Genomic DNA, 43,684 nt, shown 5'->3' with positions numbered 1-43,684 from the left:
TGCAGGAGGGGAAGAGCCGCCAGGAAATCATCGATTACATGGTGGCGCGCTACGGCAACTTTGTCACCTACGACCCGCCGCTGACCCCGCTGACGGTGCTGCTGTGGGTGCTGCCGCTGGCCGCCATTGTGGCGGGCGGGTGGATAATCGTCGCCCGCACGCGCCGGCGGGTGCGCCTGCGCCGGGAGCCGCTGCCGGCGGACACCCCGGTTTGCGGCGCGCGCGCCGGGTGGGGCGTTTACGTGCCGGGGGCCGTCATTGCGCTGGCGGTCGGTGCCGGCAGCTACGCCCTGACCGGCAGCTATCAGCAGGTCAGGGCCTGGCAGCAGGCAACGGCGCAGACGCCGGGGCTGCTGGCGCGGGCGCTGGACCCGCAGGCGCAGCCGCTGAATGAAGAGGAGATGGCGCGGCTGGCGCTGGGGCTGCGCACCCGCCTGCAGAATGATGCCGGCAATGTTGAGGGCTGGCTCATGCTGGGGCGCACCGGTATGGTACTGGGTAATGCCGGTACCGCCACCGGGGCGTATGCGAACGCTTACCGCCTGGACCCGGAAAACCGCGATGCGGCGCTGGGCTACGCGGAGGCGCTGACGCGCTCGTCCGACCCGGAGGATAACCGCCGCGGCGGGGAGCTGCTGCGCCGGCTGGTGAGCCGCGACCACACGGATATCCGGGTGTTAAGCCTGTATGCGTTCAGCGCCTTTGAGCAGCAGCGCTTTGGCGAGGCGGTGGCGGCCTGGGAGATGATGCTGAAGCTGCTGCCGGCGGGTGACGCCCGGCGGGCGGTGATAGAGCGCAGTATCCGGCTGGCGCAGGAGAAATAAGACCCTGACGGCCCGGTGGCGTGGCGCCACCGGGCCTGGCTTGTTACTGCATTCCGCGTGTTTGTAAAAATAGAATGGTCGCCGCGACGCGCGAGCGCACGTTTAGCTTGCGAAGTAGATTACGAATGTGCACCTTAACCGTCTGCTCAGAAATATTCAGTACTGACGCAATCTGTTTGTTAGAAAGCCCCTGCGCCAGCTCATGCAAGACATCTAACTCTCGTTCGGTCAGGATACTAAAGGGATCTTCCTGCGCGCCAAACCGTTTGCGCTCACGCAGATATTCATTGACCCGATCGCTAAAGACTTTACCGCCGTTAGCGCCTTTGCGAATGGCCTCCAGCAGCACTTCCGGATCGCTATCTTTGAGCAGATAACCGTCGGCGCCGGCGTCGATCAGCGCGTAGATGTCGCTGGCGGAATCCGAGACGGTAAGAATAATAATTTGCGCCGTCACACCATCCCGGCGTAGCGCGTTCAGGGTATCTAACCCGCTCAGACCTTTCATATTCAGATCCAGCAGGATCAGATCGGGCTCAATGCGATTCGCCAGATCGATCGCACTCGCCCCGTCACCCGCTTCGGCAACGACATAAAAAGCCGGGTCCAGTTCCAGTAATTGACGAATACCTCGCCGCATAAGTGGATGGTCGTCCACAATAAGCACCTGAAAAGGTGTTACTTCAGGCATGCTATATCTCCTGAGTTTTATTAGAATGATTATTGTTTTCAGCGCGGAAATCGTCCAGATTTGCCACATTGTCAAGCGCGTAAATTTTACCCTAATTAGTGCATGGGTAAGTAGTAAAACCTGTGACAGGCGAGTCATTAGCTGAACGATAGAAAGGATAAAACAACCCGTTGTGAGAGAAAACAGAATACTCTCTGAAGTTGAATACTGGTCTGGACGCTTTTTTCGGACAATGTGACATAACAGAAGTGTGGCATATGTAGCTGCGCCCTTGCACCCGTAAGTCCAGACTATCTTTACTGGCAGGAAATTCCTTATTAAAAGTCATAACGTCTAAAGCTTTTCATTATTAAAAAATTATTTTAATTGAATTTATTTATGGTTTTATTAATGCCAATGAAATACATCTGAGCAGAACGAATAAACCGCGACATCTGTTAAATTAAATATTAAGTCAATAGCAGAGGTATTTTTATGCGATAAAGAGATTCTGACGATATTCTTATCATAAATGAAAATGTGGTCAGGAATGAGAGTCATTCACTTATAACTTATCCTGGATGTGCCTGAACAACACTCGCGGCGTTTTGAGCACCCGTTGGGGCGACTCAAGGGGAGAACGTAGTGTGGATGCTATATCAGCCGTTTCTGTGAGCGTAAGCGTGGCGTAGAAAATTTTAAATATGTTAGCCGGTTAAAAATAACTATTGACATTGAAATGGTGGTGGAGTGTATATGAAGAGAATATTTATATATATATTATTACTTTGTGCATTCGCATGTTCTGCTAATGATAATGTTTTTTTTGGCAAGGGCAACAAGCATCAGATCTCTTTTGCTGCGGGAGAAAGTATAAGAAGAGGAGGGGTTGAGCACTTATATACGGCTTTTCTGACATACAGTGAACCCAGCGATTTTTTCTTTTTACAGGCAAGAAATAATCTGGAGTTAGGAGGATTTAAGGCTAAGGGTAGCGATGATTGCAGTAAACATTCTGGCAGCGTTCCCTGCAATAAATATAACCAGGGCGTATTGGGTATCTCGAAGGATGTGGCGCTGGTTCATTTCGCTGGTATCTATACCGGTATTGGTCTGGGAGCTTATATAAAATCTAAGTCGCGAGATGATATGCGTGTCAATTCTGCATTTACCTTTGGAGAAAAAGCGTTTCTTGGCTGGAACTTTGGGGCTTTTTCTACAGAAGCTTATATCCGGCATTTCTCGAATGGATCACTCACGGATAAAAATTCAGGGCATAATTTTGTAGGTGCTTCAATTAGTTATAATTTCTGAAGTTGAATAACAATTAGCGAGTTGCTGGCTGAAGGAGTAATTCATCACCGTACGTTGTCTACAAAAACGTGTTGTGACTAGCCGATCGTTATCGACCCTATGGCGACAGGGAGGCTAATTGTTAGTGACAAAGAAGTGGTAGGCCGTTTACCTTACCAGAACGTTTTATTATTGCTGCGACAGATTGCTTACTCATTTACCTGCCACTGCAAACATTTCTTCCAGCATAGGGTGTAGATGCGCTTTTTCTGTTTTAGTACAAACATGGTTTACGTTATTTGCCTGCATTGACTTTACGTTGACCACTGCACGGGAAAGGTGTCCGATCAGTTTATGCAAAATCAGTTCATGCAAAATAACGTCTCTGGCATCAGCTAACTTTTTAATTGCAGGCATAAAAAAACCAGCCCTGAGAGGCTGGTTTTTAAGGGGAATTTTGGTCGGCACGAGAGGATTTGAACCTCCGACCCCCGACACCCCATGACGGTGCGCTACCAGGCTGCGCTACGTGCCGACTTGTGGGTGCTAATACTACCTCTTTCCAACGCGAATGCAAGGGGAAACGGTGCTAACTGATTTATAATTAATCAGTTAGCGATAAAACGTTTCTCTTCTGTTAGCACTTGCAGCAGCAGACTGAGCTGCGGCTTCTGATCTTTGATCTTCTCGCCGTGTAAGTCATAGGTCTGATAATGACCGTTATTATTGAGCACCAGGGTCATTTGCGGCGTCGTGATTGCCAGCGTACTGCCGTCTGCCGCCGTTACCCAGTTATGGCGACGTGGAACGGTAAAGATGTCCTGGCCCTGTGAATATTCGTTCGCTGGCGTGCTGACATGTAACAGGCGTTGCATCAACGTGGTCATCACATCGGTATGATCGGTAAGCACATTAATACGCTGCGCAGGCGTCCCCGGCCAGTGGATCACCAGCGGTACTTGCAGATGACCTTGCGACCAGTCGAAGCGATTTTCTTCCGGCGTCAACGGTATGCCGCGTCCTGCGGTAATGATCACGACGGTATTGTCGAATTTACCGGCCTCTCGCAGCGCGTTCAGAACCCGATTGATTTGCGCATCCACGTCGCTGGCGGCGCTGGCGTAACGCTTAACAAAATTCTTCTGATTACTGTCATCAATGTTAGTACCGTTAAACGATACCCATGAGAACCAGCGGTTATCTTCCTGTGCGTAGCGCCCAAGCCAGTCTATCCACTGGCTGGCCGTTTGCGCATCAGACTGCGTCTGCGCTGTCGGCATCGAGAAATCGGACAGTAATGCCTGACGATAAAGCGGGCTGGCGAAGCCATCCGAAGAAAACAGTCCCAGTTGGTAGCCTTGCTGATTCAACGCGGTAATGAGCGCCGCAGGGGTTCTGGTGGATAACACGCCATCCATATAGCCTGGCGATATGCCATAGAACAGGCCGAAAATACCGTTATCAGTGGTATTCCCTGAACTCATATGACGGGTGAAGTCGATGTTTTGCTCGGCAAATGTAGCCAGCTCCGGCATCTGCTTCTCAAAGCGGGAATAGTTCAGGCCGTCTACGGTAATGAGCAGCACATTCTGACCGGTGCCCATATCGCGATAGTGCAAATTGCTAAGCGGGTACTGTACGGAGACCGCTTCCGGATTGCCTTGCTCTACCAGACGGCGCTGATATTCCTGCGCATCCAGCAGACCGTGTTTTTCAAGAAAACGTCGCGCCGTCATCGGATAAGAGAGCGGCAGGTTTGCCCGCTGCATGGTAATCGGCCGGTAAAAATTAGCGTCTGCCCAGATGTAGATAAGATGCGATGCGATAAAGGAGACGAAAAAGAATGCCGCAAGCGGCCTTGCGAAATGGCGGCGGCGCGTAAGACTGCGCAGCTTTTGCCAACTCCATGTCGCAAATAGCATCTCAATCAATAAGATAACCGGCACGCTAATAAACATAAGCTGCCAGTCGCGCGCCATTTCGTTCTGGTCAGGGTTGATGACCAGCTCCCAGACAATGGGATTAAGATGCAGGTGGAAACGGGTAAAGACTTCGCTGTCGATAAGCAACAACGTCATACCCGCGGTCGCCAGAATGGCTGATATAAACCGCATCAGCCGCTGGGACATCACGATAAACGTGAGCGGAAAAAGAATAAGCAAATAGCTGGCGAACACCAGAAAGCTAAAGTGCCCGACAATGCTCAGGTAGGAGTATATGCGACCCGCAAGCGTTGTCGGCCAGTCGGCGACAAACAGGTAACGGCTGCCGAGCAACGTAGCCAACAGTATATTGAACAGAGCGAACCAGTGCCCCCAGCTAACCATCTGGGAGACTTTTTCACGGTAGCGCTGACGATGAGTTACCATACCTGTCGCTTGTTTCTCCGGAGTCGGCTTTTTAGTGCGCGTTGTCTTCGCTAATCGAAGACTGCAAGGCGCGGGCAAAAGAGTTCGCAATCGCCTGGCGTTGAGCCGGCGCCACGCTGGTGTTGATAAGGTTGGTGACCATATTTCCCAGCACCATCAGGGAAAGATCGGTCGGCGCCTTATGTTTTTCCAGTACACTGAGCAGTTCGCTCAGCAGTTGTTCAACATGTTCATCACTATAGCGGGAGAGTTGTGGCATAAATCAAAATCTGTTTGTTCATGAAAGGGCAACATATTACCGTAGCAACAGTTTTTTTTCTGCATTTTTATCCCCTAAATCATTCGCGTTACGGATAACGCCTGAAATGACAGGGCGATTGCTTGCGTCTTCCGGCAGGCGGTGGTTGAATACCGCCCGGTCTTAAAGGAGAGTTTATCATGAGTCTGGATATCAACCAGATTGCCCTGCACCAGCTTATCAAGCGCGATGAGCAAAATCTTGAGCTGGTCTTGCGCGATTCATTGCTGGAGCCGACAACCACCGTTGTCGAGATGGTGGCTGAACTGCATCGGGTCTATAGCGCCAAGAATAAGGCGTATGGCCTGTTTAATGAAGAGAGTGAACTGGCGCAAGCGCTGCGGTTGCAACGTCAGGGGGAAGAAGATTTTCTTGCCTTTAGCCGGGCGGCGACCGGACGCCTGCGTGACGAACTGGCGAAATATCCCTTTGCGGACGGCGGCATTGTATTGTTCTGCCATTATCGCTACCTGGCGGTGGAGTATCTGCTGGTTACGGTACTGAACAACCTGAGCAGTATGCGGGTCAATGAAAATCTGGACATTAACCCGACGCATTATCTTGATATCAACCATGCGGATATCGTGGCGCGTATCGATCTTACCGAGTGGGAAACTAATCCGCAATCGACCCGCTATCTGACGTTCCTGAAAGGTCGGGTAGGGCGCAAGGTCGCTGACTTCTTTATGGATTTCCTCGGTGCCAGCGAAGGGTTGAACGCCAAAGCGCAGAATCGCGGCCTGTTGCAGGCAGTGGATGATTTCACCGCAGAAGCGCAGTTGGATAAAGCGGAACGTCAGAACGTGCGTCAGCAGGTGTACAGCTACTGCAACGAGCAGTTACAAGCCGGGGAAGAGATTGAGCTGGAATCGCTGTCTAAAGAGCTTTCCGGCGTCAGTGAAGTCAGCTTCAGCGAATTTACTGCCGAAAAAGGCTATGAGCTGGAAGAGAGCTTTCCGGCGGATCGCAGTACGCTGCGCCAGCTAACCAAATATGCCGGCAGCGGCGGCGGGTTAACGATTAACTTTGATGCGATGCTGCTGGGCGAGCGGATTTTCTGGGACCCGGCGACCGATACCCTGACTATCAAAGGGACGCCGCCGAATCTGCGCGATCAGTTGCAGCGACGCACGTCGGGCGGGAAATAAAGGCATACGACATAAAAGGACGCCGTAGTGAGTAAAGGAATACGTCAGAAGCCGCCTGTTAATTTCAGTTTATTTCGGCAGGTTTTGTATGCGCACATTGTCGCATTTTTGATGATGTTGGTGCTCGGGATGGTGTTCACCGTTCTCTCGTTGGTACTGTTTTATACTTATGGCGCCAACTGGTTACTGAGCTTGTTCATATGCCCGCTGTTCTTGTTAAGTGGTTTATTCATTACTGGATTTGCTTTTAAATCAACCTGGTCCAGCATACGTTACTATTACGACAAGGGGCAGTTGAAACGGTATGGGCTCAATCTTGATGCAACTTTGACGCATAAAGAGAAGGTGGAAATACGCATCGATAATGCAAAGCGTCAAGTGCGTGTAGATGAACTGGAGCTCCATGTCTTATTTGATTTTCAGTTTGATAGCAAGACATGGAGCTGCGGCGACTTACTGACCAATGAAAAGGTATTTGATGCGTTGAATGACGGGCAAACTATACCAATACGAATTTTGCCATGGAAACCGGAAAGTGCCAGCGTTCGTCAACGGGCATTATTCAATCGGCTTAAAGGTATGAATACCGCGGCGGAAACTACAGATCCTCGATTAGGGGAGGCGCTAATTGAATGTGGCGAGGTGTAAGAAAGCAGAAAAGCAAAGTGGGTTCTCGTTGCTCTGCATATCGTCAAATTCAATTAAACGCATAAAAAAACCCCGCCGGGGCGGGGTTTTTCTTCAACTTCCAGGCGATTACGCGCGAACGAAGTCGATGTGAGTCAGCTTCGGTTTGTAAGCGTGACGCTGTACAGCCTGAGCTTTAACTTTTACTTCTTTACCGTCAACAACGAGGGTCAGAACTTCGCTGTAGAATTCAGCTTTAGCTTGCATGTTCATCACCTGGTCGTGGTCCAGTTCGATAGCAATCGGGGCTTCAGAACCGCCGTAGATGATTGCCGGGAACTTGTTAGCGGCGCGCAGGCGGCGGCTCGCACCCTTACCCTGCTCTTTACGTACTTCTGCGTTGATAGTAAACATTTAAATCTCTCTTTAATAATTCCTGCTACAGGCGACCCAGCAACAGGTAAGTGATCTGCTTTGCGTATGCAAAGGCGGGCGGGATTCTATACTCAAATCGCCGTTACATCAATGAAAAGTACAATTAACCACGTAATTCGTGCGCCCGGCGGAAGCGGCCTTCATAGTCGAACACTTTTTCACGCACCTGCCAGTACTGGCCTTTCATCCGCGCGACCACAAAATCGGGATGCCGCAACAGCGCCTGCTGCGCGACAATATCCGCCGCCGTGATCCAGCGTAAAGGAACGCCGGGCGTGCGGGTATGCGGGCGAATAAATAGCTGTTCGAAAGCGGTACGCTGGGCGGGCGTGTGCAAGCGGAAGCGCTCACTAACATCCGCGCCGTCCTCGTCATAGTAAGTGATTTTCAGCCATTCGCCTTTCTCATCCTGCCCATGCTGCATCGTCATTCCGCTACAGCGCAGGACTAACGCATCCTTGAGCCTGAGCGCCGCTTTTAACATATCGTCCGGGTCGACCAGAATAGCGTCACATTCCCGGCAGCGTCGGGCGGCAATATCGTTTTCGGCATTACACTGCGGGCAGTTTTTGAAGCGAAAGCGAAAATCGCACTGCTCGCGATGGCCGTCGTCATCGTCAAACCAGCCCTGGCAGCGACGGCCAAAGTGTTCAATCAGCGTGCCGTCGGCAGTGGTTTTCCCCCAGAAGGTGTTGGCAAAGCCGCAGGCCGGGCAAAATACCTGGACAGGGACGTTATCGCTTTTTCCCTTCGGGCTACCGACCTCCGGGGCATACAGGTCGTGCGGGTTGCCAGCGTAATCAAGAATCAGGCAATCGGTCTTTCCCGGCGCAAGGCGCAGACCACGCCCGACAATTTGTTGGTAAAGACTAACTGACTCGGTGGGACGTAGAATCGCGATGAGATCAACGTGTGGGGCGTCAAAGCCGGTGGTCAGCACCGAGACGTTAACCAGATAGCGAAAACGCTGCGCCTTGAAATTATCAATCAGCGCGTCGCGCTCGGGCCCTGGCGTATCGCCGGTAATCAGCGCCGCGTCGTCCGCCGGAAGCAGACCGACAATCTCTTTCGCATGTTCGACCGTGGCGGCGAAAATCATCACGCCTTTGCGCGTTTGCGCAAATTCCATAATCTGGCTGATGATGTGCGGCGTAATCCGCTGCTGCTTTTTCAGCTCACGGTTCAGGTCGGCTTCGCTGAACAGCCCATTGCTTTGGGCCTGCAGGCGGCTGAAATCGTATTGGACCACTGGCATATCAAGCCGCTCAGGCGGCGTCAGATAGCCGTGTTTAATCATATAGCGCAGCGGCAGTTCATAAATACAGTCGCGAAACAGCGCGTTGTCGTTGCCGCGCACCATACCGTGGTAATGAAATTGATAAATCCAGCCTTTTCCGAGGCGGAAGGGCGTGGCGGTGAGCCCAAGCAGACGTAAGTGAGGATTAACTTTACTCAGGTGAGTGAGGATTTGCTGATACTGACTGTCTTCATCGTCACCGATGCGGTGGCATTCATCGACAATCAACAGCGAAAACTCCTCCTGGAAGGCGTCAAGATTACGCGCCACCGACTGTACGCTGCCGAACACGACTTTGCCCTGACTCTCTTTACGTTTGAGTCCGGCGGCGAAAATATCCGCTTCCAGCCCCAGCGCGCAATATTTGGCGTGGTTCTGCGCGACCAGCTCTTTCACATGCGCCAGCACCAGTACCCGTCCGCGGGCGACGCGCGCCAGTTCGGCGATCACCAGGCTTTTACCTGCGCCGGTCGGCAGAACAATCACGGCGGGCGTACGGTGGCGGCGAAAGTGGCTGAGCGTGGCGTCTACGGCTTCTTGCTGGTAGGGGCGGAGTGTAAAAATCATGGTCTCACTACGTTAAACGGTTCCGGGAATAGTATGCCATGAATCATTTCCCTTGAGGGATATAGTTAGCCCGCTATACTGAGCGGATAGCAATTCCCTTTTTTCGGGTAGAATGCCCGATTTCCGTATTATTACAGGCTAAATCACACACATGCGACTTGATAAATTTATCGCTCAGCAGCTTGGCGTCAGCCGCGCTATTGCCGGGCGTGAAATTCGTGGTAACCGCGTTACCGTCGATGGCGACATCATTAAAAATGCGGCCTTCAAACTGCTCCCGGAACATGCGGTTGCGTATGACGGCAATCCCTTAGCGCAGCAACACGGGCCACGCTATTTTATGCTTAACAAGCCGCAGGGATACGTTTGTTCAACCGATGATCCCGATCATCCAACGGTACTGTATTTCCTGGATGAGCCGGTGGCGTATAAGCTGCATGCCGCAGGACGTCTGGATATCGATACTACCGGTCTGGTGTTAATGACAGATGACGGTCAATGGTCGCACCGCATTACGTCGCCGCGCCATCACTGTGAAAAAACCTATCTGGTGACCCTGGAGTCGCCGGTGGCCGACGATACGGCAGCGCAATTTGCGAAAGGCGTGCAGTTGCATAATGAAAAAGATCTCACTAAACCCGCTACGCTGGAGGTGATAACACCTGTGCAGGTTCGTCTGACCATCAGCGAAGGCCGTTATCATCAGGTGAAGCGAATGTTTGCCGCAGTAGGCAATCGCGTTGTGGAACTGCACCGCGAACGGATTGGCGCCATTACGCTGGATGAGAATCTGGCTCCCGGCGAGTACCGCCCGTTGACTGAAGAAGAAATCGCCAGCGTCGGCTAACTATCTCGTTAAATTCAGGAGTTCGATGTGACCACCCGGCAGCACTCTTCCTTTGCCATTGTCTTTATCCTTGGCCTGTTGGCCATGTTAATGCCGCTGTCGATTGATATGTATCTTCCAGCGCTGCCGGTGATTTCTGCGCAATTCGGCGTGCCTGCCGGTAGCGCGCAGATGACGCTCAGCACCTATATTCTGGGGTTTGCGCTGGGGCAGCTTATCTATGGACCGATGGCGGATAGCCTCGGGCGTAAGCCGGTCATCCTGGGCGGGACGCTGGTATTTGCCGCTGCGGCGGTCGCCTGTGCGTTGGCGCAGACTATCGATCAACTGATCGTGATGCGTTTTTTCCACGGTTTGGCGGCCGCGGCGGCAAGCGTCGTCATCAATGCGCTGATGCGGGATATTTATCCAAAGGAAGAGTTTTCGCGCATGATGTCATTTGTCATGCTGGTCACTACGATAGCGCCGTTAATGGCGCCCATTGTCGGCGGCTGGGTGTTGGTATGGTTAAGCTGGCACTATATCTTCTGGATACTGGCCATTGCGGCGATTCTGGCGTCAGTCATGATCTTTGCTCTGATTAAAGAGACGCTGCCCGTTGAGCGGCGTCAGCCTTTTCATATTCGTACCACAATAGGTAACTTTGCGGCGTTGTTTCGCCACAAACGCGTACTGAGCTATATGCTGGCGAGCGGGTTTAGTTTTGCCGGTATGTTCTCTTTTTTGAGCGCGGGGCCGTTTGTCTATATCGAAATTAATCATGTTCCGCCGCAGGATTTCGGCTACTACTTCGCGTTGAACATCGTATTTCTGTTTGTGATGACGATTATCAACAGCCGTTTTGTCAGACGGGTAGGGGCGCTAAACATGTTTCGGGCCGGGCTATGGATTCAGTTTGCGATGGCGGTGTGGATGGTTTTCAGCGCGCTGATGGGCATTGGATTCTGGGCGCTGGTGGTCGGCGTTGCGGCGTTTGTCGGCTGTGTGTCGATGGTTTCGTCCAATGCGATGGCGGTCATTTTGGATGAGTTTCCGCATATGGCCGGAACGGCGTCTTCGTTGGCGGGCACTTTCCGCTTTGGTATTGGCGCTATCGTCGGCGCGTTGCTGTCGCTGGCTACCTTTACCAGTGCGTGGCCGATGATTTGGTCGATTGCGCTTTGCGCCGCCTGTTCCATTCTGTTTTATCTCTACGCCAGCCGTCCCAAAAAACGGTGACGGGCGCGGTGTCCCTCAATGGCGCCGAAGAATGCGCAGGCGGCGTTGGGGGGCGCTATCCGCTACACGATGGCAAAGCCAAACGACTTTCATAGTTGATGTATATCAATTACCAATTCATCATTTTCCTCCTTTATGTTTATTTTATGTAAAATCCATTTATGTAAAAAGTCACATCATTGTAGTTAAAAAGGTTGAGTTAGATCGCAGAAACGGGTACATATAGCCCGCCGCTATCTCCGCGTCGGTAAAACTATTTTAACTCCCGCTTGCTGTAGAGCCACTGACGGAGAGAAGGGCGTTAGCAATCTGTTTAAGGACGGGTTGTCAATGATGTGTTAATATAAATGTAAGTAAATTGTGAAGTAATTGTGCTTCCGGGGAAAGAAAGTGAATACATTACAGCTCTCAATTGTTCACCGTCTGCCGCAAAACTATCGCTGGTCGGCGGGTTTTGCGGGGTCAAAGGTTGAACCGATTCCGCAAAACGGGCAGAGCACCGAGAATAGTCTGGTGGCGCTTAAACTGTTGAGTCCGGCAGGCGATAGCGCGTGGTCAGTGATGCATAAGCTCAGCCAGGCGCTAAGCGATATTGAAGTTCCTTGCTCCGTGCTGGAGTGCGAAGGGGAACCGTGCCTGTTCGTTAATCGTCAGGATGAGTTTGCCGCCACCTGTCGGCTGAAAAATTTCGGCGTGGCGATAGCGGAACCTTTTTCTAACAATAATCCTTTTTAGGCGTCAGCTTAACGCGAGTAGCTGACGCGTATACGCTTGTTGCGGTGCGGTAAACACGCGCTCGCATTGCCCCTGTTCAACCACCTCCCCCTGTCGCAGCACGATAACCTGATGGCACAGCGCGCGTACTACATGCAGATCGTGGCTAATGAAGATATAGGCCAGACGGTGCTTTTGCTGGAGCGATTTCAGGAGGGCAAGAATCTGCGCCTGAACGGTTTTATCCAGCGATGAGGTCGGTTCATCCAGAATAATAAGCGACGGTTTTAAAATCAGCGCCCTGGCGACGGCGATACGTTGACGCTGGCCGCCGGAAAACTCAGCGGGGTAACGATGCCGTGTTTCCGGGTCCAGGCCGACTTCCATCATGACCGCTTTCACCTGCTGTTCGCGCTGCGCGCCTGAAAGCGTAGGCTGGTGGACGCGCAGGCCTTCTTCGATAATTTGCAACACGTTTAAACGCGGGTTTAGCGATGAGTTTGGGTCCTGGAATACGACCTGGATACGGTGGCGAACAGGTAAAAGCTGGCGGCGGTTTAACGTATCCAGCGATTGACCGTCAAATACGATGCGGCCTTCGGAGCGGATAAGCCGTAACAGCGCCAGACCGGTGGTGCTTTTTCCCGATCCTGACTCGCCGACCAGACCCAGCGTTTCGCCTGGATGCAGGGTGAAACTGATATTGTTAACCACCACATTATGATCCACGACGCGCTTCAGAATGCCTTTGCGGATTGGGAAGGCGACGCGCAGCCTGTCCACTTCCAGCAACGGCGTCTGCCCGGCGGGGAGCGGAACCGGATCGCCTGTGGGTTCGCTGTTGAGTAGTTTTTGCGTGTACGGATGGGTCGGCGCGGAGAGCAGCGTGTCGGCGCGTTGGTTCTCTACGCACTTGCCGTGTTGCATTACCGCCACTGAATCCGCCAGTTTTTTTACAATGCTGAGGTTATGGGTGATAAACAGCAATCCCATATTAAGCTCGCGCTGGAGTTCCCGTAGTAGAGATAAAATCTGCGCCTGTACGGAGACGTCGAGGGCGGTGGTCGGCTCATCGGCGATCAGTAATTCCGGCCGTGTTAACAGCGCCATGGCTATCATGACGCGCTGGCGTTCGCCGCCGGAAAGCTGATGAGGGTAATCGCGCAGACGCTGGCTCGCTTGGCGGATACCGACCCGATCCAGACAACCGATCATCTCCGCTCTTGCCGCCTCCCGACGCATTCCCCGATGGAGCGACAGCACTTCATAGAGCTGTTTTTCCAGCGTATGCAGCGGGTTAAGTGAAACCATCGGTTCCTGAAAAATCATGGCGATTTTATTGCCGCGCACGCCGCGTAGCGTCTGCTCGCTGGCATGAAGCAATGATTCGCCGTGAAAGCGAATATCGCCGGAGAGGTAGACGGCGGGAGGGGTAGGCAAAAGACGCAGAATGGAAAGCGCCGTCACGCTTTTTCCTGACCCGGACTCGCCGACCAGCGCCAGCGTTTCCCCGGCGTTCACCTGTAACGAAATGGCGTTAACGACAGAACGCACGTGCTGTTGCTGACGGAAACCTACCGATAAATTTTCAATCGCAAGCAATGGAGATGTCATCTTATACCGCCTTAGCAGGATCAAAGGCGTCGCGTACCGCTTCGCCGATAAAAATCAGCAGCGATAGCAGAATGGCGACAGACAGAAAGGCGGCGATCCCCAGCCAGGGAGCCTGTAAGTTGTTTTTCCCCTGTAAAAGAAGTTCGCCGAGAGAAGGGGAGCCAAGCGGCAGACCAAATCCCAGAAAATCCAGCGACGTCAGGGTGGTGATGGAGCTACATAAAATGAACGGTAAAAATGTCAGGGTAGCGACCATCGCATTAGGCAACATATGGCGCAGGATAATGTCACGATCGCTGACGCCAAGCGCCTGCGCGGCGCGGATATAGTCAAAATTGCGGGTCCGTAAAAACTCGGCGCGCACCACGCCCACCAGACTCATCCAGCCAAACAGTACGGTTATGGCCAGCAGCCACCAAAAGTTAGGCTGCACTACGCTGGAAAGTAAAATAATCAGAAACAGGGTCGGCATCCCCGACCAGACTTCGATGAGACGTTGCCCCCATAAATCGACTTTGCCGCCATAATACCCCTGTAGCGCGCCCGCCAGTACGCCCATGACGCTGGAGCAAATTGTTAACATCAGGCCGAATAAAATAGAAATGCGGGTGCCGTACAGGATGCGGGCGAAAACGTCGCCGCCATTCGCATCGGTGCCCAGCCAGTTTTTCGCCGAAGGCGGGGAGGGGAAAGGCTGCGTGGTGGCAAAATTAATGGTATTGGCGCCAAAGCGTACGGGGGCCCACAACACCCAGCCCCGATTCTCAAGCTGCCGTTGTAGCCAGGGGTCCTGATAATCTGCCGTTGTCGCCAGCGGGCCGCCGAAATCGCGCTCGCTGTAATTTTTTACCAGCGGAAAATACCACTGGCCTTCATAGCGCACCAGCAATGGCTTATCGTTAGCAATCAGTTCCGCACATAAGCTCAGGCTGAACATGACCAGGAAAATCCATAGTGACCAATAGCCCCGGCGATTATGGCGGAAACGCGCCCAGCGGGCCTGATTGACCGGGCTTAATCGCGGCATTATCGTCCCTCAAAATCAATGCGTGGATCGACCAGCGTATAGCTGATATCGCTCAGGATATTCAGTAATAAGCCAATCAGGGTAAAGATATAAAGCGTGCCGAACATCACCGGATAGTCGCGCGAAACGGTTGCTTCATAACCCAGCAGCCCCAGGCCGTTGAGCGAGAACATGACTTCAATTAGCAGCGAGCCGGTGAAAAACATACTGATAAAAGTGGCGGGAAACCCGGCGATCACCAGCAGCATGGCGTTACGAAAAACATGTTTCCAGAGAATGTTTTTTTCACTCACGCCTTTAGCGCGAGCGGTAACGACATACTGTTTACGCACCTCGTCGAGAAACGAATTTTTCGTCAGCATCGTCAGGGCGGCAAAACCGCCGATGACGGTCGCCAACACCGGCAGCGTAATATGCCACAAATAATCGGTGATTTTCTGGTACCACGGTAATGTGTCAAAGTTGGCGGAGACCAGGCCACGTAGCGGAAAAATATCGTAGTAGCTGCCGCCGGCAAAAAAGACGATTAATAAAATAGCAAACAGAAAGGCGGGGATCGCATAACCAATAATGATAAACGCGCTGCTCCACACATCAAAGCGACTGCCGTTATGGACGGCTTTGCGGATCCCCAGCGGGATAGACACCAGATAAATAATCAGCGTGCTCCATAATCCCAGGGTAATGGAGACGGGAAGGCTATCTTTGATCAGCGTTAGTACGGATGCGCTGCGAAACAGACTGTCGCCGAAGTCAAAAGAGAGATAGTCCCGTAGCATCTTGAAATAACGCTCATGCAGCGGTTTGTCGAAGCCGTAGCGATGGGTGATCTCCGCGATCACCTCCGGATCGAGTCCCCGGCCGCCGCGATAATGGCTGTCGCTGATATTGCCGACGCCGGTTTGCGCATGACTGGCGCGAACGCCTTCGCCGCTGGCGCCGGGCAACGCGCCGCCCTGACCAAATTCAATCGCGGCAATCGCCTGATCGACAGGGCCGCCGGGAGCGATCTGCACGATAAAAAAGTTAATGGTAATAATGGCCCATAGCGTGGGGATCACCAGTAACAGACGGCGGATGAGATAGGCACCCATTGATTCTTACTACCTCCTGGCTGCCGGTAGCTTGGCGGCTTTGTTGACATCATACCACCAGGTATCTAACCCGATGGTATATACCGGGCGAATCGCCGGATGGGAGAATTTATCCCACCAGGCGAGCCTGTCTTGCGCCATATACCACATCGGCAGCATGTAATAGTTCCAGGTCAGCACGCGATCCAGCGCCCGTCCCAGCGGCACCAGTTTCGCTTTATCACCCTGCGCTGCGATAATTTGCGCGATCAGTTTATCCACCACCGGGCTTTGTACGCCGGGAGCGTTATAACTGGAGTCAATGTATTCCGACGCCCATGAGATTTGTAGATCGGAGCTGGGCCAGGGCATCGCCCGCCATAGCCTCGGCATCATGTCATAGTCGCGGCTGCGCATCCGGTTGGTGAGCTGAGAATTATCAACCTGACGGATAGTCATCGTAATGCCCAGACGCTGAAGATTATGCTGGAAGGGCAGAACCCACTGGCTATTACTGCTGGCAGGAAGGAGAAGTTCAAACGTCAGAGGCTTACCGGTGACGCTATTGACCCGTTGCTGTCCGTTGATCACCCATCCGGCCTGCGTCAACAAGGCGTCAGCTTTAAGAAGATTTTCGCGATCGTAGCCGTCGCCGTTAGAGACCGGCGGCTGATAGATCTGGGTGAAGACTTCAGGAGGAAGATCTTTTTTCATCGGCGCGAGTAATACCAGCTCATCGGCGTCAGGGTAATTTCTGGCGGCGTACTCGGTATTCTGGAAGTAACTGTTGGTTCGGCTCCAGGCATTATAGAACAGCGCTTTATTCATCCACTCAAAATCGAAGGCCAGGGTGACGGCTTCACGTACCCGCCGGTCTTTAAATACCGGGCGCTGAATATTAAAGGCCAGCCAGCGTGTGTCCTGCGCCGACTCGTTTTTCTGCTCTTCTTTAATGATGTAATGATTATCGAAATTTTTACCGATATAGCGCGTTGCCCAGTTTTTAGCGTCGTTTTCCAGCCGTAGATCAAATGCGCCCGCTTTAAACGCCTCGAAAGCGACATTGTCATCAAGGTAGTAATCGTAGCGGATAGTGTCGAGGTTAAAACGTCCACGATTGACCGGCAGATTAGCCGCCCAGTAGTTTTTGACGCGTGAATAGACAATGTACTGGCCCATTTTCCACTGAGTAATCCGGTATGGCCCGCTGGCTAAGGGCGGCGTTGAAAGCGGATCGCTGAGCTTGTGATTTTTCCAGAATTTTTCGGGCATGATCGGTAGTGAAAACAGACTAAGCATGTCTTCTTTACCAGGCTTCGCCAGCTCAATTCGCACGGTTAAAGGCGCAATCGCCTTCACGGTAGTACCTTTATAGACCAGACGGAACTGCGGTACGCCTTCAGTCATAAACTTATGAAAGGTAAAGGCCACATCGCGGGCGGTAATGGGCGTGCCATCGTGAAAACGAGCGCGGGGGTTAATCGAGATTTCCACCCAGGAATAGTCGGCGGCATAGCGGGCATGGTCGGCAATCAGCGGATAATAGCTTCCGGGCTCATCATCCGAGGTGGTAAAAAGCGTATCGTAAAGGGCTTCGGTACGTACGCCGGGATTGCCGCGCAGCGAATAGCGATTGAAATTATCGAACGTACCAATGGCGGAAAGCGTCATCTGACCGCCTTTCGGCGCAGCAGGATTCACATAATCAAAGTGATCAAAGTTAAAAGCATACTTAGGTTCGCCGAGTACGGCGAAAGCGTAGCTTTCTTTGATTTCCTGGGCCTGGGCGCCAGCGCTAAGCAGTGCGACAAGCAGAAGTATTACGCGCGCAGTCATCTGAAGGCGGTTTCCTTATCGTATTGCCCGCTGCAAACCGGCAGGCGTTTCGCTGAATAATAAGTGACGTTGCGTCTGATGTGAATCCGTTAAAACCGTAAGGGGACTACCATTCAGGCACGGAAGGCGCCGACATCCACAGCACGAAATCTTTTAGGGGTAAAGGACGGCTAATCCAGTACCCCTGCAAGTAATTAACACCGTGATCGCGTAGCCAACGGGCCTGCTCCGGCGTTTCAACGCCCTCGGCCACCGTCAGCATATTCAGGCGTCTGGAGAGCGTCAGCACGGTATCCAGAACCGGAGACGTGACGGTTTCCGTGCCGATCGCCTGGATAAAGCCGCGATCGATTTTCAGATAATCTAAAGTAAATCGCTCCAGATAAATCAGGGCGCTATGGCCTGTACCGAAATCATCTATAGCGATTTCAAACCCGGCGGAATGCAGCCATTCGAACAGTTTGGCCGCTTCATACTGCTGGAGCATATCGCGTTCAGTGATTTCCAGCACGATATGAAAATGGTGCGCGGGCAGGGCGTCCCTGAGCCGGTGCATATCCTCTTTAAAACTGTCGCTGTGCAGATGTTCCGGCGCGATGTTAATGCCAAATTTGGCACCGACGGGCATCACCTTCTGTAGCGTGGGTGCGTCGCGGGCGATCAGCTCGAACAGATGCTGCGTTAACGGTACGATAAGTTGTTGCGCTTCGGCATAGTGGATAAAGGCATCCGGCGGAATCTCGCCTGCCGTAGGGTGACGCCAGCGCAGTAAGACTTCAAGCCCGGTGACGCTCAGCGTACGAGTATCGACGACGGGCTGATAAACCACATAAAACTGCTCGTGTTTGATCGCCGTTAAAATCTCTTTGCCCGGTCGCGTCCGGAGGGCATAGATAAAGTAACAGATAAACCCCGCTACGATGCCGCTAATGCAGCCCAGCATCAACGCATACCACAAGTCATTGTAGGTCCAGCTATCGGCATAAAGCTGTATTTTAAGCGGCAGGCCGTTGATAGTTGCCTGTCGTGATGGCGTGCCCGGCAGCTCCGCGACGGTCAGCAGACGCGAAGAAAAGGTCGACAGCGCGGTATTGCCGACAATCAGCGCGATGCCGTTAAAATCGTCCTGGCGCGTGGTATAGAGTAAGTAGGGCGTCAGGTTAATATTCAGCGATGTGAATACGCCGCTGTCATTTAATAATGGGTTTCGATACCAAATCACCATTGTCGGTTTGTTGGGCATCATTGGCGTGCCGGGCAGAATCGCCATAGCAACGTCTTTGCGGATATCTATATCCGGTACCAGTTGCTGAAGCGGCATATTCATGGCGCCAGTGGCGGAAGAGCAGAACACTTTTTTATCTTTAATCAATAAGAAGGCGCGGACATTAAGGCTAAAAGCGGCTCTTGAGGTGAGTTCTGCGCCAACCTGCTGACAGGTGTTGATCGTCAACGGCTGAAGAATATCGGTGGTGGCTTTCAGGTCGGCGAAATAGCTGACCAGGTAATGTTGTACATCAGAAAGGAGCGTATTGTATTTAACATCCCGTTTATGCCACGACAGGAAAAATTGCAGGCTACCAATAAGTAATGCTGCCGCCATCCCCGTAATGATACAGGTAAGCAGGATTTTCCGACCGGAAGAGGAGTCGCGTGTAAGCATAATTCCTGGTATGACCTGAAAAGGCGGATGCCGGTTAAACTGGTTGATTTATAAGACTATAGCCTGGATTACCCCGGATAGTCATGCTTTTCTGTGATGCGCAGGAAAGCGTATTGTCGCAGTAGCCGTTGGGGGAAACGACCTGAATGTCTGATGGCGCTATGTTTATCAGACCTACATTCGTGTGTTGTAGGCTGGATAAGAGGCGACACGTCGCCATTCGGCAAAACGGGTTCAGAAGGGATAATAAGCAAAAGCACTGCTGAAGCAGTGCTTTTTATGTCGTCTCATCAGGTAAGCCAAGGGAGGTGCTGCCTGATGAAGATTAACTGCGGCTCAGAACTCGACGCGCTTCATTGTAGCGTTTTTTCCAGTACGGTTCGTTCATACTGGAGATAATGACGCCGCTACTGGTAGACGCATGGACAAACTGGTTATTGCCGATATAAATACCGACATGACGGCCAGTGGAACCGGCGCGGAACAGAACCAGATCGCCCGTACGCAGGTTATTGCGTGAAACCGCTTTGCCCATTTCCTGCTGTTCATAGGTTGAACGCGGAAGCTCTAAACCAAACTGTTCACGGAAGGTGCGCTGTACAAAGCTGGAACAGTCGACGCCTTTCTTAGTGCTGCCGCCCAGGCGGTAACGCACGCCTTTCCAGTCAGCATACTGATCCATAATCCGCGACTTAACGTCGAGGTTACGCACCATATTTTCAAATTCATCCTGAGAGGCTTGCAGTGAAGAGCTATCGCTATTGCCCACAGCATGCGTCTCAGAATGCATATTCTTTGCGGTATTGGTGGTTGTGCTACAAGCAGAAAGCAGAACCGCAACTGCAATCGCAGGAATCCCGCGCAAAATATATCTCAAAATCGGTTGAGATTTGACCATGTTGTTTGTTTTCCCTTGAAGTCCTTAACGATAAATATCGTTATAAAAATGCCAAACGTGATGAGACTAATTACCTGCACAGCTTGAGACAATTCTTTGTGCACAAATCTGTGGCGGAACGCACAAATTTATTCGCAATGAGAATAATTATCTGGCGAGGCAAAACGAGTTTGAGATTACCCGATTGTTGCTGTCATTGCGAGCGATTTCGCGTGATTTTTTATAAGAATTTATGATACGAAAAGTGAACTATCAGCACGGGTCAAATTAAGCGCAAATCGTTTAAAAATCGGGCAAACTGTTCATTTTGCAGAGGAATAATATGACCGAAAAATGATGGGCTGGGGGAATATCATCATAAATTACCTTCAACGATGTAAAACTATCGCTGAAGGTAATGTTAATTACATAGGTTATTTGTTTAAAATTTGTTTATTCCCGCCCGGAAGATAATTCTCAAAAAGCGCTATCGCCCGGTCGCTGAGCGGGGTCATCAGCCACCAGGGGAGGCCAATCAAAATAACCGTGAGTGACCCGACCACAATATCGGTGAACCAGTGAGCGCCAATCATAACGCGCGGAAACGCGAAAACCACAAATATAATAAGGGCGATAATCCCCGCCGTTTTGCCGAAATAACGCAGCATAAAGGCGGAAAATATCAGCAGCATCATACCGTGATCGCCTGGGAAACTGTCTTTTGACGCGTCTTTTGTCGGGATATGCAGCAACTCGCTGACGCGATAAATATGCTCAAAAGAGAGCGTTGGGCTGGCGCGCTTGACGGGGATCAGCGCCTGACCGAGTTGGTTAAGCACCACCGCTGTTAGCAGCATGACCAATCCGATTATCACAATGCGCCGCCGGCCCGACGCGTCTTCTTTTAGCCAGAAACTGAGCATCAGTCCGCCCATCGCCAGCAGCGAACAGCCGTCAAACGCCCGATTATTGGTAATAGCGACCCACCAGAGGAACGCGTGGCTTTCCACCAGTTTCTGGTTAAAGAAGTGGAATATGCCGGAATCAATGGTGAACCAGAAGCCGTGATTGACGGGAAGATACCATGACAAAAACAGCGCCAGACCGGCGGCATTAAGCAGAATTATCAAGGAATAGCGGGTTTTCATCGTCATTTCGCCATAGTTTTTAAACGGTGGCAACCTTACGCGTGCGTCGCTAAACGAAGCTTCAACAAGGCCGTCTGTAACGTATTCCAGTCGGTTTCTGTGTTTGAGATAAGTTCAACCCGGCTATCCGGCGGCGCGACACTCTGTGTTTCGATGTGCAGGTCATCGCCCTGGCGATTGATGCGTACCAGCCCCTCTTGTATGCGCATAACGCCTTTCACCCGGCCCACCGGCGCCAGACGCGCCCATTCGAGTAGGCCAATGGTGTCAAACACGGTATCGGCATCGAAAATCCAGCCGCAGGCCTGATGACCTTGTCCGCTATTGAGGCTGCGTCGCCAGCGCTGCTGGGCGGGCAGATTTAGCGCGGCGAGTCCTTTTTTACTGGCATGAGTGTGAGAATGCGCGGCGCTGGCCGGCAGTTCCGCCAGATTTTGTCGTGGTAAATCCAGAAGCTTACCGTCTATCTGTCCATGTTCGGCATGAATCAGTTGACGATCGCCGCCGTACTGTCGCCACCACTGTTGCAGGGCGGCATCGCTCTGTGCCGTGGCGCGATCGGTCTTATTGGCGATGATAATATCGGCTGAGGCGAGCTGATCGCGGAAATTTTCATTGGCGACGCTCTGTTGGTCCAGTAGCAGGCGAGGGTCAAGGATGCAGAGCGTAGCGCGTAAATCAATCCACGGCTCATAAACCGGCGCAGTTAATAAATCCAGAATCTGTTTTGGGTGCCCCAGTCCGGTTGGTTCAATCAGCAACCGATCAGGTTTGCCCTGGCGTAGCAGCGTGTTGAGCCCTACCTGCATAGGCAATCCGTTGACGCAGCACATGCAGCCGCCGGGGATCTCTTTTAGCAGTGCGCCGCTGTCGGCAAGCAGTGCGCCGTCAATACCCACTTCGCCAAATTCATTGACCAGGACGGCCCACTTTTCAGCCGGATCTTTATGAGCTAATAAATGAAGGATAGAGGTGGTTTTTCCGCTACCGAGAAATCCAGTAATAAGATTGGTTTTGGTCACGTCAGCTCCAGAATATTGATACAACATAACAACTTTAATAATCCTGGCGAATAAACGTGAAAAAGAGAAGCGCTGAGTTGACGAAGTCGTGCTTCTGCCATCTTAAGAGCAGAAAATGTTAAATTTTTAACGTTTCTCTTTCCGGGCGCAGAACAGTCAATAAACAAAAGGGTCAGGCTGCGCCCTGGGGCGCAGCCGAAAAATGCGAAACTTAATCCGCGCGCCCCATATAACGGCGTTCTTCGATATGAATGCGGATTTTCTCACCTGCGCTCAGGTATTCGGGAACCTGAATCACCAGACCGGTGCTTAATGTCGCGGGTTTGTTACGTGCGCTGGCGGACGCTCCTTTAATACCCGGCGCGGTTTCGACGATTTCCAGATCCACGGTCTGCGGAAGCTCTAGCGCCAGCAGTTGGCCGTCCCAGGTCAGAACCTGCATATCCGGCATTCCGCCTTCAGGCATAAACAGCAACTCTTCTTCAATCTGATCTTTGGTGAAGGTATACGGCGTATAGTCTTCTTTATCCATGAACACATATTCGTTGCCATCGACATAAGAAAAGTCAACGCCGCGACGGCTCAGGGTGACGGTATCAACGATATCGTCGCCTTTGAAACGTTCTTCCACTTTCAGACCGGTGCGGACATCGGAAAAACGCATTTTATACAGTGTGGCGGCGCCACGGGCGGTAGGCGACTGAATGTCGATATCTTTCACAATCAGCAATTTGCCGTTGTAGTTCAGTACCATACCTTTTTTGATTTCGTTCGCTCTTGGCATCGAGGAGATCCTGTTGTAGAGATTATCTAAAATATCGCGTAAAACTACTCGCGCCGGGCCGTCCAGGCAAGTGGAATTGTCACTTTTGCTGGTGCAAAAAAGGTGATACTGTTCGCCCGCTTTCCGCCCCGCGTTCAACGAGAATACGCGATGGCATGTCGCCCGGAGGGGGGAAGTGTGCTGTGTTGTCCCTTCTGTTTCCAGCCTTGTCTTCGGAATGTCTGAGGGCAGGCCTGATCATGATGACGTCCACATTTTAAATCTGGATTTTTCTTTGGACAAATTCTGTTATCTTTCATTTGGTTATAGATAGAGGGCTGAGCATGGACTGTCGTAGCGGTTGTGGCGCTTGCTGTATTGCGCCTTCAATTTCGTCGCCGATACCCGGAATGCCGAATGGCAAGCCGATGAATACCAGATGCGTGCAGCTTTCGGAAGATAACTTGTGCCTTATCTTTGGCTCGCCTTTACGCCCAAAAGTGTGCTCTGGTTTGCAACCGACAGGGGACATGTGTTTAACGACCCGGGAAGAGGCCATTATTTATTTGCTGGAACTCGAACAGAAAACCTTACCATGAGCTAAGCCGTTTTTGATAAACGTGCAGGGGCTTACGTTATATCCCGAAATAGTCTGCAAAAGCTGCGCCTCAAATTACCTCCTTTTACCATTAAATAGCGTAATACATGATTCCCTTATTTCGTGGCTTCTGAAGCGGTAGATGTCGCCGCTCAACCCCGTTGGTGCCTGAACGTGTACCGAATAAACCGTCACATAAAACAAAAACGATCAATTTTATTTATATGATAGCTTTTATCTATCAAAAAGAGGAATTTTGATCGATTTTAATTATTTATAACGATCGATATCATGAATTTGATAGTTTATATCTATCATTGATGTATTTACCGATCGATATAACCAGTGTGAATGTGTTGTTATTTTCCTTTAAAATACTCGAATTCTTATGTGTGGGTTTTATCTTATGAAGAAATATACGTTCGCAGCCAGGGCGTTTATTTTTACGCTGGTGTTGCTTTTTGTTATTTCAGTATTCGGGTTGACTATTAGCGTTTTAAAAGGGATGTGAAATGCGGGGAGAAAATAGTGAAATTGATTTAGTCGACGTTTCCTTATTCCTTATAAGAAAATGGCTAAGTATCATGATCGCTACCTTTATTTTTGTTGCCATTGGCTATGTTTTTGTGAGCGTGCAGCATGATACAAAGGTTGTGAGTATTACAATCAAACCTAATCTGGATACGCCTGCTACCTATGCGTTATGTGGCTATACTAATGATATTCAATGTAAAACAACGGTTATCCTTAACCAGTTTAGCCGTTTCTTGCCTGCGGACTATAAAAATAAAATAAGTTTTGACGCGAAAAATCAGCTTGTTCTTTTTAAGGCGCAGGGGAGGGAAGAAAGCGTCAATAATATTATTTCCACCCTGAAAAATAGTGTCGATAAAATGGCAGCATGGTATATCGATGACGGTGACATTAAACGTTATAGCGTGCATAAAAATATGTTACAAACGGAAACATATGCAAAGCTATCATTGTTGTCGGAGGCGGTTAAAAATAATGCTAACATTGAAGTGATAGAAGTTGCTGTAACACCAAAATATAAGATGCGGCTGGTGTTGGTCCTTTGCGGGCTGATGGGCGTAATTTTCTCAATAACCGGTCTTTTATGTAGGAGGGCGCTTACAGAATATCGTATTGAGAAAAAGACAATGAATGACAGTGCATGAACATTGCGCAGAGATAAACTCTGCGCTGAAATGTGTCGAAGAGTAAAAGTATCAGGCTTGCAAGTTAAACATCTTTAATACGCGCCAGGCAGAACATGGTGGCGACAATCATAACTAACGCAAACCAGAAGACCGCATGATAATTCCAGATTTCTGCGGCGATTCCCGCCAACGAACCGGCAATGATCCAGCCGACGCGAATGGTATTGGTATACAGCGTGGTGGCTGAACCCGCCTGGCCTGGCATGAGATCCTGAAAATAGAGCATGCCAATCCCGCCAAGAATGCCGATGTAAATCGCGTTCAGCAACTGCAAGCCGAGCAACGTTGCCGGCGCGTGCGCCAGCAACATACCCGCATAAAAGCACAGTCCGGCGACAACGGCGATGCACATTAACAGGCGTTTTCCCAACCGTTTGGCGAAGTAACCTGCAATCAGCATTGTGGGAATCTCCAGCCCGGCGGCGGTGCCCATCATCACGCCTGCAAGTTTTTCCGGAAGATGCAGCTCATTGATGATAAACAGCGGCATATTAATGATATACAGGCTGTTAGTTCCCCACATTAACGTACAGATGACAAACAGCAACAGCGTATCGCGGCGATTACGACGCGGTGCTTCCAGCGTGCCGGTCGCCAGCGGCGCATCTTTGCGCATTGACGGTAAAAAGAACCACACTATGACGCCGCAGACGATAAAAGCTACCGCCGCGCTCAAATACATCACCGTAAAGCTAAAACCCATCGCCAGCGCATAGGCCAGCGGCGGCCCAATGACCCAGGCCAATGAGACCTGGGCGCGGAGGATTGAGCTGAACATCACCGCTTCACGACCTGTACGATCGGCATGTTCACGGGCGAGCGCAAACATCTGCGGGTTGGCGGTAGAGCCGAAGCTACTGAGAAAGACGCCGATAAACAGCAAAATAAAGTAGTTGCGGTTCCAGGCAAACAGCACGCAGGCCAACATGCCCAGCACGCAACAGAAAACGATCAGTTTTTTGCGATCGCCTTTTTTATCTGAGCGACCCGCCAGAAACTGGCTCACGATAATGCCGATAACCGCGCTGCCGGTAAAAAAGAATCCCACCATGCCGGGACGGGCGTGAACCTCATCCGTCAGAAAAATACTGAGCGTCGGCGCCTGTAGCGCACCGGCAATACCGGTGAGAAAAGCGACGATCAAAAAGGCGGTAGACGCCAGGTCAAACGATTTAGGCGCAGCGGCGGCGGGACTGTTGTGCATGTTTCTATATCAGTGGTGTGAAGAGAGGCGGAGTTTACGCTGCCCGTCAGAAAATAAACAGGCGTCTGAATCAAAATCGACACGAAAAATCAAAATAGCATTCCAGTTTGTTACCAGGGCGTGCTGACGCAAGCTGAAAGAAAAAGCTGAAGCCTTTTATGCGTCAGCTATTGAGGGACTGTTGGAGAAAAAATGTGCTTCACCTCAAAAAATTGCTACAAAACCGGTAACTTTTCTTGCGTGCTGAAGCAGAAAGATCCAGACTTCTTGAAACGTTTCAGCGCGATCTGGTTTTTTTGATAACTCAGATTGGCGCTTTTTTTCTCATAGTGGCTGAATCGTTTCAATTCAGCAGGAGAGGAGACACATGTTCCAGTTATCGGTTCAGGACATTCATCCGGGCGAGCAGGCCGGAAATAAAGAAGAGGCCATTCGGCAAATCGCCGCCGCGTTAGCGCAGGCGGGGAATGTGGCGGGCGGCTATGTTGACGGTATGCTGGCGCGCGAACAGCAAACCTCGACCTTTCTTGGCAATGGTATTGCGATTCCCCATGGCACAACAGACACGCGCGATCAGGTGCTGAAAACCGGCGTCCAGGTCTTTCAATTTCCGCAGGGCGTTATCTGGGGAGAAGGCCAGGTCGCCTACGTGGCGATTGGTATTGCTGCCAGTTCGGACGAACACCTTGGCCTGCTGCGTCAGCTGACGCATGTGCTGAGCGATGACTCCGTGGCTGAACAGCTGAAATCCGCGACAACGGCGGAAGAGCTGCGCGCATTGCTGATGGGCGAGAAGCAAAGTGAACAATTAAAACTTGATAATGAGACGATGACGCTGGATGTCATCGCCAGCTCGCTGGTCACATTGCAGGCGCTAAATGCGGCGCGTCTGAAAGAGGCGGGAGCGGTTGATGCGGCGTTCGTCGCAAAAACGATTAACGATAGTCCGATGAATCTGGGGCAAGGCATCTGGCTGAACGACAGCGCGGAAGGCAATTTGCGCAGCGCTGTTGCGGTAAGCCGTGCGACCCAGGCGTTTGACGTAGAGGGTGAAAAAGCAGCCTTATTAGTCACTGTTGCGATGACCGACGAGCAGCCGATTGCCGTGCTAAAACGCCTCGGCGACCTGTTGCTGAACAATAAAGCCGATCGTCTGCTGAGCGCCGACGCCGCGACGCTGCTGGCGTTGCTGACCAGTGATGATGCGCTGACGGATGACGTACTGAGCGCGGAATTTGTAGTGCGTAATGAGCATGGTCTCCATGCCCGTCCGGGCACCATGCTGGTGAATACGATTAAACAATTTAACAGTGAAATTACCGTGACAAACCTTGATGGAACCGGCAAACCGGCAAACGGACGTAGTCTGATGAAAGTGGTGGCGTTAGGCGTGAAGAAAGGCCATCGTCTGCGCTTTACCGCGCAGGGTGAAGATGCTGAACAGGCACTGAAAGCGATTGGCGATGCGATCGCCGCCGGTCTCGGGGAGGGCGCATAATGAGCAGGCGTGTCGCCACCATTACCCTTAATCCGGCTTACGATCTGGTTGGGTTTTGCCCTGAAATCGAACGCGGCGAAGTGAACCTGGTGAAAACCACGGGTCTGCACGCGGCGGGCAAAGGCATTAACGTTGCCAAAGTGCTGAAAGACTTAGGCATCGACGTCACCGTCGGCGGTTTTCTCGGTAAAGATAACCAGGACGGTTTTCAGCAATTGTTCAGCGAACTGGGCATCGCTAACCGCTTTCAGGTGGTTCAGGGCCGGACCCGCATCAACGTGAAGCTGACGGAAAAAGATGGCGAAGTGACCGACTTCAACTTTTCCGGCTTTGACGTGACCCCCGCAGACTGGGAACGCTTTGTTAACGACTCCCTGAGCTGGCTGGGCCAGTTCGATATGGTCTGCGTCAGCGGTAGCTTACCGGCTGGCGTGAGTCCGGAAGCGTTCACCGACTGGATGACGCGTCTGCGCAGCCAGTGTCCATGCATTATCTTTGATAGTAGCAGTGAAGCGTTAGTCGCCGGTCTTAAAGCTGCGCCGTGGCTGGTGAAACCGAATCGCCGCGAACTGGAAATTTGGGCGGGTCGTAAGCTCCCGGAAATGAAAGATGTAATTGATGCGGCGCACGCGTTACGCGAACAGGGTATCGCTCATGTGGTGATTTCGCTGGGGGCGGAAGGCGCGCTGTGGGTTAACGCCTCAGGAGAATGGATCGCTAAACCACCGGCGGTTGACGTGGTAAGTACCGTTGGCGCAGGCGATTCCATGGTTGGCGGATTGATTTACGGCCTGCTGATGCGCGAGTCCAGCGAACATACGCTGCGTCTGGCGACGGCGGTTGCCGCGCTGGCGGTCAGCCAGAGCAATGTGGGTATTACCGATCGTCCTCAGTTGGCCGCAATGATGGCGCGTGTCGACTTACAACCGTTTAACTGACAGCAGGAGAGGCATAATGAAAACGCTGCTGATAATTGACGCTAATCTCGGCCAGGCTCGCGCTTACATGGCGAAAACCCTGCTTGGAGCGGCGGCGCATAAAGCAAATCTGGAAATTATCGACAATCCGAATGATGCTGAGCTGGCGATCGTGCTGGGCGAATCTCTGCCGAACGACAATGCTCTGAACGGCAAAAAGGTTTGGCTGGGGGATATTGGTCGCGCCGTCGCGCATCCGGAACTGTTTCTGAGTGAAGCCAAAAGCCATGCGACCCCTTACAGCGCCCCTGCTGCGGCTGCTCCTGCGGCGAGCGGCGGTCCGAAACGCGTGGTCGCGGTAACGGCCTGCCCGACCGGCGTCGCTCATACTTTTATGGCGGCTGAAGCCATTGAAACAGAAGCGAAAAAACGCGGCTGGTGGGTAAAAGTCGAAACGCGCGGCTCCGTGGGGGCCGGCAATGCCATCACCCCGGAAGAGGTGGCGGAAGCGGATTTAGTGATTGTGGCGGCGGATATCGAAGTGGATCTGGCGAAGTTTGCTGGTCTCCCGATGTACCGCACGTCGACCGGCCTGGCGCTGAAAAAGACGGCGCAGGAGCTGGATAAAGCCGTAGCGGAAGCGACGCCGTATCAACCGGCGGGTAAGGCATCGCAAGCGGCGACCGAAGGGAAGAAAGAGAGCGCTGGCGCATACCGGCATCTGTTGACGGGCGTTTCTTACATGCTGCCTATGGTGGTTGCCGGGGGACTGTGTATTGCGCTTTCCTTCGCCTTTGGTATTGAAGCCTTTAAGGTGCCGGACACGCTGGCGGCGGCGCTGATGCAGATTGGCGGCGGTTCGGCGTTTGCGCTGATGGTGCCGGTACTGGCAGGTTATATCGCTTTCTCCATCGCGGATCGCCCAGGCCTTACGCCGGGTCTGATTGGCGGTATGCTGGCGGTTAGCACCGGTTCCGGTTTTATCGGCGGGATCATTGCCGGCTTCCTTGCCGGGTATATGGCGAAGCTTATCAGTACCAAACTGAAACTTCCGCAAAGTATGGAAGCGCTGAAGCCAATCCTGATCATCCCGTTAATTTCCAGTCTGGTGGTGGGGCTGGCGATGATTTACCTGATCGGTAAACCGGTTGCCGGGATTCTGGAAGGGCTCACCCACTGGCTGCAAACCATGGGGACGGCAAACGCGGTGCTGCTGGGCGCGATTCTCGGCGGGATGATGTGTACCGACATGGGCGGCCCGGTGAACAAAGCGGCGTATGCGTTTGGCGTTGGTCTGCTGAGTACGCAAACTTACGCGCCGATGGCGGCGATCATGGCCGCAGGTATGGTACCGCCGTTAGCGCTGGGTCTGGCAACGATGGTGGCGCGTCGTAAGTTCGACAAAGCGCAGCAGGAAGGCGGTAAAGCGGCGTTGGTGCTGGGGCTGTGCTTTATCACTGAAGGCGCTATTCCGTTTGCGGCGCGCGACCCGATGCGTGTACTGCCGTGCTGTATCGTTGGCGGCGCGTTGACCGGGGCCATTTCTATGGCGGTAGGCGCAAAATTGATGGCGCCGCATGGCGGTCTGTTTGTTCTGCTTATCCCAGGCGCAATTACGCCGGTATTGGGATACCTGCTGGCAATTGTGGCCGGTACGCTGGTGGCAGGGCTGGCTTATGCCGTCCTGAAACGTCCGGAGACGGAAGTCGCGGCAAAAGCGGCATAAGAGAAACACGCTAAAAAAGGCAGAGCGCGCTCTGCCTTTTTTATTGCCTGAAGAACATTGAGCGTCAGGCCATCGCTTCGGCAATTTGCTGGGCTTTTAACCACGCAATCTCTTCCGCCCAGATATCAGGATTGATGGTCTCCAGTATCAGCGGAATACCGTCAAAACGCCCATCCTGCATAATCCAACGAAACGCATCGTGGCCGATATTGCCTTCACCCAGACTGTGATGGCGGTCAACGCGGCTACCGAAGGCGCTTTTGGCGTCGTTCAGGTGCATTCCGCGCAAATACTGAAATCCGACAATTTTCCCGAATTCGGCGAATGTTTTTTCGCACGCCTCTGGCGTACGCAGATCGTATCCGGCGGCAAAGGCATGGCAGGTATCGATACAGACGCCAACGCGCGACTTATCTTCCACGCCGTCGATGATGGCGGCTAACTGTTCAAACTCAAACCCCAGATTACTGCCCTGACCGGCTGTATTTTCGATAACCGCCGTAACGCCCTCGGTCTGCGCGAGGGCAATATTGATGGATTCCGCGATCCGCGCCAGGCAATCCTCCTCTGCAATCTGCATCAGATGGCTACCGGGATGAAAATTAAGCAAGGTTAAGCCGAGTTGTTCACAGCGCTGCATTTCATCGAGAAAGGCATCGCGTGATTTTTCCAGCGCTTCACTGACCGGATGGCCCAGATTAATCAGGTAACTATCGTGGGGAAGAATTTGCGCCGCCGAGAAATGATACTTTTCACAGGCGATTTTAAAGTCATCAATGACCTGGGGAGTAAGGGGGGCGGCACGCCACTGACGCTGGTTTTTTGTGAAAAGCGCAAAGGCCGTTGCGCCAATTTCAGCCGCGCGGGCAGGGGCGTTAGCCAGACCGCCAGCAGCGCTGACGTGCGCTCCGATGTATTTCATAAAAGACTCCTGTTAAACCCGCTAACGGTTCATTACGAACGCTATGATAACGGGTTAACAGGCGTGAAACGTAATAATTTATGCGATAAGGCTATGGATTAGGACGTTAATGGCGCCACCGCCAATAATCAGCCAGGCGAATAGTGCCAGCGCCATCAGCAGCGGTTTCGCCCCCGCTTTTTTCAATGCGCTAACGTGAGTGGTCAGACCCAACGCCGCCATCGCCATCGCCAGCAGCACCGTGTCCAGCGTCACCAGCATATCCACCACGGCTTTCGGCAGCAGGTGGAAAGAGTTGAAGATCGCCACTACGATGAAGAAAATAGCAAACCACGGAATGGTAATTTTGCTTTTTTCCGCGCCGGTCGCCGGTGAAAGCTGTTTAACGCGTGCCGCCAGAATGATCAGGAACGGTGCCAGCATCATGACACGCAGCATCTTAGCGATAACTGCCGCATTTTCCGCATCCGGGCTAACGGCATGACCCGCTGCGACCACTTGCGCGACTTCATGCATGGTTGAGCCGATATAGATGCCGTAAGTTTCCGGGCTGAACCAGTGCGCCAGCAGCGGATACATTGCCGGGTAAAGGAAAATAGCGATGGTGCCGAAAATAACGACAGTCGCGACGGCTACAGTAACCTTACTGGCTTCCGCTTTTACCACCGGTTCTGTCGCCAGTACCGCCGCCGCGCCGCAGATACTGCTACCGGCGCCAATCAGCCAGCTGGTATGCCTGTCCAGACCAAAGACTTTTTGGCCTAAGAAGCAGGCCAGCATGAACGTGCTGGAAAGCGTTAATACGTCAATCACAATACCGCTAATACCCACGTCGGCGATTTGTGAAAAGGTAAGGCGGAAGCCGTAAAGGATAATCCCTAAACGCAGCAGATGTTGTTTTGCAAACAGCACGCCGCCGTCGCATTGTTTCCATATTTGTGGATAGACGGTATTCCCGATAACCATACCCAGCAGGATAGCCAGGGTCAGGGCGCTGAACCCCGCGCCTGCAACGGCAGGGATAGCGCCGCCCCACAGGGCGACTCCTGTAATGACGGCGCTCAGAGCGAGCCCCGGTATAAAATGCCACATTGTACGACGATGATTCTGCAAGGTGAGTTCTGTCATAACCTTCTCCTGTATATGGACAATAAGGTTACGGTGATCTGGTTTAAAAATAAAATTGATTATATATTTATAATTAATCTTTATAAGTGGTAAGTGAAACGCTATCGGTGGGATACGACTATGCATATTACGCTACGACAACTTGAAGTGTTTGCTGAAGTACTGAAAAGCGGTTCAACAACCCAGGCGTCGGTCATGCTGTCATTATCGCAGTCCGCCGTTAGCGCCGCGCTCACCGATCTGGAAGGTCAGCTCGGCGTACAGTTGTTTGATCGGGTGGGGAAACGGCTGGTGGTCAACGAACACGGGCGCTTGTTATACCCGCGCGCGCTGGCATTGCTGGAGCAAGCGGTAGAAATTGAGCAGCTATTTCGTGAGGATAACGGCGCGATACGGGTTTATGCCAGTAGCACCATCGGCAATTACATTTTACCCGCCATGATTGCCCGCTATCGCCAGCATTATCCGGCCTTACCGCTGGAACTCAGCGTGGGAAACAGCCAGGACGTGATTAACGCGGTGCTGGATTTTCGGGTTGATATCGGCCTGATTGAAGGACCATGTCACAGTACAGAGATTATTTCTGAGCCGTGGCTGGAAGATGAGCTGGTGGTCTTTGCCGCGCCGTCCTCGCCGCTGACGCAGGGGCCGGTGACGCTGGAACAGCTTGCGGCATCCCCATGGATTTTACGCGAGCGCGGTTCCGGTACGCGGGAAATTGTCGATTATTTGCTGTTGTCGCATTTGCCGCGCTTTCATATGGCGATGGAGTTGGGGAATTCAGAAGCGATCAAACATGCGGTGCGTCATGGACTGGGGATAAGCTGTTTATCGCGCCGGGTGATTGCTGAACAACTCCAGGCGGGAACCCTGGGCGAAGTCGCGGTGCCGTTACCGCGCCTGGTGCGCACGTTGTGGCGTGTTCATCATCGGCAGAAACATCTTTCTAACGCGTTGCAGCGTTTTTTGAGTTACTGTGAATAAAGGTGAAGAGGAGGGCTGCCCGGGTGGCATCGCCATTTTTAGTATCCGCTTACGTATACGTTATTCTCTGCTTTACTTATAATCCGTGGCCGGTCATGAAGGTCTCTTATAACCGCGCATTTGTGTCGGAAGGATAGTATTTCGTCTGTTACAATCGCGCCTCATTTTTTGGATGGATAGCATTTTCACATGGGTTCCAAAACTAAAACCACAGAAGCGCCCGCGCTACGTCGCGAATTAAAGGCGCGTCACCTGACGATGATTGCCATTGGCGGCTCCATCGGGACAGGTCTTTTCGTTGCATCTGGTGCGACAATTTCTCAGGCGGGGCCAGGCGGCGCGCTGTTTTCTTATATTCTGATTGGTTTGATGGTCTACTTCCTGATGACCAGTCTTGGCGAGCTGGCGGCCTATATGCCAGTATCTGGCTCGTTTGCGACATATGGTCAGAACTATGTGGAAGAAGGCTTTGGTTTCGCGCTGGGCTGGAACTACTGGTACAACTGGGCGGTGACTATCGCTGTTGACCTGGTTGCCGCGCAATTGGTCATGGGCTGGTGGTTCCCGGACACGCCGGGCTGGATCTGGAGCGCGCTATTCCTCTGCGTCATTTTCTTGCTGAACTACATTTCCGTGCGCGGTTTTGGCGAGGCGGAGTACTGGTTCTCGTTAATTAAAGTCGCGACCGTTATTATCTTCATCATCGTTGGCGTAGCGATGATTATCGGTATCTTTAAAGGTGTCGAGCCGGTCGGCTGGAGCAACTGGACGACGGGCGATGCGCCTTTTGCTGGCGGTTTTGCGGCAATGATTGGCGTCGCGATGATCGTGGGCTTCTCTTTCCAGGGAACTGAGCTGATTGGTATTGCCGCCGGGGAATCTGAAAACCCGGAGAAGAATATTCCGCGCGCGGTGCGTCAGGTGTTCTGGCGTATTCTGCTGTTTTATGTTTTCGCGATTTTGATTATCAGCCTGATCATTCCTTATACCGATCCAAACCTGCTGCGTAACGACGTCAAAGACATTAGCGTCAGTCCGTTTACCTTAGTGTTCCAGCATGCGGGCTTGTTGTCTGCGGCGGCGATAATGAATGCGGTTATCCTGACGGCGGTACTGTCTGCGGGTAACTCCGGGATGTATGCCTCGACCCGTATGCTCTACACCCTGGCCTGTGACGGTAAGGCCCCGCGTATTTTTGCGAAATTGTCCCGCGGCGGCGTACCGCGCAATGCGCTTTATGCCACCACCGTGATTGCCGGTCTTTGCTTTTTGACCTCAATGTTCGGCAACCAGACGGTCTATCTGTGGCTGTTGAACACCTCCGGTATGACGGGCTTCATCGCCTGGCTGGGGATTGCCATTAGCCATTATCGCTTCCGTCGCGGTTACGTGATACAAGGGTATGATGTGAATGATTTGCCGTACCGTTCCGGGTTCTTCCCGCTGGGGCCGATTTTCGCCTTTGTACTGTGCCTGATTATTACGTTGGGGCAGAACTATGAAGCGTTCCTGAAAGATACCATCGACTGGGGCGGCGTCGCGGCGACCTATATCGGTATTCCGCTGTTCCTGCTTATCTGGTTCGGCTACAAGCTGATAAAAGGTACGCATTTCGTGCGCTATAGCGAAATGCACTTCCCGGAACGCGTTAAAAAGTAACGTAGTCTTCTCGTCATAGGCCGGATAAGGCTTTATGCCGCCATCCGGCACGGACTGCCTGAACCTGACCCTTCTAACCCTCTCATTCGAGAGGGTTTTTTGTTTTTTCTTTATGATTGGTTCAAATGACATAATTATTAACAATTAAATTGATAATTATTATCGTTTGCTTTATCGTTACGCTCGAAATCAGAAAGGATGAAGATTCGGGCGCGACCGTCACTCATGAGCCCGACTCGCCTGCATAAAAAGAGTTCGCCGTGATAACCGTTATCGCAGGCGAAACGTAATGCGTTGTGAGCGATAACCGATTTTTTTGTCGTATTTACCTCATGGAGAAATGGAATGTTTAGGTTTAACCCTTTCGTTCGGGTAGGGCTTTGTATGTCCGCAGTTACGTTGGCCTGGCCGGTTGCCGCGGCAACGGATGATGGTGAAACCATGGTCGTTACCGCGTCCGCCATCGAACAAAATCTGAAAGATGCGCCAGCAAGTATCAGCGTCATTACCCAGCAAGATTTACAGCGCAGGCCCGTGCAAAACCTGAAAGATGTCCTGAAAGAGGTGCCGGGCGTACAGCTCACTAACGAAGGGGATAACCGTAAAGGCGTGAGTATTCGTGGTCTGGACAGCAGTTATACGCTGATCCTGATCGACGGTAAGCGCGTTAACTCCCGTAACGCGGTCTTCCGCCATAATGATTTTGATCTGAACTGGATACCGGTTGACGCTATCGAACGCATTGAAGTGGTGCGTGGCCCCATGTCCTCGCTGTATGGCTCCGATGCGCTGGGCGGCGTGGTCAACATTATCACCAAAAAAATTGGTCAGAAATGGCACGGCAGCGTCACGGTTGACTCCACTATTCAGGAACATCGCGACCGTGGCGATACTTATAACGGTCAGTTCTTTACCAGCGGTCCGCTGATCGACGGCGTGCTGGGAATGAAAGCCTACGGTAGCCTGGCGAAACGCGAAAAAGACGAGCAGCAGAGTTCCGCCACCACCGCTACGGGTGAAACGCCGCGCATTGAAGGATTTACCAGCCGGGATGGAAACGTCGAGTTTGCCTGGACACCAAACGAAAATCATGACGTTACCGCAGGCTACGGTTTTGATCGCCAGGACCGGGACTCCGACTCGCTGGATAAAAACCGTCTGGAACGGCAAAACTATGCGTTGAGCCATAACGGACGTTGGGATCTCGGCAATAGTGAGCTCAAATTCTACGGCGAAAAAGTGGAAAACAAAAACCCCGGCAACAGTAGCCCTATCACGTCAGAAAGCAATTCGATTGACGGGAAATACGTTCTGCCGTTAGCGTCTGTCAACCAGTTCCTCACCTTCGGCGGCGAATGGCGTCACGATAAACTGAGCGATGCGGTGAACCTGACCGGCGGTTCCAGTACTAAAACCTCCGCCAGCCAGTACGCTCTGTTCCTTGAAGATGAGTGGCGCATCTTCGAACCGCTGGCGCTGACCACCGGTATTCGTATGGATGACCATGAAACCTATGGCGATCACTGGAGCCCGCGTGCTTATCTGGTCTATAACGCAACGGATACCCTGACGGTGAAAGGTGGGTGGGCCACGGCCTTTAAAGCGCCGTCGCTATTGCAATTAAGTCCGGACTGGGCGACCAACTCCTGCCGTGGCGGATGCCGCATTATCGGTAGCCCGGATCTGAAACCTGAAACCAGTGAAAGCTGGGAGCTCGGCCTTTATTACCGGGGCGAAGAAGGCATACTGGAGGGCGTGGAAGCGAGCGTTACCACGTTCCGTAACGATGTGGACAATCGCATCAGCATTAGCCGTACCCCTGACGTTAACGCCGCGCCCGGCTATTCCAACTTTGTCGGTTTCGAAACCAACAGTCGGGGACAGCGCGTTCCGGTCTTCCGTTATTACAACGTGAATAAAGCGCGTATTCAGGGCGTGGAAACCGAGTTGAAAGTTCCGTTTAACGAGGCGTGGAAACTGTCGTTGAATTACACCTATAACGACGGACGCGACGTCAGTAATGGCGGGAACAAGCCGCTTTCCGATCTGCCGTTCCACACCGCGAACGGTACGCTGGACTGGAAACCGGCGCAGCTCGAAGACTGGTCATTCTACGTATCAGGGAATTATACCGGGCGTAAGCGGGCCGACAGCGCAACGGCGAAAACGCCGGGCGGGTACGTGGTCTGGGATACCGGCGCGGCATGGCAGGCGACGAAAAACGTTAAACTGCGTGCGGGCGTTCTGAACGTGGGCGATAAAGATCTCAAACGCGACGACTACGGTTATACCGAAGACGGACGTCGTTACTTTATGGCGGTGGATTACCGTTTCTGACAGAGACTGGCGACAGCCGCGTTTTGCCGCTGTCGCCAGAATGTTATAACCGATGCAGCCTGGAGAGCAGCGCCAGCGACAGAGTCGTTAGCAGAATGGCGATCACCGCATAGATATAAACGCCCGACCACGCCCAGCTATTTTTCACCATAATTACCGGCACACCGGCCATTGCCGCGCCGACATAGCTGAACAATCCCCGAAAGCCGGTAATCGATCCCGCCGCATCCTTATGGGTCACATCCAGACAGCCGACGGCAAAAAGCATATGCGGTCCGTATAAGGCGAAGCCCATGATGGTGAACAGAATCGCGGTGAGGGTGTAAGAGGTATCCTGAACCAGCGGCACCAGCACGATGCATATGCACAGCGCTAACGCGAAGATTAATCCGGTCATCCAGCGGTTACTTTTGAACATAAAGTCAGACAAGTAGCCTGCCAGCAACCCACCTGCCAGTCCGCCCGCCTCAAACCAGGAAATAATCGAGTTCGCTTTTATCAGGCTCCAGCCGTGAACCTGCGAATAGTAAATCTGCGGCCAGTCGTTAAGGATAGTGCGCGCAATATAAACCGACATATCACCGATAATAATGATCCATACCAGTGGATTGGTCAGGATATATTTCACAAAAATCTGCCAGAAGCTCAGGTTGACCGGGCTGGCCTTGACCTGGGCCAGTTCCGTCGGGTCGTTACGCCACTGCCCCACGTTGGGCAAACCTAACGTACCGGGACGATCTTTAATGGTAAATAGCGCCACTATCCCCATCAGCAGCGAAATGGCGCCGGGAACATAAAACCCCATTTTCCAGCTACCGCTAAAGGCGATAGCAAAGCTGGTCAGCAGCGGCGCGAGGCTGCCGCCGATATTGTGCGCCGCTTCAACGATAGCCCACCAGCGTCCCCGTTCGTTTTTCGAAAACCACGAGGCCATAATTTTCGCCATCGGCGGAAAGCTGGTGCCCTGTAAGATCGCGTTGAGACTGTACAGCACGTAGAATGCCGCCACGCTGTCGGAAAAGCCGAACAGAATATTTACAATCCCCACGCCAATCAGCACCGGGCCGGTCATAGCTTTCGGGTTAATTTTATCGACCAGCATCCCGCCGACAAACTTCATCGCGCCATAAAGAATGTAAAAAATAGAAGACATAATGGCGAAGTCTTCTGCGGTCAGCGACGTTTCCGTCAGCATGGCCGGCATCGCGGCGGAGAAGTTTTTACGGGTAAGATAAAAGACGGCATAAGAGATAAAGACCGAGGCGATAATCTCAAAACGAAATTTTTTATAGGTCTGGTCTATCTCTTTTTTCTCTTTTACAATCGGCTTATCGGGCTGGCTGAAAATAAATGTTTTTATACTCATTTTAAAATTCCCTTCCGGCGAGGTGAGTCGCGTTATAATTCATCTTCAATAAGAAAAAGAAGCAATTCGAAACCGTGATAATTAATCTGATGGTGGATTTTTTCTCGTACAACCGGCTTCGCTTTCCAGGCAATACCGGTGCCAGCATGTTCTAACATCGGCAGATCGTTGGCGCCATCACCGCAGGCAATAATATTCTCCGTGGTAATATTTAACCGGGCAGCCAGGTCAACCAGCGTCTGTTTTTTGTTTGCGGCATTCATAATCGGCAAAGTAATGTTATCCGTCAGAACGTTATCGCGTATTTCAACCGTATTCGAAAAGGCATAATCCAGTTGATACCGTTCTTTTAGACGCTGGGTGAATATATCCAGTCCCCCGGAGATAATCGCGGTTTTAAATCCTTTGGCCTTGATGACTGGCAGAATAGTTAACAGGCCTGGCGAAAGGGTCATGCGATCGCATACGGCGTTCAGCACTGCTTTCGGCGTGCCTTTCAACATTCCGATACGTCGGGTAAAACTGGCGTTAAAATCAAGCTTGCCCTCCATCGCCTGTTGGGTAATGGCGGTGATTTGCGTCGATATGCCAAGCTCGCGGGCAATTTCATCCACGCCTTCTTCCGCAATAAATGTCGAGTCCATATCAAACGCGATAATACCGTTAGCAGGCAGTGGCTGCGGCTTAATAAAAAAATCAAACTGCCATTGCAATGAGAGTTCGCGTAAATAGCGATAAAATTCAGGCGTCAGACATTCCGCTGGCAGCGTAAGCTTTAAATAAGCGGTATTGATAAGCGCGGCATAACGTTTATCAAATAATAGCGGAAATGGCATGGTGACGGCATTAAATAACGTTTCCTGTAATTTTTTCTGAAACGTATCGATATCCTGTGTAGTAATAAAATAAATAATGCTCATATGATAACTCCCTTAATTTACGGGTATTATAATGACTCTTTTGCGGCGTGGAATCTTGTGCTATCACAGATATCACAGCCAGAAAAGGGCTAAAAAAGCGTTGTTTTTGATACCAGGTAAAGTTCAGACACAAAAGGTATCACTTTTGATATGCCAACTGTGCGAGGATGTTATTTATTACTGAACGCGAATGAGACTGAAAGGATTGATATAACGATGGAGAGTTGCCTTGATATATTCAAAATAGTAATAGGTCCATCCAGCTCACGTACCGTAGGGCCGATGCGCGCCGCCTGTCACTTTATTTCATTGCTCAGAGAACAAGAGACGTTGCCGCTAATTCGGGAAATTGAAATCGAGCTGTATGGCGCGTTATCGTTAAGCCGCAAGTGCCACAATGTGGATACCGCCCTGTATCTTGGGCTGCTGGGTTGCCAGCCGGAGAATGTCGATCTCCGTTCGCATATGGCGGTGATTAAGCGTGCGGAAAATGAAAACAAAATCGAACTCCCGCTCTCTGACGCGGGCGGAATCACGATAAAAGTCAAGATTATCGCCAATCACCAGGCGCATCCAGGCCATCCTTATGCCATGACGTTTCGCGCCAGAGATGATTATTTCACGGTGTATGAAGAGACCTGGTTTTCGACCGGCGCCGGACAGGTTCGCAAACATGGCGAGCCGCTGACGCCATCGCTTCCTTTGCGTACAGTGTCGCCCTTTGAATTTAGTCATGCCGCGCAGTTGCTGGCGCTGTGTCGGCGTAACGGCCTGTCCGTGGCGGCGCTGATGATGAAAAATGAGCTGTGCCGCCACTCGCCACAGACGTTGCAGAATTATCTGGCGCAAATATGGGACGTGATGCAGCAGGCGGTTTATCGCGGCCTGCATACTGAGGGGGTATTACCCGGTCCCTATCAGGTACCGCGGCGCGCCTGTGCGTTACATAAGACGTTACAGGCTAACCGCTCCGCCAGCGATTTTTTAACCGCGCTGAACTGGGTCAATGCCTTCGCGATTGCGGTAAGCGAAGAAAATGCCAGCGGCGGACAGATTGTTACCGCGCCAACCAATGGTGCGTGCGGCATCATTCCGGCAGCGCTCTGCTGGTATGATAAATTTGTCACGCCGCTGGAGCCCGGTGCTCTGACCCGTTTCTTCCTGACCGCCGCCGCTATCGCGATATTGTTTAAACAAAACGCCTCTATTCTGGGATCTGAAGTTGGCTGTCAGGGGGAAGTCGGCGTGGCGTGCTCAATGGCGGCGGCGGGCCTGGCTGAACTGATGGGCGCATCCGTGGAGCAAACGCTGAGCGCCGCTGAAATTGCCATGGAACATCATCTGGGATTGACCTGCGATCCGCTGGGCGGGCAGGTACAAATTCCCTGCATAGAGAGAAACGCCATCTCTGCCGTGAAAGCGATAAACGCGGCGACGATGGCGATGAGTCGCGTAAGCGAACCCTGTATTTCGCTCGATGAGATCATTGCTGCGATGTACGAGACCGGTAAAGACATGAGCGCTAAATACCGTGAAACGTATCATGGTTCGCTGGGGAAAATTCAGCCGCGCAAGAGAGGGTAACAGCGTGAAATACAATACGATGAATAACGACGAGATTATCCTGTCGTTGTGCGCCCGCTTAAAGGAGACGCGCCTGTCTCTTTCGATGACCCAGCAGCAGCTTGCCGATCGCGCGCACGTTGGTATTGCCACCATCAAGCGTATCGAGAAGGGGGGAGGGCTCAATCTTGATACGTTAATTTCTCTCCTGCGGGCGCTGGATAAGTTGCATAATCTTGATGCGGTGCTGTTTGAATCCGAGCTGCGTAATTTTCACGAAAGTTATGAAGGCGGAGAGGGCAGCGGCCGCCTTCAGGTACGCCAGCAGGCCGCGGATTTAAATAATAAATCTTCCGCGCCGCAGTCGGAGGAGGTGAACTACAGCGCGGCGCTGGAAAATTCATTATGTTGGTGACGTCTCACGCTCGTCCCGTAAATACCGGGCATGAAAGCGCAGATGGTCCTCGATGAAGGACGCAATAAAATAATAGCTATGATCGTAGCCAGGCTGGATTCGTAGCGTCATCGGCCAGGCGGTTTGCCGCGCGGCTTCCGCCAGTACGGCGGGCTGAAGCTGATCGGCGAGGAATTGATCGCTGTCGCCCTGATCGATGAGCACAGGAATGGCGTCCTGCGGCTGGCTGGCCAGCATTAATTCGCAGCTATCCCACTCAGTCCAGGCTGATTCATCTTCGCCGAGATAAGCGGTAAGCGCTTTGATTCCCCACGGCACGCGGCTGGGGTTGACGATGGGCGCAAAAGCAGAGACGCTGGTGTATTTGCCCGGATTTTTCAGCGCCATGATTAATGCGCCGTGGCCGCCCATCGAGTGTCCGCTGATGGCGCAACGGTCGCTGACGTTAAACTGTGTCTGGATAAGCGCCGGAAGCTCATCGCGCAGGTAATCGTACATGCGATAATGGCTGGCCCAGGGCGGCTGTGTGGCATTGAGATAAAATCCGGCGCCGTGGCCTAAATCGTATCCGCTATCGTCGGCGACCTGTTCACCGCGTGGACTGGTATCCGGCATCACCAATACAATGCCCAGTTCTGCTGCGATACGCTGCGCGCCTGCTTTGGTGGTAAAATTCTCATCATTGCAGGTCAACCCGGACAACCAGTACAGTACCGGAGGCGGTTCATTATCCTGAGTCGGCGGAAGAAAAATGCTGAATGTCATGGCGCAGTTTAGCGTGGCGGCATGATGACGCCAGCGCTGCTGCCAGCCGCCAAAACATCGGTGCTCTTCGAGCATTTCCATGCGGGGGCTCCTTTTATGGTGAACCTGATAAGGTATGCAGATTCTTCATAATACAGATTATTCACCGCGTTGTGAGTAACTTTCACTTCCGTAATACATAAACATGCTTCATCATTTAAATAACGTTGCGTTAACAAATATGCCCTTTGTCCTGCCATCATTCTCGCACCGGAAAAGATGTCATGAAAGGCAGCGACAATTTCAACAATTATGGGCGTGAATACTGGATTATGTGCGCTACCTCACGCACAATAATCACACTGTCACAATATTGACAAACTTTGCCCCATGCAGGGCAGAGGCGCCACACCTGCAGGAGAACACGATTAATGCCATCACTCAGTAAAGAAGCGGCCCTGGTTCATGACGCGCTGGTTGCCCGGGGGCTGGAAACGCCGCTGCGCCCGCCTATGGATGAACTGGATAATGAAACGCGAAAAAGTCTTATCGCAGGGCATATGACTGAGATTATGCAGTTGCTGAATCTCGATTTGAGCGATGACAGTCTGATGGAAACGCCGCATCGTATCGCTAAGATGTACGTTGACGAGATTTTCGCCGGCCTCGACTATGCCAATTTCCCGAAAATTACCCTCATTGAAAATAAAATGAAGGTGGATGAAATGGTCACCGTCCGCGATATCACGCTGACCAGCACCTGTGAACATCACTTCGTGACCATTGATGGCAAAGCGACCGTCGCGTATATCCCCAAAGATTCCGTGATCGGCCTGTCGAAAATTAACCGCATCGTGCAATTCTTCGCCCAGCGTCCACAGGTTCAGGAACGTTTGACCCAACAAATTCTGACGGCGCTGCAAACCTTGCTCGGCACCAATAATGTAGCGGTATCGATTGATGCGGTGCATTACTGCGTGAAAGCGCGCGGTATTCGTGACGCAACCAGCGCCACGACGACGACGTCGCTGGGTGGATTGTTTAAGTCCAGCCAGAATACGCGCCAGGAGTTTCTGCGTGCCGTTCGCCATCATCCATGATTAAGGCGGAGACGATGGAGCGTAATGTCACGCTGGATTTTGTACGTGGCGTC

At 52.1% G+C, this 43,684-nt stretch carries 41 protein-coding genes, 1 tRNA gene and 1 pseudogene (1 of these 43 running past the window's edge); 20 read left to right on the top strand and 23 right to left on the bottom strand.

From position 1 onward, the window contains the following. On the top strand, window positions 1-824 hold an 824-nt coding region (locus ABVN36_RS18340), incomplete at its 5' end, for a cytochrome c-type biogenesis protein CcmH (protein WP_393921179.1). Window positions 825-867: 43 nt separating this feature from the next. On the opposite strand, the gene narP is transcribed toward ABVN36_RS18340, so the two are convergent. Continuing rightward, the gene (gene narP / locus ABVN36_RS18335) at window positions 868-1,515 is read right to left on the bottom strand and encodes a nitrate/nitrite response regulator protein NarP (protein ID WP_023138353.1); all 648 of its coding nucleotides are present in this window, start codon (window positions 1,513-1,515) and stop codon (window positions 868-870) included. Between the two features lie 729 nt (window positions 1,516-2,244). On the opposite strand from narP, the gene pagL reads away from it, so the two are divergent. Further along, on the top strand, window positions 2,245-2,808 hold the full coding sequence (gene pagL, locus ABVN36_RS18330) for a lipid A 3-O-deacylase PagL (RefSeq protein WP_000281868.1): 564 nt from the start codon (window positions 2,245-2,247) through the stop codon (window positions 2,806-2,808). Between the two features lie 192 nt (window positions 2,809-3,000). On the opposite strand, the gene ABVN36_RS18325 is transcribed toward pagL, so the two are convergent. The 5 genes and pseudogenes from ABVN36_RS18325 to ABVN36_RS18305 form a co-directional block, all read right to left on the bottom strand. Further along, window positions 3,001-3,204, bottom strand: coding sequence for a DinI-like family protein (locus tag ABVN36_RS18325; protein WP_023138354.1), 204 nt, complete (start codon window positions 3,202-3,204; stop codon window positions 3,001-3,003). Beyond that, window positions 3,198-3,290, bottom strand: a pseudogene (locus tag ABVN36_RS18320) (hypothetical protein); the annotation flags it as partial. The gene ABVN36_RS18325 and the pseudogene ABVN36_RS18320, both read right to left, overlap by 7 nt. Continuing rightward, window positions 3,246-3,322 (bottom strand) — tRNA-Pro (locus tag ABVN36_RS18315). The gene ABVN36_RS18315 and the pseudogene ABVN36_RS18320, both read right to left, overlap by 45 nt. 73 nt (window positions 3,323-3,395) lie before the next feature. Then, window positions 3,396-5,156, bottom strand: a complete 1,761-nt coding sequence (gene yejM / locus ABVN36_RS18310) for an LPS biosynthesis-modulating metalloenzyme YejM (protein WP_023138355.1) — start codon at window positions 5,154-5,156, stop codon at window positions 3,396-3,398. Window positions 5,157-5,187: 31 nt separating this feature from the next. Further along, entirely contained in the window at window positions 5,188-5,415 is a 228-nt protein-coding gene (locus ABVN36_RS18305; protein ID WP_001135904.1) for a YejL family protein, read from the bottom strand. Window positions 5,416-5,594: 179 nt separating this feature from the next. On the opposite strand from ABVN36_RS18305, the gene yejK reads away from it, so the two are divergent. Together yejK and ABVN36_RS18295 are read left to right on the top strand one after the other, a co-directional pair. Continuing rightward, on the top strand, window positions 5,595-6,602 hold the full coding sequence (yejK, locus tag ABVN36_RS18300; RefSeq protein WP_000050806.1) for a nucleoid-associated protein YejK: 1,008 nt from the start codon (window positions 5,595-5,597) through the stop codon (window positions 6,600-6,602). 27 nt (window positions 6,603-6,629) lie between these two features. Beyond that, window positions 6,630-7,250, top strand: a complete 621-nt coding sequence (locus ABVN36_RS18295) for a hypothetical protein (RefSeq protein ID WP_000033429.1) — start codon at window positions 6,630-6,632, stop codon at window positions 7,248-7,250. A gap of 108 nt (window positions 7,251-7,358) precedes the next feature. On the opposite strand, the gene rplY is transcribed toward ABVN36_RS18295, so the two are convergent. Continuing rightward, window positions 7,359-7,643, bottom strand: coding sequence for a 50S ribosomal protein L25 (gene rplY / locus ABVN36_RS18290; protein WP_000494192.1), 285 nt, complete (start codon window positions 7,641-7,643; stop codon window positions 7,359-7,361). A gap of 124 nt (window positions 7,644-7,767) precedes the next feature. Then, window positions 7,768-9,528: a DEAD/DEAH box helicase gene (locus ABVN36_RS18285; RefSeq protein WP_000578115.1), complete on the bottom strand. Its 1,761-nt coding sequence runs from the start codon at window positions 9,526-9,528 to the stop codon at window positions 7,768-7,770. 151 nt (window positions 9,529-9,679) lie between these two features. Between ABVN36_RS18285 and rsuA the strand changes: the two genes are divergently transcribed. From rsuA to ABVN36_RS18270, 3 genes are all read left to right on the top strand, one after another. After that, window positions 9,680-10,375 (top strand): 16S rRNA pseudouridine(516) synthase RsuA, encoded by a 696-nt coding sequence (gene rsuA, locus ABVN36_RS18280; protein ID WP_001234836.1) that lies wholly within the window; start codon window positions 9,680-9,682, stop codon window positions 10,373-10,375. A gap of 27 nt (window positions 10,376-10,402) precedes the next feature. Continuing rightward, window positions 10,403-11,593 carry a Bcr/CflA family multidrug efflux MFS transporter gene (locus ABVN36_RS18275; RefSeq protein WP_000213349.1) on the top strand — a complete coding sequence of 397 codons (1,191 nt, stop codon included), beginning with the start codon at window positions 10,403-10,405 and terminating at the stop codon, window positions 11,591-11,593. A 390-nt stretch (window positions 11,594-11,983) separates the two neighbouring features. Then, complete coding sequence (locus ABVN36_RS18270) at window positions 11,984-12,328, top strand: YejG family protein (RefSeq protein ID WP_001094639.1); 345 nt, start codon at window positions 11,984-11,986, stop codon at window positions 12,326-12,328. 3 nt (window positions 12,329-12,331) lie between these two features. On the opposite strand, the gene yejF is transcribed toward ABVN36_RS18270, so the two are convergent. From yejF to yeiP, 9 genes are all read right to left on the bottom strand, one after another. Then, the gene (gene yejF / locus ABVN36_RS18265; protein ID WP_023138356.1) at window positions 12,332-13,921 is read right to left on the bottom strand and encodes a microcin C ABC transporter ATP-binding protein YejF; all 1,590 of its coding nucleotides are present in this window, start codon (window positions 13,919-13,921) and stop codon (window positions 12,332-12,334) included. A 1-nt stretch (window position 13,922) separates the two neighbouring features. Next, complete coding sequence (locus ABVN36_RS18260; protein ID WP_001137753.1) at window positions 13,923-14,948, bottom strand: ABC transporter permease; 1,026 nt, start codon at window positions 14,946-14,948, stop codon at window positions 13,923-13,925. After that, complete coding sequence (locus ABVN36_RS18255; protein ID WP_000501623.1) at window positions 14,948-16,042, bottom strand: microcin C ABC transporter permease YejB; 1,095 nt, start codon at window positions 16,040-16,042, stop codon at window positions 14,948-14,950. The genes ABVN36_RS18260 and ABVN36_RS18255 overlap by 1 nt, the downstream gene beginning before the upstream one ends. 9 nt (window positions 16,043-16,051) lie before the next feature. Further along, entirely contained in the window at window positions 16,052-17,857 is a 1,806-nt protein-coding gene (locus ABVN36_RS18250; RefSeq protein WP_000127032.1) for an extracellular solute-binding protein, read from the bottom strand. Between the two features lie 106 nt (window positions 17,858-17,963). Further along, entirely contained in the window at window positions 17,964-19,520 is a 1,557-nt protein-coding gene (locus tag ABVN36_RS18245; RefSeq protein ID WP_023138358.1) for a cyclic di-GMP phosphodiesterase, read from the bottom strand. A 325-nt stretch (window positions 19,521-19,845) separates the two neighbouring features. Further along, on the bottom strand, window positions 19,846-20,418 hold the full coding sequence (gene mepS / locus ABVN36_RS18240; RefSeq protein ID WP_000241015.1) for a bifunctional murein DD-endopeptidase/murein LD-carboxypeptidase: 573 nt from the start codon (window positions 20,416-20,418) through the stop codon (window positions 19,846-19,848). Between the two features lie 413 nt (window positions 20,419-20,831). Next, window positions 20,832-21,551: a phosphatase PAP2 family protein gene (locus tag ABVN36_RS18235; protein ID WP_000178091.1), complete on the bottom strand. Its 720-nt coding sequence runs from the start codon at window positions 21,549-21,551 to the stop codon at window positions 20,832-20,834. A 29-nt stretch (window positions 21,552-21,580) separates the two neighbouring features. Beyond that, window positions 21,581-22,567 carry a GTP-binding protein gene (locus ABVN36_RS18230; protein ID WP_000169350.1) on the bottom strand — a complete coding sequence of 329 codons (987 nt, stop codon included), beginning with the start codon at window positions 22,565-22,567 and terminating at the stop codon, window positions 21,581-21,583. A 211-nt stretch (window positions 22,568-22,778) separates the two neighbouring features. Further along, window positions 22,779-23,351: an elongation factor P-like protein YeiP gene (yeiP, locus tag ABVN36_RS18225; RefSeq protein ID WP_001136822.1), complete on the bottom strand. Its 573-nt coding sequence runs from the start codon at window positions 23,349-23,351 to the stop codon at window positions 22,779-22,781. 323 nt (window positions 23,352-23,674) lie between these two features. Between yeiP and ABVN36_RS18220 the strand changes: the two genes are divergently transcribed. The 3 genes from ABVN36_RS18220 (at window position 23,675) to ABVN36_RS18210 (ending at window position 25,106) form a co-directional block, all read left to right on the top strand. Further along, window positions 23,675-23,929 (top strand): YkgJ family cysteine cluster protein, encoded by a 255-nt coding sequence (locus ABVN36_RS18220; protein ID WP_001523448.1) that lies wholly within the window; start codon window positions 23,675-23,677, stop codon window positions 23,927-23,929. Between the two features lie 387 nt (window positions 23,930-24,316). Further along, window positions 24,317-24,439, top strand: coding sequence for a membrane protein (locus ABVN36_RS18215; RefSeq protein ID WP_001519564.1), 123 nt, complete (start codon window positions 24,317-24,319; stop codon window positions 24,437-24,439). 1 nt (window position 24,440) lies between these two features. Beyond that, a complete protein-coding gene (locus ABVN36_RS18210; protein WP_023138360.1) occupies window positions 24,441-25,106 on the top strand; it encodes a GNVR domain-containing protein in 666 nt (221 codons plus the stop codon). A gap of 64 nt (window positions 25,107-25,170) precedes the next feature. Here the strand turns inward: ABVN36_RS18210 and setB are convergent, their stop codons facing one another. Further along, window positions 25,171-26,352: a sugar efflux transporter SetB gene (gene setB / locus ABVN36_RS18205; RefSeq protein WP_000551926.1), complete on the bottom strand. Its 1,182-nt coding sequence runs from the start codon at window positions 26,350-26,352 to the stop codon at window positions 25,171-25,173. A 367-nt stretch (window positions 26,353-26,719) separates the two neighbouring features. Here setB and fruB point away from each other — a divergent pair, with 367 nt between their 5' ends. From fruB to fruA, 3 genes are read left to right on the top strand one after another with little or no spacing between them, the layout of a single operon-like run. Continuing rightward, entirely contained in the window at window positions 26,720-27,850 is a 1,131-nt protein-coding gene (gene fruB, locus ABVN36_RS18200) for a fused PTS fructose transporter subunit IIA/HPr protein (protein WP_023138361.1), read from the top strand. Then, complete coding sequence (gene fruK, locus ABVN36_RS18195) at window positions 27,850-28,788, top strand: 1-phosphofructokinase (RefSeq protein ID WP_393923688.1); 939 nt, start codon at window positions 27,850-27,852, stop codon at window positions 28,786-28,788. The genes fruB and fruK overlap by 1 nt, the downstream gene beginning before the upstream one ends. A gap of 16 nt (window positions 28,789-28,804) precedes the next feature. After that, window positions 28,805-30,493, top strand: a complete 1,689-nt coding sequence (gene fruA / locus ABVN36_RS18190) for a PTS fructose transporter subunit IIBC (RefSeq protein ID WP_000854408.1) — start codon at window positions 28,805-28,807, stop codon at window positions 30,491-30,493. A gap of 64 nt (window positions 30,494-30,557) precedes the next feature. Here fruA and nfo read toward each other — a convergent pair whose 3' ends face one another. Continuing rightward, window positions 30,558-31,415 carry a deoxyribonuclease IV gene (gene nfo / locus ABVN36_RS18185; RefSeq protein WP_023138362.1) on the bottom strand — a complete coding sequence of 286 codons (858 nt, stop codon included), beginning with the start codon at window positions 31,413-31,415 and terminating at the stop codon, window positions 30,558-30,560. A gap of 78 nt (window positions 31,416-31,493) precedes the next feature. Next, window positions 31,494-32,543 carry a YeiH family protein gene (locus ABVN36_RS18180; RefSeq protein WP_000137966.1) on the bottom strand — a complete coding sequence of 350 codons (1,050 nt, stop codon included), beginning with the start codon at window positions 32,541-32,543 and terminating at the stop codon, window positions 31,494-31,496. 120 nt (window positions 32,544-32,663) lie between these two features. On the opposite strand from ABVN36_RS18180, the gene yieE reads away from it, so the two are divergent. The 3 genes from yieE to cirA all read left to right on the top strand — a co-directional run bounded on the left by yieE (window position 32,664) and on the right by cirA (window position 37,523). Continuing rightward, a complete protein-coding gene (gene yieE, locus ABVN36_RS18175; RefSeq protein ID WP_000548316.1) occupies window positions 32,664-33,527 on the top strand; it encodes a DNA-binding transcriptional regulator YeiE in 864 nt (287 codons plus the stop codon). A 189-nt stretch (window positions 33,528-33,716) separates the two neighbouring features. Continuing rightward, window positions 33,717-35,186, top strand: coding sequence for a lysine-specific permease (gene lysP / locus ABVN36_RS18170; protein WP_000534999.1), 1,470 nt, complete (start codon window positions 33,717-33,719; stop codon window positions 35,184-35,186). Between the two features lie 345 nt (window positions 35,187-35,531). After that, entirely contained in the window at window positions 35,532-37,523 is a 1,992-nt protein-coding gene (cirA, locus tag ABVN36_RS18165) for a catecholate siderophore receptor CirA (RefSeq protein WP_000488251.1), read from the top strand. A gap of 43 nt (window positions 37,524-37,566) precedes the next feature. Here cirA and ABVN36_RS18160 read toward each other — a convergent pair whose 3' ends face one another. Further along, the gene (locus ABVN36_RS18160) at window positions 37,567-38,889 is read right to left on the bottom strand and encodes an MFS transporter (protein ID WP_000023807.1); all 1,323 of its coding nucleotides are present in this window, start codon (window positions 38,887-38,889) and stop codon (window positions 37,567-37,569) included. A 32-nt stretch (window positions 38,890-38,921) separates the two neighbouring features. Beyond that, entirely contained in the window at window positions 38,922-39,809 is an 888-nt protein-coding gene (gene serB / locus ABVN36_RS18155) for a phosphoserine phosphatase SerB (RefSeq protein WP_023138363.1), read from the bottom strand. A 216-nt stretch (window positions 39,810-40,025) separates the two neighbouring features. On the opposite strand from serB, the gene ABVN36_RS18150 reads away from it, so the two are divergent. Both ABVN36_RS18150 and ABVN36_RS18145 read left to right on the top strand, forming a co-directional pair. Next, complete coding sequence (locus tag ABVN36_RS18150) at window positions 40,026-41,393, top strand: L-serine ammonia-lyase (RefSeq protein WP_001518989.1); 1,368 nt, start codon at window positions 40,026-40,028, stop codon at window positions 41,391-41,393. Window positions 41,394-41,397: 4 nt separating this feature from the next. Continuing rightward, a complete protein-coding gene (locus ABVN36_RS18145) occupies window positions 41,398-41,787 on the top strand; it encodes a helix-turn-helix domain-containing protein (protein ID WP_000876817.1) in 390 nt (129 codons plus the stop codon). Here ABVN36_RS18145 and fghA read toward each other — a convergent pair. After that, window positions 41,776-42,633 (bottom strand): S-formylglutathione hydrolase, encoded by an 858-nt coding sequence (gene fghA / locus ABVN36_RS18140; RefSeq protein ID WP_000425488.1) that lies wholly within the window; start codon window positions 42,631-42,633, stop codon window positions 41,776-41,778. The two genes, ABVN36_RS18145 and fghA, sit on opposite strands and share 12 nt — an antisense overlap. Window positions 42,634-42,962: 329 nt before the next feature. Between fghA and folE the strand changes: the two genes are divergently transcribed. Continuing rightward, window positions 42,963-43,631 carry a GTP cyclohydrolase I FolE gene (folE, locus tag ABVN36_RS18135; protein WP_001139611.1) on the top strand — a complete coding sequence of 223 codons (669 nt, stop codon included), beginning with the start codon at window positions 42,963-42,965 and terminating at the stop codon, window positions 43,629-43,631. Window positions 43,632-43,645: 14 nt separating this feature from the next. Then, window positions 43,646-43,684 carry the 5' end (the start) of a DUF418 domain-containing protein YeiB gene (gene yeiB / locus ABVN36_RS18130; protein WP_001518079.1) on the top strand. The gene runs 1,104 nt beyond the window's last position, so 39 of the gene's 1,143 nt are visible here — the first part of the coding sequence; it begins with the start codon at window positions 43,646-43,648; its stop codon lies beyond the right edge, outside the window.

This window comes from Salmonella sp. SJTUF15581 (assembly GCF_043356775.1).
GTDB lineage: Bacteria > Pseudomonadota > Gammaproteobacteria > Enterobacterales > Enterobacteriaceae > Salmonella > Salmonella enterica.
Note: the sequence above shows the minus strand (reverse complement) of the source record. Positions and strands in the feature narration are given on the sequence as shown.

Excerpts from the sequence above, each read along its gene's own strand:
- ABVN36_RS18150 (WP_001518989.1), top strand. The coding sequence starts at position 40,026 with ATGGAGAGTTGCCTTGATATATTCAAAATAGTAATAGGTCCATCCAGC.
- yeiP (WP_001136822.1), bottom strand. The coding sequence starts at position 23,351 with ATGCCAAGAGCGAACGAAATCAAAAAAGGTATGGTACTGAACTACAAC.
- serB (WP_023138363.1), bottom strand. The coding sequence starts at position 39,809 with ATGAGCATTATTTATTTTATTACTACACAGGATATCGATACGTTTCAG.
- yieE (WP_000548316.1), top strand. The coding sequence starts at position 32,664 with ATGCATATTACGCTACGACAACTTGAAGTGTTTGCTGAAGTACTGAAA.
- ABVN36_RS18180 (WP_000137966.1), bottom strand. The coding sequence starts at position 32,543 with ATGACAGAACTCACCTTGCAGAATCATCGTCGTACAATGTGGCATTTT.
- narP (WP_023138353.1), bottom strand. The coding sequence starts at position 1,515 with ATGCCTGAAGTAACACCTTTTCAGGTGCTTATTGTGGACGACCATCCA.
- yejM (WP_023138355.1), bottom strand. The coding sequence starts at position 5,156 with ATGGTAACTCATCGTCAGCGCTACCGTGAAAAAGTCTCCCAGATGGTT.
- ABVN36_RS18305 (WP_001135904.1), bottom strand. The coding sequence starts at position 5,415 with ATGCCACAACTCTCCCGCTATAGTGATGAACATGTTGAACAACTGCTG.
- nfo (WP_023138362.1), bottom strand. The coding sequence starts at position 31,415 with ATGAAATACATCGGAGCGCACGTCAGCGCTGCTGGCGGTCTGGCTAAC.
- ABVN36_RS18235 (WP_000178091.1), bottom strand. The coding sequence starts at position 21,551 with ATGACGATGAAAACCCGCTATTCCTTGATAATTCTGCTTAATGCCGCC.
- mepS (WP_000241015.1), bottom strand. The coding sequence starts at position 20,418 with ATGGTCAAATCTCAACCGATTTTGAGATATATTTTGCGCGGGATTCCT.
- ABVN36_RS18210 (WP_023138360.1), top strand. The coding sequence starts at position 24,441 with ATGCGGGGAGAAAATAGTGAAATTGATTTAGTCGACGTTTCCTTATTC.
- ABVN36_RS18325 (WP_023138354.1), bottom strand. The coding sequence starts at position 3,204 with ATGCCTGCAATTAAAAAGTTAGCTGATGCCAGAGACGTTATTTTGCAT.
- folE (WP_001139611.1), top strand. The coding sequence starts at position 42,963 with ATGCCATCACTCAGTAAAGAAGCGGCCCTGGTTCATGACGCGCTGGTT.
- fruK (WP_393923688.1), top strand. The coding sequence starts at position 27,850 with ATGAGCAGGCGTGTCGCCACCATTACCCTTAATCCGGCTTACGATCTG.
- yejF (WP_023138356.1), bottom strand. The coding sequence starts at position 13,921 with ATGACATCTCCATTGCTTGCGATTGAAAATTTATCGGTAGGTTTCCGT.
- ABVN36_RS18285 (WP_000578115.1), bottom strand. The coding sequence starts at position 9,528 with ATGATTTTTACACTCCGCCCCTACCAGCAAGAAGCCGTAGACGCCACG.
- rplY (WP_000494192.1), bottom strand. The coding sequence starts at position 7,643 with ATGTTTACTATCAACGCAGAAGTACGTAAAGAGCAGGGTAAGGGTGCG.
- ABVN36_RS18260 (WP_001137753.1), bottom strand. The coding sequence starts at position 14,948 with ATGCCGCGATTAAGCCCGGTCAATCAGGCCCGCTGGGCGCGTTTCCGC.
- lysP (WP_000534999.1), top strand. The coding sequence starts at position 33,717 with ATGGGTTCCAAAACTAAAACCACAGAAGCGCCCGCGCTACGTCGCGAA.
- ABVN36_RS18160 (WP_000023807.1), bottom strand. The coding sequence starts at position 38,889 with ATGAGTATAAAAACATTTATTTTCAGCCAGCCCGATAAGCCGATTGTA.
- ABVN36_RS18245 (WP_023138358.1), bottom strand. The coding sequence starts at position 19,520 with ATGCTTACACGCGACTCCTCTTCCGGTCGGAAAATCCTGCTTACCTGT.
- fghA (WP_000425488.1), bottom strand. The coding sequence starts at position 42,633 with ATGGAAATGCTCGAAGAGCACCGATGTTTTGGCGGCTGGCAGCAGCGC.
- ABVN36_RS18215 (WP_001519564.1), top strand. The coding sequence starts at position 24,317 with ATGTGTGGGTTTTATCTTATGAAGAAATATACGTTCGCAGCCAGGGCG.
- ABVN36_RS18250 (WP_000127032.1), bottom strand. The coding sequence starts at position 17,857 with ATGACTGCGCGCGTAATACTTCTGCTTGTCGCACTGCTTAGCGCTGGC.
- ABVN36_RS18255 (WP_000501623.1), bottom strand. The coding sequence starts at position 16,042 with ATGGGTGCCTATCTCATCCGCCGTCTGTTACTGGTGATCCCCACGCTA.
- fruB (WP_023138361.1), top strand. The coding sequence starts at position 26,720 with ATGTTCCAGTTATCGGTTCAGGACATTCATCCGGGCGAGCAGGCCGGA.
- cirA (WP_000488251.1), top strand. The coding sequence starts at position 35,532 with ATGTTTAGGTTTAACCCTTTCGTTCGGGTAGGGCTTTGTATGTCCGCA.
- setB (WP_000551926.1), bottom strand. The coding sequence starts at position 26,352 with ATGCACAACAGTCCCGCCGCCGCTGCGCCTAAATCGTTTGACCTGGCG.
- fruA (WP_000854408.1), top strand. The coding sequence starts at position 28,805 with ATGAAAACGCTGCTGATAATTGACGCTAATCTCGGCCAGGCTCGCGCT.
- rsuA (WP_001234836.1), top strand. The coding sequence starts at position 9,680 with ATGCGACTTGATAAATTTATCGCTCAGCAGCTTGGCGTCAGCCGCGCT.
- ABVN36_RS18220 (WP_001523448.1), top strand. The coding sequence starts at position 23,675 with ATGGACTGTCGTAGCGGTTGTGGCGCTTGCTGTATTGCGCCTTCAATT.
- yejK (WP_000050806.1), top strand. The coding sequence starts at position 5,595 with ATGAGTCTGGATATCAACCAGATTGCCCTGCACCAGCTTATCAAGCGC.